Source organism: Paraburkholderia sediminicola, from assembly GCF_902859805.1.
Classification (GTDB): Bacteria; Pseudomonadota; Gammaproteobacteria; order Burkholderiales; family Burkholderiaceae; genus Paraburkholderia; species Paraburkholderia sediminicola.
Window position 1 is genome coordinate 115,107 of record NZ_CADIKC010000012.1, and the last position, 57,115, is coordinate 172,221.

Consider the following 57,115-nt stretch of genomic DNA (forward strand, 5'->3'; position numbering starts at 1 on the left):
GGTCGAGGCGTTCGCCAGGTTGTTGGCAACGATAGCCTGCTGTTCGAGCGCTTGTGTGCTGCCCGACATCGCGGTGTAGATCAGCCGATCCATGATGGGTTAGTCCCGGTCGCTTACAGGTTGATCAGGGTCTGGTCGACGGTCTGCTGGGTCTTGATCGTCTGCGCGTTCGCCTGATAGTTGCGCTGCGCGGTGATCAGGTTCACCAGTTCGCTCGTCAGATCCACGTTCGAGTTTTCCACCGCGCCGCCCTGCAGCACGCCGTGGTTGGTCGAGCCCGGCGTGGAGATCTGCGCGACACCCGATTGCGAGGTCTGCTGGAACTCGTTGTTACCGAGATTCACGAGGCCGTTCTGGTTCGAGAAGTTCGCGAGCACGACCTGGCCGAGCGCCGCGGTCTGCTGGTTCGAGTAATTGCCGGTCAGCGTGCCGTCGGAGCCGATCGTGAAGCTCGTCAGCGTGCCGGCTGCGTAGCCGTCGGGCTGCAGCGAGTTCACGCCGTCCTTGCCGCCGTACTGCGTCGTGCCGGCGATGTTCAGCGTCAGGTTCTGCGGCGTCGACGAACCATCAGTGGTCGGAATGCTGAAGTTGAACACGAACGGCGTGGTGGTAGCGACGCCGGCCGCATTGGTGGTACCGAGCAGCGTGCCCGACGAGTTGAAATTCGCGTGGCCAACCAGGCTCGCGGTGCCGGTCGAGGTGCCCGCGTACACGTTCCACGTACCGGCCGAGGTCTTGGCGAAATACATGTTGACCGTCTGCGAGCCGCCGAGCGAGTCATAGACCGTCGTGCTGGTCGAGTAGTTGTACGTCGACGAACTGTTCTGATTGAAGGCCACCGGGGTCGGCGCGACCGCGTAGCTGTCGCCGGTCGCCGGCGTGCCGGTGAACGTGATGGTCTGGCCGTTGCCGAGCTGGATCGCCGTACCTGCCGTGTACGTTGCGGAGGCGGTCGTGGTGCCGAGCGTGCTGTCAGTCACCGTATAGGTCGTCGGGCTTGTGAAGTTGACGGTGTAGTTGTCGTTGTTCGTGCCAGACGCGGTGTTCGTAATGGTCGCGCCGGTCGTCGTGAGCGTGCCTGCGTTGGTGCCGCCGGGCGTCACCGCCGGCGTACCCAGCATCAGCGGATCCTGCGCATTCAGGTTCAAACCGGCGACGATCTTGGTGGTCGCTTGCGGCGCGATGTTCGCGGTCGGCACGCTGAGCGGCACGGTCTGCGCGGTGTTGATAATGCCCGCGCTGTTCGCGGCGTAGCCCATCAGCTGCAGGCCCTGCGCGTTGGTGATGTTGCCGTTCTTGTCGAGCTGGAACACGCCGTTGCGCGAGTACACCAGCGAGCCGTTGTTCGACAGCTGGAAGAAACCGTTGCCGTTGATCGCGACGTCGAGCGCCTGGTTCGTGCTGGTGATCGTGCCTTGCGAGAACTGCTGCTGCACTTCAGAAAGCTTGGTGCCGATGCCGACCTGGTTGCCCACCGCGGTCGCCACCGAATTGGCGTACATGTCGGCGAATTGCGCCGCGCCGCTCTTGAAGCCAACGGTGTTCGCGTTGGCAATGTTGTTGCCGATCACGTCGAGGTCGCTCGACGACGCGGACAAACCACTCAAACCTTGTTGGTAACCCATAACGGTCTCCGTATCTGGAAAGTCGTAACTGACTGAATCTGAATCAGAGGATGGCGGCGACGCTGGTCAGCCCCACGGTCGTGCCGTTCGACAGCACGAGGCCCGGCGTACCGCTGCTCTGCATGACGACGCTTTGCACCGTTGCGCCCGTGAGCGTCGTGGCCGTTGCCTGCTGACCGTTGATCGTGCCGACCGCGCTGATCGTGTAGCTGCCGTCGGGCAACGTGTTGCCGGCCGAGTCGGTCGGCGTCCAGCCCACCGGAATCGTGCCTGCCGACTGCTTGCCGAGGTCGATCGTGTTGACGATCGTGCCCGCCGAGTTCTTCACGACCACCTGCAGATCGCTCACCGAATTGGCGAGCTGCACGCCGAACGCGCCGGCCTTGCCGCTTGCAACCGACACCGAGCTTCCCGGCGCGAGCACGGTCGAGCCGATCAGCAGCGCGGCTTGCGACTGCTGGCCTGCCGACATCTGCGTGGCGAGCGAGGTGAGCGTGGTGTTCAGTTGGCTGATGCCCGACACCGTGTTGATCTGGGCCAGCTGCGAGGTCATCTGCGAGCTGTCCATCGGATTGGTCGGATCCTGATTCTTCAGCTGCGCGACGAGCAGTTGCAGGAACGTGTTCTGCAGATCGGTCGCCGAGGTGCCGGACGTGCTGCCGGTCGAGCTGGTCGAACTGGTCGCGCTCTTGGTGCTGCTCGTGCCGTTCATCGTATCGAGCAGCGTTTGCGACACGTTCGTGCCGTTGCTGCCGATGGTGGTGTTGGTGGTCAAGGAATTCTCCTCAGGTTCCGATCGTGAGCGTTTTCAACATCAGTGTCTTGGCGGTGTTCAGGGTCTCGACGTTGGCCTGGTACGAGCGCGAGGCCGAGATCATGTTGACCATTTCCTGCACCGGGTCGACGTTGGGCAGCGTGACGTAGCCGTCCGGATTAGCCGCCGGATTGCCGGGGTCGTAGGCGGTCTTCATCGGCGTCGGGTCGTCGACCACGCCGGTGACCTGCACGCCGCCGATCTGCTGACCGGAGCCCGTGCGCTCGCCACCGATCGGGCTGACCGCGAACACAACCTGCTTGGCCTTATACGGCTGGCCGTCCGGGCCGGTGGTGCTGTCAGCGTTGGCGAGATTCGACGCCGTCACGTTGAGCCGCTGCGACTGCGCTGACATCGCGGAGCCTGCAACGCCAAAAATGTTCATCAGGGATGGCATGTTTCCTGACCTCTCCTACCGGTCTTATCCGGCTTCAAGTTAAATCCCGTAGCGATTGTTCCTGCCTGCTGCATATCTGGTACTGCGCCGGTCGTTGTGCCGGCTATTTACGAACCCGACTGGATTGCCGCGAGCATCGTCTTGATCTGGCCTGACAGCACCGTCATGCCCGATTCGAAGTGCAACGTGTTGTCCGCGAACTGCACGCGCTCCGTATCGATGTCGACCGTGTTGCCGTCGAGCGCGGGTTGCGTCGGAATGCGGTACTGCAGATTGCCGTAGTCGTCCGGCGTGCCGCCGGTCGGCGTCAGCGTCGTCTTGCCGGACATGTGACCCGGCGCGGTCGACACCATCGACATGCCGCTCGTCACCCCTGCGGGCTGCGTCATGGCGAGCGTCGAGTTGTTCGAGGCGCCCGTGCCCGCACCGCCGCCGGTCTTCTTCAGCGCGCCGGCCAGCGACGAGGCGAAGTCGACGTCGCGCGCCTTGTACCCGGGGGTATCGGCGTTGGCGATATTCGACGACAGCAGTTCCTGCCGGTAAGCGCGTACATCGAGCGCCTGGCGGCCAAAGGCGAATTCGGCATCGAGTTTGTCCAGCATAGAAATCTCCGGAGAACGTTCCCGAGGCTTCCCGTTTTGTGCGTCGCGTAAGGATTGCGTCCGCCGGGAAGACCTTTTTGCATGAAGTGCATCTTATGGGCCGAACGCAAGTGGCAATCGGACGAATAACCGGGAAAGGGGGCTTCTATTCAACGTTTGCGCAATGGGGCCGCTCACTAGAATGCAAGGCGTACCGATGCATTCGATGGAGAAACACGATGGACCAGCCCACCTTCGATCCGACGCACCGCGCAAGCTGCGTGGCGGCGCATCGCGTGAGTGCGGGCCCGGTGCGGCGTGCTTCGCGCGGTGCATCCCGTCTACTGACTCGTCTTGTTGTGAATCTCGCGGTATGGGTTGCCGGGGGCATCGTGCTGCTGCCGGCTTCGACCCAGGCCCAGCAGGCTCAGGACGCAGGCGGTCCGATCGTGATTCCCGGCCCGGGCGAAAAGAATCCGGCCGCGCTCAACGAGCTGGCCGCGCAGATGCAGGCAACGCCCGCGAAACGCACGGGCTCGGCCGCGACGCTCGCCGCCGCTACCGCGCAGTCGCTGACGCCGGGGCCGGTCGCGCGCGACGCCGATCAATTCACGCGCGCCGCCAACGCGAGCGGCTCGATCGTCATTCCGGGCGCAGGCGAGCCGCCTGCCGCGCCGCAAATGATCCGCACCAATTTCAAACCCGACGCGAACGGGGTCGTGACGATTCCCGCGCCGGGAAGCGCCAATGCGGCCGCGGCTACGGCTACGGCTGCAACCAATCCGCCGGCCGGAATTGCGCGCATCAATGTGACGCCGGGTTCCCGTCAGATCGTGCCGGTTGTGGTGACGCCGGCTCAGTCGATCAATGCCGGGCGGCAAACCGGCGGTGTGCAGTCGGTCGTCGCCAATGCGCCTGCCGGCGTAGCCGCCAATGCACCAGCGTCCGCGTCCGGTGGCTTCGACAGCCTTGCCTCGCGCGGCGAGCCGCCGCAACTGGGCGCAAACGGCAAACCCGTCGTGACCACAGCGGTAGCCGCACCGACACCCGCGCCGATGCCGACACCGCCAGCCACCATCGCCCGCACGCCGTCGATGCGCGAGGTGGCGCCGGCCGTCGCTCAACAGAATCTGCGCCCCGCCGCAGTGGCGCAACCCGTCCCGCTGGCTGGCCAGCAAGACGCCGAGGCGATTCGCAGCGCCGCGCTCGCCTTCCTGCAGCAGCAATCGGCGGGCTTGCCCGGCAAGGTCGAAATCACCGTCGCGCCAGCGTTTCCGCGCGGGCTCGCAGCCTGCATGATGCTCGAGCCCTTCATGCCCAGCGGCGCGCGCCTGTGGGGCCGCATGACCGTCGGGGTGCGCTGCGCCGGCGAACGGCCGTGGACCATCTATCTGCAAGCGCGCGTTTCGCTGCGCGCCACCTACTATCTGGCCGCCCGCACAATGGCGCCAGGCGAAGTGTTCACCTCCGCCGACCTCGTCGCGCGCGACGGCGACCTGACCGGCTTGCCGCAGGCGATCGTCACCGATCCGTCACAGGCGGTCGGCTCGGTGTCGCTCGTGCGCATCGCCGGCGGCATGCCACTGCGCCGCGACATGCTGAAAAGCGCCTCGTCGGTATCGATCGGGCAAACGGTGCGGGTTGTCGCGGCGGGCGACGGTTTCGCGATTTCGGCCGAAGGCAGCGCGATGAACAACGCGTCGCCGGGCCAGCAGGTGCGGGTGAAGACGGCCAACGGCCAGATCATCTCCGGCATTGTCAAGGATGGTTCGACGGTGGAGATTCAGTTGTGAAGCGGGCCGGCGGCAAGCCAGGCAACCCGCCCGCCAGCGTGGAGTCACACGTGACGGACGGTACGGCTGGCGGAGCGATTGTCGAACCCGTCGTGGGGCCGGATCGTCTTGAAGGACGAGGCAAAACCTGGAGCGATTGCGCTAAAGTTTTGATCAGCGCTTGCCGTTATAAAGATCAAATCGTTCAGGAAGCCCATCGTGAAAGTCGATTCCACAACCAATTCGAATCTGCCGACGTTGAAAGACGCCCTGTCGCGCTCGCAGCAAAGCGACGCGACGACCGCGAACAGCAACGCGCAGACTGCAGGCACGAGCTCGCCGACCACCACCACCAGCGGTTCGGGCGACGCCAGCGTCAGCCTGTCGGGTCTGTCGCAGCATCTGCGCAGCCTCGCGGCGTCCGGCTCGGCCGATATCGACACGGCGCATGTCGCGTCGATCAAGGCAGCCATCAAGGACGGCTCGCTGAAGATCGACTCCAGCAAGATCGCCGACGGCGTGCTGAATACCGCGCGCGAACTGTTGCAAAGCAAAACCTCGTCGACCGGCAACTAATCGACGCATCGAAGTACGGTGAATTGCCGGGCGGCATTCGACAAACCCGGCTCGTGAATCAAGCGCGAGCCGTCGTGTTCAGCGAGTTGTTGAGATGAAAGACGCCCTGCTTGCCACCCTCATCGAAGAATATTCGGCCGTCGAGGCGTTCGCCTCGATTCTGACGCTCGAGACCAAGGCGCTAACTGCCTTGTCGCCGCTGGAACTGCTGCCGCCGATCGTCGAGAAGAAAACCGAGTTGATCGGCCTGCTCGCCAGACTCGAGACCACCCGCGACACGCTGCTTGCGGAAATGGGCTTTCCGGCCGGCTGGCCCGGCATGGAGCTCGCGGCCAGCGCGGATGCGCGGCTCGCCGACCAATGGGCGCTGCTGCAAAAGGCCGCCGAGCGGGCGCGGCGCTTCAATACGAGTAATGGCGAACTGATCCGTGTGCGGATGGACTACAACCAGCGCGCACTGACGGCGCTGCAAGTGGCCGTGCCGCAGAAGGTCGGTTTCTACGGACCGGATGGCCGGATTCCCGCGCGCCCCGCGGCCTGAAGATTTCGCCGCGTCGGCGCGTTTCCCGCGCCGACGCAATCGAGTAGATTGCTTTGAACAAAAAAGGGCTCGTCTTTGACGAGCCCTTTTGTTTTCCCCCTCCCGCATGGGCACCCAAGCCCGCCGCCAACGCGCATTAGCCATCCGGCCAGGTCGCGCGAAATTCTCCACCACGTTGAAATCACGGCTTCCCCCATCGGGCTTATCCGCCGTCACGCGCAGCTTTCGAGGCTGCCTTTGACGAACCGGGCGGAGCGCTACCCACTGGCGAAGTTGTGTAATCGTGTGTACGATTCGAGGCGTGCAACATGAACAGTGCCGAGGCCGTCAAAGTAATTCAAGCGGATGGTTGGCGGCTGATCCGCATATCGGGCAGCCATCACCATTTCCGGCACGCGGTAAAAACCGGTCTCGTGACAATCCCGCATCCGAAGAATGATCTTCCGCCCGGCACACTGAACAGCATCTTGAAACAGGCAGGCCTGAAATGAAGAACCTGATTTTCCCAATCGCGATCGAGCCTGGTGACACGCATCAGGCGTTCGGCGTGGTTGTCCCCGATATGCCGGGTTGTCATTCGGCGGGAGATTCGCTGGAAGAAGCCTACGCGAACGCGAAGGAGGCGATCGAGGCGCATCTGGATACGCTGCTCGACGAAGGGTTGCCGATTCCCGAACGGCTGACACTGGACGAGCATCGGCGTAATCCGGACTACGTAGGTTTCACGTGGGGTTTCGTGACAACGCGGAATATTCCGGCGTTGAAGAAGGCGGTGCGCATCAACATCTCACTGCCCGAGGCGCTGGTTCAGGATATTGACACCTACGCCCAGGCGCGTGGCATGTCGCGTTCAGCGTTTCTCGCGCTGGCCGCGGAGCATGAGATGGCGGACGCGTAACAGGAGAGCCGAGAAGACCGGGCGGACGTTTCGCGCACCGCCGGCCAACCATTCATCTCAGTTCAGGTCGCCTCGGCGTTTGCCCAGGCCATTTCGCGCAGACGCGTGCGCAGGCGCGCCACAGCCTGGCTGTGCAACTGACACACCCGCGATTCGCTGACTTCCATCACCGCGCCGATTTCGCGCAGGTTCATGCCGCGTTCGTAGTACAGCGACATCAGCAGCTTCTCGCGCTCCGGCAGGCGGTCGATCGCCTCGACCAGCGCCGAGCGCAGACTGTCGTCCAGCAGCGCCGACAGCGGGTCCGAATGATCGACGCAGTAACGGTCGAGAAACGGTTCGTCGTCCGCGGAACGGTCGAAGTCTTCGTAATAGATCAGCTGGCTGCCGTGCAGATCCTGGAGCATCGACTGATACTCGTCGAGCGGCATTTGCAGATGCTCGGCGATCTCCGTTTCGCTCGCCGAGCGGCCCAGATTCTGTTCGACCTTGTGAACGGCAGATTCGACTTCGCGCGACGTGCGCCGCAAGCTGCGCGGCAACCAGTCGTTGCTGCGCAGCTCGTCGAGCATCGCGCCGCGAATCCGCTGGCTGGCGTAAGTCTCGAACTGCGCGCCCTGGTCTTCCTTGTAGCGGCTCGCGGCGTCCAGCAGGCCGATCATGCCGGCCTGGATCAGGTCGTCGAGATCAACGCTTGCCGGCATCTTGGCAACGAGCTGCAAGCCGAGGCGACGCACGAGAGGCGCGTACTTCGTCAGAACGTCGGCTTGGGAAATCTTTCCCTGAGCGTTATACATCGTGCTCCCCTTGTCCTTGTGCCGCCTCTCAGGCGTGCTGCGCAGACGGTTGGTCGGCGTGTTGCGCCGCTGTAACTGTCGCAGGCGCCATCCACGGCGTTTGCGACGACATCGCTGGCCGCATCGGCCAGTACTGCAATTCGGCGGCAAGGTGCCGGAAGTCGCGCGCGGCCGGTGTCGATGGGAACGCATCGACGACACACCGCGACAACTCCAGGGCTCGCGCCATCCGCACATCGGCGGCAATGCAACCGGCGTCTTCCAGCGCCACCGTCAGGTAGCGTCCAGCCACGCCGGCCAGGTTGACAAAGGCGGTATGCGCGTCTTCCACGCTCTGCACGTGGTTCACCAGCACGCGGAACTGCGCGGTGGCGTGCGCGTAGTGCAGACGCTTCATGCACGCGTACGCCTCGGTGATCGCTTGCGCGGCCACCCTGGTTACGATCATCAGGTCGTGCGCCTGCATCGCGAGGGGCGACAGATGGCCGTGCTCGTCGAGTTGCGCATCGATCAGCACGATGTCGGCGGAACCGCGCAGCAGCACGTCGAATTGCGCGGCCGTGCGGCCTTCGCGGTTGTTGCGCGAGGCGGCCAGCACGGAGAAACCCAGCGCGTGGCGCGCGGCGGCGTCGTCGAGCGTCATCTCGCCGCGCATCACCGCCGCAAAATTGCCTGCGCCGCGCACGCCGCCGAGCATCGCGCTCACCGATTTCTCGCCGAGGCACTCGTCGATCACCAGCACGTCCTTGCCTTGCTGCGCGAGCGCCGCGGCGAGGTTCACTACCGTCGTCGTACAGCCGACGCTAGCCGAGCCGCCCGTCACCGCGATCACGCGCGAGCCGGTACGGGCCAGCAGCCGCCGCAGTCCTTCTGCCTGATCCGACATGAACTTATCCAAAGCGAACCTCGTGCAGTTCGGCCGTCGAACGCGCCGACAGCGCGGACAGCAACGCCGGAATGTCGTCGTCGTGAGGCACGAATGGAGAGTTGTCGCGCGGGATGCAGAACGTACTCTTGATCAGGAATTTCTTCGTTGCGACGTACAGGTTTTCCGGCACCTTCTGACCGGTCGACACGTAGTGCACCGGCAGCTTGTAGCGGATTACGGTATCGAGCACGCCGCCCAGATTGGTGGCTTCGTCGAGCTTGGTCAGAATGCAGCCGGCGAGCGGCTGTTGATCCGGTGCGCGCTGATAGGCCTGCACGACTTCGTTCAGCGTATCGCCGTGGCTCGTCGCATTCAGCAGCAGGAGACGCTGCACCGGCTGACCGGCGCGGCACAGCATCGCGATCTGATCGGAGACCAGACGGTCGCGCTGGCTCATGCCGATCGTGTCGATCAGCACGATGTGCTTGTTGCGCAGTTCGGAGAGGGCGAGTTGCAGATCGCCGCCGTCTTTCACCGCGTGAACCGACACGCCGAGAATCTTGCCGAAGATGCGCAGTTGTTCGTGGCCGCCGATCCGGTAGCTGTCGGTGGTGAGGAGCGCCACCTTGCTGGCGCCGAAGCGCATCACGCAGCGCGCGGCGAGCTTGGCGGTGGTAGTGGTTTTGCCGACGCCCGTCGGGCCCATCAGCGCGAACACGCCGCCGCGCTCCATCAGCGCGTCTTCGTCTTCCATCACCGGCAGGTTCGATTCGAGCACCGAACGCACCCACTCCATGCCGCCTTCCATGTTGTCGACGTCGTCAGGCAGGTTGTCGACCATCATCTGCACGAGCTGCGCGGAGAAGCCGGCGGCGAACAGGTGCTTGGTGAGCGCGGCGCGCGCCGGGCTGCGGCGCTGGCGATCGCCCCACAGGAGGCCGGCGAAGTGTTCTTCCATCATGCCGCGCATCGACGACAGTTCGCTCATCACGGTGTCGTTGACGACCTGCTCCATACGCGCCTTGATCGCTTCGGCGACCGAAGCGGGCGAGCGGGAGTCGTCCGTGGCAGGCAGCGATGCGGCCACTTTCTGCGCGGCGCGGCGCGCGGCGAGTTGCGCGCCTTCACGGGCCCACTCGGGTGTGTCGGTGACTTGCTGCGCGGCCGGTTGCGAGTCCTGTTGGCCGGCTTCCACTGCGGCGCCGAGGCCCTTGGCCATGGCGGCAGCGGGTGTCATTGCTGCGGGGCGCGCGCTGTACGCGCCTTGTTGCTGCTGTTCGGCGGCGATGCGGCGCGCGTGATCGATCAGCCAGGGGTTCGATTCGGCCATCGTGCGCGGCGCTTGCGCTTCGGCGGCTTTGAGTAGATCGGCGCGGATGTCTTCGCTCAGACGCGCCGCAGCGGCGCGGGCGCTCGGTTGTTCAGTGTTGCCCGCGTGCGGCAGCGACGCGGCAGCAGGTGCGGCCAGCGCAGCCTTGGGCGCGGTCGGCAGCGTGGCTTTCGGCGCGGCCGGGACAGCGGCGGACTTCGCAGCTGATGAAACAGCGCTGACGGTGCCAACGACGTTCGGCGTCATGTTCTCGGCGCCCGCTTCCGGGCTTGCGCCGAACACCGACGAGAACACATCGGGCATGCCGCTCGCATACGGATTCGCTTGCATCATCGGATTGGCGCGCGGTGCGGCGAGCGCGGGCTGTTGTCCGGCCATGGCATTCATCGGCGTGGCCAGCGGTGCGCCTGCGCTACCGCGCGGCGCTTTCGGCGTAATGGCGGCGAGGTCGCTATCGGCCAGGGCGACGATCTCGACGCTGCCGTCTTCCATCGTGCGGTTGGACAAAACGACGGCATCCGGGCCCAAGGCTTCGCGCACAAGACGCAGAGCATCGCGACTGGTAGCACCGACAAATTTACGAATGTTCAAGCTGGACCCCCGATGAGGTATTCGGACTTACTGACTAACGGATCGGCAACATACCGCTTCCCATTGAGATCATTATTGCGAAACCCGTCGAGTGACGATCGATGGATAAAGACCGTTAAAGGCGGGCAATTCGGGCGATGGAAACGCACCTCAATTCACACGCGCGACGGTTTGAAACAGGCTTTCCGGCGGCGTCCGGCGGCGCTTTCCCGGACGCAGCATGACCTCCGCCGGCCGCTTGCAGGGCGAAAAGTTAGGCGCGGAAATGAAAACCGGCGCTCGAGGAGCGCCGGCGGAAACCATCGGTCTGGAATGGCTGCGGCTGCCTGGCAGGCTTAGCCGCACGGGGTTTAGCCATGCGCCCCGATCAGATTCACCACCTTGATATTGCGCGTATCCGGCACCTCGGCATAAGACAGCACCTTCAACTGCGGCAGGCTGCGGCGCAGGAAACGCGCGAGCATCGGCCGCAGCGCATGCTGCACCAGCAGCACCGGCGAGAGTCCAAGGTTCTGCTGACGCGTCATCGCCTTCTGCGTTTCGTTCAGCAGCGTATGCGCGAGGCCCGGTTCGAGGCCCGGATTGGCGCCCGTGGAAAGCGCCTGCGACAGCACCCGCTCCAGATTCGAATCGAGGCCCATCACCTGCATGTCGCCCACGCCCGGGAACCACTGCTGTGTAATCGCGCGACCCAGCGCGAGGCGCACGGCGGCGGTGAGATCGTGCGCGTCGGTAACCTTCGGCGCGTGTTCGGACAGGGCTTCGAGAATCGTGCGCAGGTCGCGGATCGGCACGCCTTCTTCCAGCAGGTTTTGCAGCACCTTTTGCAACGTGGTGAGCGGCAGCGACTTCGGCACCAGATCGTCCACCAGCGACGGCGTGTCCTTCTGCATCCGCTCCAGCAGCGCCTGCACTTCGCGGCGGCCGAGCAGTTCGGACGCGTGCGTGACCACCAGGTGATTCAGGTGCGTGGCCACCACCGTGCTCGAATCGACCACCGTGTAGCCGTACACCTGCGCCTGTTCGCGCAGATTCGTATCGATCCAGATGGCCGGCAGGCCGAACGCCGGGTCCTGCGTCGGCGTGCCCGGCAGCGCAGCGGACACCTGCCCCGGGTTGATCGCCAGCCATTGCCCCGGATACGCTTCGCCGACGCCCACCTCGACGCCCTTGAGCGCAATCCGATAGCCGTTCGGCCGCAATTCGAGGTTGTCGCGGATATGGATCACCGGCGGCAGGAAGCCGATTTCCTGCGCGAACTTCTTGCGGATGCTCTTGATCCGTTTGAGCAGTTCGCCGTCCGAGTTCTTGTCGACGAGCGGAATCAGGCGATAGCCGACTTCAAGACCGAGCGTGTCGATCATCGTCACGTCGTCCCAGCTGGCTTCGGCATTCTCGACCGGGGCGAGCGTAGCCGGTGCGACGTCGACCAGCGTTGCGGTGTTCTTGCGCGCTTCGCTGCGCTTTTTCATCGTGCGGCCGAGCTGGATCAGGCCGCCGCCGAGAACCAGAAACGCGAAATGCGGCATGCCCGGAATCAGGCCCATCAAGACCAGAATGCAGCCCGTGATCACCAGCACGCGCGGGTTTGTGAAGAGCTGGCCGGTCAGTTGCGTACCGATGTCTTCGTTGGTCGCGACGCGCGAGACGATCACACCGGCCGCCGTCGAAATCACGAGCGACGGGATCTGTGCAACGAGGCCGTCACCGATCGTCAGCAGCGTGTAGGTCTTGCCCGCGGACGCGAAGTCCATGCCGTGCTGCACCATCCCGACGATCAGCCCGCCGACGATGTTGATCACCATGATCAGCAAACCGGCGATCGCATCGCCGCGCACGAACTTGCTGGCACCGTCCATCGAACCGTAGAACTCGGCTTCCTGGGAGACTTCCAGACGGCGCTTGCGGGCCTGATCTTCGTTGATGAGGCCGGCGTTCAGGTCGGCGTCGATCGCCATCTGCTTGCCGGGCATCGCGTCGAGCGTGAAGCGCGCGGACACTTCCGCGATCCGCCCCGCGCCCTTGGTGATCACCATGAAGTTGATGACCATCAAAATGACGAAAACGACGATACCGACCGCGAAGTTGCCGCCCACGAGGAAGTGGCCGAACGACTCGATCACCTGGCCCGCTGCGTCCGGCCCGGTATGGCCTTCGAGCAGCACGACGCGGGTGGAGGCCACGTTCAGCGACAGCCGCAGCAAGGTCGAGAACAGCAGCACGCTTGGGAAAGCGGCGAAGTCGAGCGGCTTCATCGTGTACATGCTGACGAGCAGCACCATCACGGAAAGCGCGATATTGAAGGTGAACAGCAGATCCAGCAGAAACGGCGGCAACGGCAGAATCATCATGCCGAGGATCATGCAGATCAGCACCGGCCCGGCGAGGGCGCGCAAATTGGTGCCGCTCAAGGCATCCGGCCGTCGGGACAGGAATCCGGCGCGAGCGTTCATGCGGAGGCTCCTGAAACGTCGTCGTTATCTGGGTTAACAGCGGGGTTAAGCACGTCGGCGGCTTCCTGCTCGGCTTCATCGTCCGGCACGCCGCCCTTGTCGAGGTCCGCCGGCACGTCGAACTCGGTCGGTGCGACCGGCGCGACGCCGCCTTCGGTGTTGAAGCGCCGCAACTGATACACCCACGCAAGCACCTCGGCGACCGCGCCATAGAGCGGGCCGGGAATCTCACGGTTCAGATCGACGTTGTGATACAGCGCACGCGCGAGCGGCGGTGCTTCGAGCAGCGGCACGTTGTTTTCGGCGGCGATTTCGCGAATCCGCGCGGCCACCAGGTTCACGCCCTTGGCAACCACCTTCGGCGCGCGCATCTCGCCATCGGTGTACTGCAGCGCGACCGCGAAGTGCGTCGGGTTGGTCACCACCACGTCGGCCTTGGGCACCTGGGTCATCATGCGGCGACGGGCGATAGCGCGCTGTTGCTGGCGAATCCGGCCTTTCACATGCGGATCGCCTTCGCTTTCGCGGTGCTCGCGCTTCACTTCTTCCTTCGTCATGCGCAGTTTCTTGTGGAACTGCCAGAGTTGATACGGCACATCCAACGCAGCCACGACGAACATGCCGGCGACCGTCATGCCGCAGCACACCGCGATCAGATGCACGGTGTTGGCGAGCGCCAGTTGCAACGGCTGGGTGGCTAGCGCGAGAACTTCCTCGCGGCGATTCCAGAGCGCCGAGCCGCCGATGCACCCCACCACCAGCGTCTTCGCGAGCGACAGGCCGAGCTGCACCGGTCCGTTGATCGAGAATATTTTGCCGAGCCCTTCGATCGGGTTGAGCCGGTTGAATTTGGGCTCGAGGCCTTTCGACGACAACTGCCAGCCGCCCAGCGCCATCGGCGCGAGCAAGGCGGCAGCGCCGGTGAAGGCCAGAACCGGCAGCAACGCATACAGGCCCTCACGGCCTGCCGCGCCCGCGCCGATCAGCATGCGGCGGGTTTCGAACACGGTGGCGTGATCGAACGTGAAGGATGCCCGCAGCATGCCCTGCAAATGCTCGCCGATGCTGTCGGACATGCCCCATACGCCGAAGAATCCTGCTGCCAGCAACGCAAACGTCGACAGCTCCCGCGAACGCACGATCTGCCCTTCCTCGCGCGCCTTCTGCAGGCGCCGGGGAGTGGCTGATTCGGTTTTTTCGAGGTCGCTATCCTCTGCCACAAATGCTCTCCAGTCGGCTGAGGCACGGCGCCTCTTTCCAGTGAGAGCGATTATTCCCGCTCGACGCAAGCGACGATCGGCGGATAAGGGCGGAGAAAGGGGGGTATTTCGAGGGATGGAACAGCCGGCTGGCAACGCCGGCTGCGGGTGCAGTTGGAACTGCGGCTAGCGGACACCCGCGCCGTTTGGCGAGGGTGTCCAGCCGGTCCTTATGCGTAAGACATGCGCCTCAGAAGCCGACGTAAGGGGCTTGAGTGCTGGTCGCGAACCCGTAGTAAACGTAGCGGCCATAAAAGAACGGCAAACCGAGATCGAAGCTGCTGTTGCCGCCGATCTGCCCGGCCAGATCGTTGAACGCATAGTTGCTGCTGTTGCTGAACAGCGTCGACGCGCTCAGGATGCCGATGCTGACGCTCGCTCTCGTGCTGCTCGCGCCGCCCAGCGTAATCGACCGGGTTTGCGCGGACGACGGGCAATAGAACCCGGCGAAATTACTGCCGCACAGCGCGAGCGAGCTGTCACCGAAGAAGTACGCGTTCGAACCCGAATCGAAGAACGCCTGCACGGTCGTGCCGTTAAAGACGCTGTTGTTCATGTTGCCGAAGGCATCGGTGGTGAAGGTCTGCGTAGCCGCCAGCGCATTGTTCGACTGCGTGCCGATCCCGAACACCAGCGTGCCGGTGGCCGACGATGCACCGGTGTTCGACACCGGCGGCATCTGCACGATCACGCCGTTATTGTCGGCCGTGAACTTGGCGACCGGATTGGCGACCTGCTGGGTGAGCGGCACCGTGGCACGGGTGCAGGAGGTGCCACACGTGAAATAATTGCTGTAGGTGCCGGCGGTCCCCGCATTCGCGCAAGTTGCGCCGCAATCGGTAGGCGCCGTGCCGATCCCGAGAATGCCGTTGGCGCCGAGATCGCTGGCCGTGTTTTCCGCCGAGCCGCTGCCGCAGCCGCTGGGCGCTGAGCCGGCCGCCGAATCGCCAATGATCTGTATCGGGATGCCCGTGGACGTCGTCTCACCCCCGATCTGCACGGTCGCGGTGCGCACCGTACCCCACGTGTAGCCGTCGGCGAAGGTCGCGCACTCGGCGAGTTGCGTACCGTTCAGGGTATTGATCGGCAACCCGCCGTTGAGCAACGAACTATTCAGCACCGAGCTGACCAGGCGCAGCCCGAACGAACCCGTATCGACCTGGATATTGTTGATGGTCTGACAGCCAGATGTCGTACCCGGCGGGCATACCGTCACGCTAACCGTCGGAATATTGATGACGCCGTTCACACCGCGCGCGACCGTGATCGGCACGGTGTTCGCCGCCGTCGCGGCGATCGGTTGCTGGGTCGGGCTGGCCGGCAGCGAGCCGCCGTTCAGCGTGGTCGACGAGTTGTTGCCGGAACTGGAACTGTCGCCGCCGCCACCACCGCCGCAGGCGGCAATCACCGACACCAACGCCACGGCCACGACGGCCTGCACCCAGCCCCTGAGCTTCACAGCACTTTGCATGGTTCGCATCGTTCGTCCTCGCCCTTACTGGATGTCGGAACCGCTGACGCCGGCCGGCAACGCCGGCGGCAACCAGGCCTGACCGCTGAACGCGCCCATGTGACCGCCGGAGCGGACCACTAGGGTGCTCTGGTCGACCGCAACGGGGCCACGACCGCCTCCGCGCGCCTCTCGCGCGGCTTTCACGCCGGCGACGTACTGCGGGAAATAGCTGCCGAGCAGATCGTTCAGATCCGGCATTTGCGGACCGCGCCACGCGATGCCGAAGACCGAACCGTCCGCGGCGAGGTATTCGCGCACCACCGTGCCGTTGCCGAGCGTCGTTTCACGCACGGTGTAGGACGATGAAGCCGAGGTGGAAGAAGCAGCGTTCGATGCAGAACGCATCACGCTTTGAGCCGCCGTTGCCGAACTGGTGCCAGGCTGGACGGTGCGGGAAGAAACCGATGCATCCGTAGGGGGTGTCATCGGGGAGCCGCCCAATCCCGCATACGCGGACTGCACGGCTGACAACGAACAAGGTAATGCAAGCGCCATAACGAACCCGGCGCGGCGTACGCGACTCCACATGACAAGGCTCCTCCCGAGCTGCTGCTGCTCGGCTCGCACCTCGTGCGAACCGGCCGCATCTATGCAGATCATACGGCACCGCTGCGGTCGCACTCCGGAGGGATGCCTCACGGTGCCACCGACCGGTGACTGTCTCTCACCGGAATGCCATGCCGCTGCTTGAGTCCGTAGTATGCCTGTGGTTTGTGTCGGTAGACAGCAAGCGCACGCCGGAGCGTGACTCGCTACCTATACCGATCCGGCGATCCGGCGATCCGGCGGTCCGGCGATCCTGCCGTGCGCCTTTGCGGGCGCACTGACAGGTCAGAAGCCGAGGCTCGCCAGCAGATCGTCGACCTGCGACTGATCCTGCACCACGTCGGTCTTGCCTTCCGGATTGATCTGCGGACCGTTCAGCAGATGTTCGGGGCTGCCGGTGGACGACGGCTCGGCCGCCAGCGCCGCCGCATTCGCCGCGAACTGCTCGCGCCGCTCGAGCGCGATGTTCTCGACCAGCACGCCGAGCAACTGCTGCTCGATCAGGTACACGACATCCGTGATCTTCTTGATGACCTGTCCGGTCAGATCCTGGAAGTCCTGCGCCAGCATGATCTCCATCAACTGCGAATTGGTCGCGGTGGTCGCCTCGGGCACGCCGCGCAGAAAGGTACGCGTGTCGTTCATCAGCGCGCGCACTTCCTCGCGCTCGATCGGCGCCGCGTACCACTGCTCCCAGCGCGCGTCGAGCTCGCCGGCGTCTTTCTGCAGTTGTTCCTGGATCGGCTTGGCGACGTCGATCGATGACAGCACGCGCTCGGCGGCCTGCTCGGTCATGTTCGCGATGTACTTGAGACGGTCGCGAGCATCGGGCACGGCTTCCGCCGCACGCTCGACATGCTTGTCGATCCCGAGCTCACGCATCGAGTCACGCAGCGTGCGCGTCAGTTGTCCGATACGGGCGAGGATGCGGTCAGACGCGAGGTCGCCGCTCTCGGCCGCCGCTTCGGCACCTTGCGCGTTGGTCGGCAGAGTCACATCAGCTCCCGGCTTTCGCCATCTTCTCGAGAATCTTGTTGAGCTTCTCGTCGAGCGTCGCGGCCGTGAACGGCTTGACGACATAACCGCTCGCGCCGGCCTGAGCCGCCGCGATGATGTTTTCCTTCTTCGATTCGGCCGTGACCATCAGCACCGGCAGATGCGTCAGGTGGGCGTCGGCGCGGATTTCCTTGAGCATGGCCAGACCGTCGAGGTTCGGCATGTTCCAGTCGGAGATCACGAAGTCATACGTACCGCTGCGCAAACGCGCGAGGCCGGCCTGACCGTCTTCCGCTTCGTCGACGTTCGAGTAGCCGAGCTCCTTGAGCAGGTTGCGGACAATCCGGCGCATCGTCGGAAAGTCGTCAACCACCAGAATCTTCATTCCCTTATCCATTTCATTCCCTTTGCTTGATCCATGATGCGGCGCATGACCGCCAGTTCATTCCGATGCGTATTTGACCGGAGTTACTTACTCCGGTCCCATGCCTGGCGCTCGCTGTCAGGCCCGCGCATCATACCCGCTGTACGCGGTCGCCCATTGACGACAGACGCGCCATCACGCGTCGGCTCATTTCCGGCAGCGAAGCAATTTCGTCCGCGGCGCCGAGCGCAATCGCTTCGCGCGGCATGCCGAATACGATACAGCTCGCTTCGTCCTGTGCAAGGGTATACGCCCCCGCTTTTTTCATGTCCAGTAGTCCGGCGGCGCCATCGCGCCCCATTCCGGTCAGGATCACGCCTACCGCATTCTTGCCCGCATGCTGCGCAGCCGAACGGAACAGCACGTCGACCGACGGACGGTGCCGGTTCACCGGCGGTTCGTCCGACAGATGCGCAATATAGTTCGCCCCGCTGCGAGCCAGCAACAGGTGAGCGTGGCCGGGCGCGATATACGCATGTCCCGGCAGCACGCGTTCGCCGTGCTCTGCCTCTTTAACGGTAATCCGGCACAAACCATTAAGGCGTTGCGCAAAAGATTTTGTGAAACCCGGCGGCATATGCTGCGCGATCAGCACGGCAGGCGCATCCGGCGGCAGCGGAACCAGCACTTCGCGGATCGCTTCGGTGCCGCCCGTCGACGCGCCGACAATAATCAGCTTCTCGGTACTGAGCAGCGGATTGTTGAAAAGCGGCGCGGCGGCGGCGGGCGCATGCGCCGCATGCGTGGCCGCGTGCTGCACCGGCGCGGCCTGGCGCACCCGTGCGCGGGCCGCGGCGCGAATCTTGTCGGCGAGCTTTTCCGAATAGTCGAGCATGCCGTCGCGAATACCGACTTTCGGCTTGGTGACGAAGTCGACCGCGCCCAGTTCCAGCGCGCGCAGTGTGATTTCATTGCCGCGTTCGGTCAGCGACGACACCATCACGACCGGCATCGGCCGCAGACGCATCAGCTTCTCAAGGAAGTCGAGGCCGTCCATGCGCGGCATTTCGACGTCGAGCGTCAGCACGTCCGGATTGTGCTGCTTGATGAGGTCGCGCGCGACCAGCGGGTCGGGCGCAGTCGCCACGACGGTCATGTCCGGCTGGCCGTTGATGATTTCCGTCATCAGGCTGCGGATCAGCGCCGAATCGTCGACGCACAGTACTTTGATCTTTTGCACAGCGCTCACGCCTCCTCTGTAGTTCTGGCGTTGTTAGAGTTAATCGGGCGCGGGCTTGCGCCGAACAGTTCGATGCGAGGCTTCGCTGCGCCTGCGCCCGTACTGCCGCCTGCCGCGCCGAACAGTTCGATCTTCGGTCGCGTGGCGGCCGGCGTCGAGAACAGCTCGACCCGTTTGCGAGCCGCCGCAAGCCGCTCGGCACGCGCTTCGGTACTTTGCCGCACGAGCGCCTGTTCGCGCTCGGCCACGCCCGCTTCCTGCTGCAGGCGCAACTTCTTCACCATCACCTGGCCGGTGCGCGGCATGAAGGCGACCTTGCGCGGATGATTGCCCTGCAAATCTTCAGCGACGATGCGGATTTTTTCGAGCGCCAGATAGCGGCGTACGAATTCCGAATTGCGATCGCCGATGTTCATCGTCGTCATGCCGGCGAGCACCGCGCCGCCGCCGAACACCTTGGCTTCGAAACGCTCGCGCCGGCCACCGGCCTTGATCAGTTCGTTGATCAGCACTTCCATGGCGTACGCGCCATAACGCATCGAATCCGAGGCAGGCTGGCCGGCGTCCGCGCCGTCGTCGGGCAGCATGAAGTGATTCATGCCGCCAATGCCGGCCGTGCGGTCCTGAATGCAGGCCGCGACACACGAACCGAGCACGGTGACGAGCACCATGTCTTCGCTCGTGGTGTAAAACTCGTTCGGCAACAGCTTCACGCCCGGGCGCTGGAAGTGATTGTCGAAGTACAGATTGGAGGCGATCGGCAGGCTGCTGCTCATACGGTCACCCCGCTCGTCGTTGCGCTGGCGGCATGGCTCGTGGCGCGTGCCGGCGTGCGAGCGGCGCCTGCGTCGCGCGTCAGTTCATAAACGGTCTGACCGCGCAGCTTGAACGCCTGCGTCACATAGGTGAAGTTTTCCGAGTGGCCGGCGAACAGCAAACCTCCCGATTTCATCAGCGGCTCGAAGCGCCCGAGCACCTGCCCCTGCGTCGGCTTGTCGAAATAGATCATCACATTGCGGCAGAAGATCGCGTCGAACTGCGAGCGCAACTGGTAATCGCGGTCGGTCAGATTCAGTTGCTCGAAGCGCACCATCGCACGTACTTCCGGGCGTACCTTGACCATGCCCGCGTGCGCGCCGGTGCCTTTCAGGAAGAAGCGCTTGAGCCGCTCGGGCGACAGGTGCTTCACCTGATCGAACTGGTACATGCCGGCTTCGGCTTTCGCCAGCACTTGCGTGTCGATGTCGGTGGCGAGCACGGTGGCCTGACGCGCGCCGCTGTCGCCGAGCGCTTCGATCAGCGTCATCGCGATCGAATACGGTTCCTCACCGGTCGACGCTGCCGAGCACCACACGGAAACCGGCTGCGCGCGGCGCGGCACGAACTCGGCCAGGATCGGAAAGTGATGGGCTTCGCGGAAGAACGCGGTCAGGTTGGTGGTCAGCGCATTGGTGAACGCTTCCCACTCGGCCGGATCGTTTTCCGCTTCGAGCAGATCGAGGTACTGTTTGAAGGTCTCGAGGCCACGGGCGCGCAACCGGCGCGCCAGACGGCTGTACGCCATATCGCGCTTGTGATCCGACAGCGAAATACCCGCGCTGCGATGAATCAGATCGCGAATGCGAGCGAAATCCGCCGACGTGAATTCGAAATCCCGTCCTTGCTCGCCGGCTCTAGCCGGTTCCGCCCGGGCGGGGCGTGCCGGCTGCGGACGCGCCGGTTGCGGAGGTTGCTGTTCGCGCGTTGCCATTATGAGAGTTCCTGCCTGCAATACGAGCCATCCCGCTTTTCGCCAGCAACGCTGTTTCTGGCGAAAGGGGTTGTGTTCGCGGGGTCGCGCCCGCCCGCGAGTTCTGCCAACACGCGATCGGCCCGCGACACGCCTCTTAAGCGTGCTTCGATGATTCGCCCGTCATGGAGCGAGATGCCGAATGACCGCATGTCTCTGTGCCACTTCCTAGAACGTTTCCCAGTCCGCGTCCGATCCTGCCGACGCGGCGCCTGCTGTGGCAGGACGTGCTGCGGAGTCGGATGCGGCGCGAGCCGTCTTCGGTTTGAGCGCCGGCTCGACACGTGCAGTGTCGGCACCGTGAGTGGAGGAAGCCGGCGTTGCCGCCTTTGCTGCACTTGCCGTACTTGCAGCCTTGCCTGCTGCCGGATGCGCCGCGGCGTGTGCGCTCGCTTGCGGCGCGGCCTTGGCGGACGACACGTGCTGGCTGCCGCTCTTGCTGCCGTTCGAACGTGCAGCCGCTTGCGGACGCGCTGCGGTCGCAGTTGCGACGCTGCGGGTCTGGCCGCCGGCTACTTTCCAGCCGTTCACTACCGCTTGCAACTGACGCGTCTGATCTTCGAGCGACGCCGCCGCAGCCGCAGCCTGCTCGACCAGCGCGGCGTTCTGCTGCGTGACTTCGTCCATCTGCACGACCGCGCGATTCACCTGTTCGATGCCGCCCGACTGCTCTTCGGAAGCCGCGCTGATTTCACCCATGATGTCGGTCACGCGGCGCACTGCCTGCACGATCTCGTCCATCGTAGTGCCCGCGCGGCCCACCAGCGCCGAGCCGCTTTGCACCTTGTCGACCGAGTCGCCGATCAGTTCCTTGATTTCCTTCGCGGCACTGGCGCTGCGCTGCGCGAGGCTGCGCACTTCGCCTGCCACCACCGCGAAACCGCGGCCCTGTTCGCCTGCCCGCGCGGCTTCGACCGCCGCGTTCAGCGCGAGAATGTTGGTCTGGAAGGCAATCCCTTCGATCACGCCGATGATGTCGACGACCTTGTTCGAACTGGTCGCGATGTCCTGCATCGTCGTGACGACCTGGCTCACCACATCGCCGCCGCGCGTCGCGATATCCGACGCGTTGACAGCCAGTTGGCTCGCCTGACGCGCGTTCTCGGCGTTCTGACGCACCGTGCCGGTCAGCTGCTCCATGCTCGAGGCGGTTTCCTGAAGCGACGCCGCTTGCTGTTCAGTGCGTTGCGAGAGATCGGTGTTGCCCATCGCGATTTCGCGCGCGCCGGTGTCGATCGACTCGGTGCTGCTGTGAACCGCCGTCACCATCGTCGCCATGCTTTCCTGCATGCGCTTGATGGCGCCGAACAGGCGGCCGATTTCGTTACGGCTGAACACGTTGATCTGCTCGGACAGATCGCCCGAGGCGATTCGTTCGAAGCATGCCGTCGCGTCGTTCAGCGGCTGCACGATCAGGCCGCGCAGTGCGAAGCGGATGCCCACCACCAGCAGCAGCGCGATCACGGTGACGCCGATGATCAGCGTGGTCATCAGCGAGATGTTCGATTGCGCGCTCGTCTGCTGATCCACCGCATGCTGCTGCATCGCCTTGATCACGCTGGACGCAACGTTGTCGTACGCAAGGAACATCGGGGGAATCTTGGTATCGGCGATCGCGTGATAGGCCGCCGGATCGTTCGCGCGCAGCGCGGTGAACTCCGGATCGACACCGTCTCGCGTCAGCGTCGTGCGGCGCGCCGTCAGATCGTCGAGCAGCGCCTGGTCAACGCCGTTCTTCGGTGCGTTGAGAAACGCCTGCCAGTTTTCGCTTGACTTGGCGAGCAGCACTTGCGCGCGATCGAGCGCGGTCTTTGCCTGCTCGGTGTCGCCGGCGGTGCTCAACGCGGTCACGCGGTCCAGCGTCACGCGCGAACGCAACAGATACGCCGAAGCATCGTCGAGCGCGTGAATGGCGACCAGATCGCCGCGCGCGATACGGTCGAGCGACTGGCTCGCGCTGTTCAGCGCGGTCAGACCAAGCGCGCCGACCACGACGGTCAGCGCAACCAGAATGACCCCCACCATCGTCAGCGATGTGCGAATCGACCACCTGCTCAGCATCTTGATGCTCCCTCTTCGATCTGTCTTTCTTACTGGCGCGTAGTCGTACTCAAGCGCTCAGCGTTTCGATCAGCGCCATTTCGCGGCTGGTCATCAGCTTCTCAATGTCCATCAGGATCAGCATGCGGCCGTCGACAGTGCCCAGACCCGTGAGGTACTCGGTCGTCAGCGTCGCACCGAATTCCGGCGCAGGCATGATCTGGTCGGTGGCGAGCGTCAGCACGTCCGACACGCCGTCCACCACCATCCCGACCACGCGATGCGCGACGTTCAGAATGATCACGACGGTCTGGTGGTCGTACTCGACGCGGCCCAGATGAAACTTGATGCGCATGTCCACGATCGGCACGATGATGCCGCGCAGATTGATCACGCCTTTGATGAACTCCGGCGCATTGGCGATTCGCGTCACGTTGTCGTAGCCGCGGATTTCCTGCACCTTGAGAATGTCGATGCCGTACTCTTCGGCGCCGAGCGTGAAGACGAGGAATTCCTGACCGCCGGCGTCAGCCTGCTGCGAGTCGCGGCGGCCATTCGTACCGCTCGCGTTTGCGACGCTCGAATTGATGGATTGGACTTCTGCCACGTTAGCCCCCAAACGGTTGGGATGAAATAAGTTGAGTGAGTGTTGCGGATGTCATGCGAGGCTCATCGCGCCGTGCGCATGGCGCGTTTCGCGATTCAGCGCCGCCACGTCCACGATCAGCGCGACACTGCCGTCGCCGAGAATGGTTGCGGCGGAAATGCCGTGCACCTTGCGGTAATTCGTTTCCAGATTCTTCACGACCACCTGCTGCTGCCCCACCAGCTCGTCGATCAGCATCGCAAAGCGGCGCCCTTCGGTTTGCATGATGGTGACGATGCCTTGCGTCGGCTCCTGCTTGGCGTCGTCGACGTTGAACACTTCGTGCAGCGCGACGAGCGGCAGATATTCGCCGCGCACGCGCACCACGCGTTCGCCGTTAGCCACCGTGTAGATGTCCTCGGCACGCGGTTGCAGCGACTCCATCACGAAGTTCAGCGGCAGAATGAAGATCTCGTTGCCGACCTTGACCGACATGCCGTCGAGAATCGCCAGCGTGAGCGGCAAGACGATGCGCGTGGTGCTGCCCTTGCCGGCATGCGAAGTGATTTCCACGTGACCACCCATCGACTGGATGTTCCGCTTCACCACGTCCATGCCGACGCCACGGCCCGAGACGTCCGTGACCTGCTCCGCCGTCGAGAAGCCCGGCAGGAAAATCAGGTTCCAGACTTCTTCGTCGGACATCGATTCGCTAACCTGCATGCCCTGCTTGGCGGCCTTCGCGAGAATCTTGTCGCGGCGCAAACCCGCGCCGTCGTCGCTCACTTCGATGACGATGTTGCCGCCATGGTGAGCCGCCGACAGCACCAGCTGACCGGTCGCATCCTTACCCGCCGCGCGCCGCGCTTCCACGGTTTCGATACCGTGGTCGAGACTGTTGCGCACGAGGTGGGTCAACGGATCGATGATCCGTTCGATGAGGCTCTTGTCGAGTTCGGTCGCCTGACCGAAGGTGACGAGCTCCACTTCCTTGCCGAGTTTCGCCGCCAGATCGCGCACGAGACGCGGGAAGCGGCTGAACACGTAATCCATCGGCATCATGCGGATCGACATCACCGCTTCCTGCAGATCGCGAGCGTTGCGCTCGAGCTGCGCCATGCCGTTGAAGAGCCGATCGTGCAGCGCCGGATCGAACGTGCTGGTGGTCTCGGCCAACATCGCCTGCGTGATCACCAGTTCGCCGACCAGGTTGATCAGCTGATCGACCTTTTCGACGCCGACGCGAATCGAGCTGCCTTCCGCGCCGCCTGCTGCCGCGGCCGGCCGTGCTGCCTTGCGATCCTGTTCGGCGCTTGCGGCCGTCGTTGTTGCCACACCTGTTGCCACACTTGCCGCCGGTGCGCTGCTCGCTGCTGCGGGTGCAGCCGCGGCGGGCGCCGGCGTAGTCGCTGTCGACGCCGGGGCGTTGAACAGCCCGTGCGTGGCGGCCTGAGCGGGCGCAGCGGTGTGGGCCGCCGGTGCCGACGATGCTGCCTGCTCCGCCTGGCCGGCGTGTGTCGTTTGTGCTGCTTGCGCCGAGGCCGAATCGGCAGCGTCGGGCGTTCCAGGTTCGCCTTGCTGCGTCTCGTCCGCCGGTGCGGTGCCGCGGCCGATCGAGATCTGACTTTCGTCGATCACGAAACAGCACACAGCGATGATGTCGTCGGAGGTCACATCGGTCTGGAGCCACAGCGTCAAATCGCCGCCGCTCTTGACCTGCCCGACGATGTTACCCAGGTTGCCGAGCTCTTCGGACAGCAGTTCCTGGTCCTTCTCACCTACGCCCCGTAGCGTAATTTTCAGATGGGGGCCGGCTGCATCGCCGGCGCCCGCGGCTTGTCCGGTCTGTGCCGGTTCGCCGTCAGTCCATTCACCCGCCGCCTGCACCGCCTGTTCGACGACGTGCTCGGGCGGGGTACCGCCTTGTCCTGCTGTCCCTGCTGTTCCTGCTGTTTGTGCTTCTACTGGTGCAACGGCTGCCACCGGTGCGGCGGCTGCCGGCGCCGCTTCGGCGCCCAGGCGGCTTTCCGCGTGCAACTGTTCGAGCTTCGCGCAGATCGCCTTGGCCACTGCCGTATCCGGCTCGGCGCTCGCACGGTAGTCGGTGAGCTGGCCCGACAACACGTCCTTGGTTTCGAGGAACGTGTCGATCATGTCCTTGCGCAGCACGAGTTCGTTATTGCGCGCGCGGTCGAGCAGCGATTCGAGAATGTGGGTCGTTTCCGTCAGCGCGGTAAAACCGAACGTCGCCGCGCCGCCCTTGATCGAATGCGCCGCGCGGAAAATCGCCGCGAGGTCTTCGGGGTCCGGATGCGCGATGTCCAGATTGAGCAGCAACTGCTCCATCTGCGCGAGCAGTTCGTCCGCTTCGTCGAAGAAGGTCTGATAGAACTGAGTGATGTCGAGTGTCATGCCTGGGTCACCGCGAGAGTTCCTGTCTACGCTTGGGCTGTCGTGCCGCCGCGTCGAGAGCTTCTATAACTTGTGTAAGGGTGGCGCTTATGAGGCGCTCATGCGTTGTCCGATTCGGCTAATGCCGCGACCAGTTCGGTCAACATGTCGGGGTCGAGCGGCTTTTCGATCCAGCCGGTCGCCCCCGCGGCCCGCGCCGCAGCCTTGAACGGCTCGCCCGATTCCGTCGTGAGGACGAGGATGGGCGTCGCCTGGTAAGCCGGATTGCCGCGCAGTTCCGTGATCAGATCGAGGCCGGTTTTGCCCGGCATGTGCTGGTCGGTCAGCACGAGGTCGAACGACATGGCGAGCGCGTTTTCGAGCCCTTCAATGCCGTCCGCCGCGAGCGTCACTTCATAGCCTGCCGTCGTCAGCGTTGCGGCGAGAATTTGCCGCATCGATGCCGAATCGTCGACTGCCAGGATGTGCCTGATCATGAAAACCTCACTGCACTTACGCTATGGACCGGCTGACCGTCCGCGCCACCTGAGCGCATGGGCCGGCCTGCCGGTCGCTGTCTGTTACTGGGCTGCCGGCGCTGCCGCCGGCACCTTCGGTGCAACCGTCACCGGTTGCGCAAGTCTTTGCAGCAGCGGCTTGGAGCCGGCCGCGTCGTCCGACAAGGTGGTCGTGGTGGAGTCGTCATGGTCAAGCGCCTCCTCCGACTTCTTGTTCAGCACGATGATGCTGATGCGGCGGTTTTCCGGATCCATCGGGTCCGCCTTGTTCAGGTTCTGCGTCGACGCGAGGCCGAGTACGCGCATCACCTTCGCTTCGTCCATGCCGCCGGCGATCAGCTCACGTCGCGACGCATTGGCGCGATCCGCAGACAGTTCCCAGTTGCTATAGCCCTTCTCACCGCCCGCGTATTGCACGGCATCGGTGTGCCCTTGCACGATGATCCGGTTCGGCACGTCGTTCAGCGTGTGTCCGATTTCGCGCAGGATGTCGCGCATGTACGGCTCAACCACGTCTTTCGCGGTCGCGAACATCGGCCGCTTCTGCGAGTCGACAATTTCGATGCGCAGGCCGGTCAGCGTCGAGTCGATGCGGATCTGCTGCTTGAACTGGCGCAGCACCGGGTTCGCTTCGATCGCCGCCATCAGCTTGACCTGCAGATCGTGCAGACGGACCTGCTCACGGCGTTCCAGCTCGCCCTGCGACTGCTTGATCGAGTCGTCGTTGCTATGCGAGACCGTGCGCTCGGCGCGATTGCTGCTGCCGTCGGTCGAGCGCGTCACGCCCTGTGCGTCGGTCGAAATATCGCGGCCGCCGCCCTTCAGAATGCTTGAGTCTTCGGCACTGCGATCGCCGCCCCACAGCGTGATCTTCAACGGCTGGTTGAAGTAATCGGCGATGCCCTTCAACTGCACGGTGGAGGCCGAGCTCAGCAGCCACATCAGCAGGAAGAACGCCATCATCGCGGTCATGAAGTCCGCATAGGCGAGCTTCCATGCGCCGCCGTGGTGGCCTTTCTTGGCCGGCGCGGAGCGCTTGACGACAATGGCGCGGTCTTTATCCTTGCTCATCGAATCAGTTCCCGGCGCCCATTACTTGGCTTTGACGCGGCGCACGTGCTCTTCCAGCTCGGCGAACGACGGGCGTTCAGTCGAGAAGAGCACCTTGCGGCCGAATTCGACGGCAATCGCCGGCGCATAGCCATTCAGACTGGCGAGAATCGTGACCTTGATGCACTGGAACATCTTGGTCGACTCGGTCACGCGCTGTTCGGCGACGCTCGCGAGCGGTCCGATCAGCCCGTACGAGAGCAGAATCCCGAGGAAGGTGCCGACCAGCGCCTGGGCGATCATCTCGCCGAGCACTGCGGGCGGCTTGTCGGCGGAGGCCATGGTGTGCACCACGCCCATCACCGCGGCCACGATCCCGAACGCCGGCATCGCGTCGCCGACCTTGTTCAGGGCGTGCGCGGGCGCCTCGCCTTCCTGGTGATGCGTCTCGATCTCCTCGTCCATCAGGCTTTCGATCTCGAACGCGTTCATGTTGCCGCCGACCATCAGACGCAGATAGTCGGTCAGGAATTCGATGATGTGATGGTCGGCGAGGATCTTCGGGTACTGGGTGAAGATCGGGCTCTTCGACGGATCGTCGATATCGGCTTCCAGCGTCAGCGTGCCTTCCTTGCGCGCCTTGGCCAGCAGGACGTAGAGGAGCGCCATCAGCTCCATGTAGACATCCTTGTTGTACTTCGCGCCCTTGAACAGGGTCGGAATGACGCGCAGTGTCGCCTTGATCGTCTTCATCCCGTTGCCGAGAATGAACGCGCCGACGCCGGCGCCGACGATCATCAGCACTTCGACAGGCTGCAACAGCGCGCCGAGATGGCCGCCTTCCAGCGCGTAACCGCCGAAAACGGACAATAGCGTCACGAGTGTTCCCACGAAAATCAGCACTGCCGAGCCCTCACAAAGAAGCGACGGTGACCGTCGTTAATCTGGTTTACGGCAACGAAGCAGAAAACTTTGGCGGAAAAGGGGCTCGTCGCTCCGGTGTAAACCAGAGGCGGGTTAAACCGGCCTGGCCGGGTCGCGCGTTGGCGGATCGGGCTGAAAAGCCCGCCGAATGGGGATGTAGGCGTGTGCAACGACCCGCTCGCCAGGGTGCGAGCCGTGTGCCGGCACCGCCTGCGGCTCAAATTTCGAGCGCGGCGAGGCTTTCGCGGGCCCGGGCGTCGGCAAATTTCTTTGTCTTACCCGCGCGCGACGGCGGCTGGCACAGCCCGCAGACGAAGGAGTGCTGCGGATCGTGGGCATGCGCGACAAAATGTCCCCCGCACCGGCAACAAGCGGTCATTTGCAGCATTCCGGAGTCGAAGAAGCGCACGAGCGTCCACGCGCGCGTGAGACTGAGCACGGGCTCATCGTCGTGCAGCTGGACATGTTCCAGATAGAGCCGGTAGCTCTTCACAATCGACTGGATCGTCAGACAGCCGCCGTGGCCGGCCATGAAACGGTAGATGTTGTAGAACAGCGATGAGTGAAAGTTCGGCTGCCAGGTCATGAACCAGTCGGTCGAAAACGGCAGCATGCCCTTGGGCGGCGACACCCCTTTCAGCTCCTTGTAGAGCTTGATCAGCCGGTCGCGTGACAGGCTGGTTTCCGCTTCCAGCAATTGCAGACGCGCACCGAGTTCGATCAGCTCGATGGCGAGGGTAATTTCCCTGACTTCCTGCACAACACTTTTATATGCCATCCGCTTGCATTTCCCCCATCCTGATCGCTTTACTTGAACTAAAAGCTGCCATCAGCTGAGTTGCTCGACTGGCTGGCTTGCCATCAGGATCGCGGAATGCGCCTGGGCCACGGCGCTCGATTTGCCTTTGTCCGCAAGGGCGGACAGCACGGCATGGTCATCGAAACGGAAACGGCACAACACCTGATTGGACGCCGCCAGTTTCACGGTCTGCGCCAAAGACAGATTGGCGAGCACGTCGGCCAGCTGGTCCGAAATCCCCATGCGAAACATGCCCATAGGCTTGTCCTCGCGCAGCAGACGCTGGGCGAGCAGGAGATAAGAAAGATTGACTTCTCTGATCTCATTGAGCATTTCGCTTGTCGCGCTCATGATTCCCCCGGGTGTATCTGGCTGGTCAGGCCGTTACGGAAACGTTTGCTCGAACGCGCGCACTTAAACCGCACGAATCGGCTCGTTTCTGGTCTTGGGAGCATTGTGTCGAAAGGGGGAGCGGACGAAAATCGGACAGACACCCTGCCTGTTTGACGGATTAATCCGTCATTCGTGTAGGAATTGTTCCTACACGGAGGGGTCGGAAAGCAGGTTGAAGCGGCCGAAGTGGCGCTCAGCTTGAGGCCGGCGATGCGTTTTGGCTATTTCCTCAGCAGAAATGTGAACCAAACGGTGAGTCCTGAGTGACTCACGATCCGCACCTTGTAGTGGTGAGAAAGAATTATAAGACGTTTTCACTTCTGCGCAACGCGCATGGTGTAGAGCGCGTTTTAGTCCCCGGGACCGTCCCTTGCTGATGCTCACTCAGCGTTCGGATGTCCACCCAGTCGTGCTTGCCGGCTATCGGGACACCCTCCTGCCGACCTGTAACGCATCATGTTTCGCGCTGTAACAACATTAAGCGTTTGAAAAATAACTCGAATTAGCGCGGCCGATCCCGATAATGAAGCTAAGGGATTACCCGATGCAGGTTCGGAATACCCCCGGGCGGCGGCTTACCGCGCCCAACCGTCCGTCAGGCATTCGCTCCTCGCTCGACCCGAGCGCCGTTGTGCGAAGCCGTTTTGAACAGGAGAAACGCATGCGAATCGCACAAATTGCGCCGCTGTATGAAGCTGTGCCGCCGAAACTCTACGGCGGCACCGAACGTGTCGTCTCGTACCTGACCGAAGCGCTGGTCGATCTCGGCCACGACGTCACGCTGTTTGCAAGCGGCGACTCGGTCACCTCGGCGAACCTCGATGCGTGCTGGCCGCGTGCGCTGCGCCTCGACCCGACGATTCGCGATGCGCTGGCTCCGCACGTCCTGATGATGGAAAAGGTGCGCAAGGTCGCGCATGAGTTCGACGTGCTGCACTTTCACCTCGACTACATGCCGTTCCCGCTCTTCACCACCATGGACACGCCGTTCGTGACGACGCTTCACGGTCGCCTGGACTTGCCGGAACTGCAACCGGTGTTCGACGCGTTCTCGAATGTGCCGGTGGTGTCGATCTCGGATTCGCAGCGCGCGCCGCTGCCCCAGGCCAACTGGCTGAACACGATTTACCACGGTCTGCCGGAGCAGCTGCTCACTCCGCAAGCGCACAAGAAGCCGGAATACCTGGCGTTCCTCGGCCGAATCTGTCCGGAGAAGCGCGTCGATACAGCTATCAAGATCGCTGCACAAAGCGGTTTGCCGCTGAAGATCGCCGCCAAAGTGGACAAGGTCGACCAGGAATACTTCAAGAAGGAAATCGAACCGTTGCTCTCCATGGCGCACGTGGAGTTCGTCGGCGAAATCAACGAGGCGCAGAAACCCGAGTTCCTGTCGGGCGCCAAGGCGCTGCTGTTCCCGATCGACTGGTCGGAGCCGTTCGGTCTCGTGATGATCGAATCGATGGCGTGCGGCACCCCGGTGATCGCGTTCAACCGCGGTTCGGTGCCGGAAGTGATCGACCACGGCGTGACCGGCTACATTGTTGAAGACGTTCAGGGCGCGGTAGCCGCGTTGCAGCGTCTGGACGAGCTGTCGCGCACCGAGATTCGCGCGCAGTTCGAGCGCCGCTTCAGCTCGAAAACGATGGCCCAGAATTACGTTGACGGCTATTCGGCATTGATCGAAGCGACGCGCCGCCCGATGTTGCGCCGGGTCGCGGTGGGTTGAGCAACGGGCTTAAGTGGCTGAGGTTTTTATCCGCTCAGTCGCTTAAGTCGTGCTTCTGCCGCTTACGCTGTTTTCCCGCCGCTTTCCGATTTGCACGCCAATCACGAGTAAATTTGCCTGGTGAATCGTTTGCGCGAGCGCTTAGCTAGAGTTAACCCGCTTCTACTACGGAAAAGCCGCCTCTCAAGGGCGGCTTTTTTAATTCAGCCATGGATGCGCTTCCATGCCGGATTAGCACGACGCGAATAAACCACCCTGCGCCGTTCAACCTTCAGTTGGCTTTCGCCCGGACTACAGGGCATTCAGGCCGCGCCAATCAGAAAGCGTTCGCGATTCTTGCCGACAATCCACTTTGGCGGTTTGCCGCGCCCGCTCCAGGTATTGCCCGATTTTGGATCCTGGTACTTGGCCGGCAACGGCGCCTTCTTCGGCGGGCGTCCACGCTTGGCGGCCACCGCAAAGCCCAGGTCTTGCGCGGTCAGACCGTATTCAGCGATCTTTTGGCGGATGTCGGCGACAACATTGTCGACTTCAGTACGACGGGCTTCGTCTGCCTGTGCCTGCAATTTGGCAATCTGTGCCTTGAGGTCTGCATATTGAGACATATCGGTTCTCCCCTTTTTAGAACTCATTCGCTCGCAGACTAGCTGCAATTATAAAAATTCGCAATGGACAATAATACCGATTTAGGAAGAAATCATCTGATAATTATTAAGCGTCGATGAATTGTAAAACGAGATCTTTATCGGGTAATAATAGGTAAAGGCGACTCCACTTTGACAATTCTTGACACCTAATCCGGCTGTCTTTCCCTAGAATTGCGCGCTCAATGGCATGCACTAGCGCTTAGCATTCATGCCACTCCAAGCGTCAAACATTTTAGGATTACCAATCATGCAGTTGTCAAAGCGCCTTGCTGCCGAGCTCTTCGGCACCTTCTGGCTCGTGCTCGGGGGCTGCGGCAGCGCCGTCCTCGCCGCCAACTTCGCCGGCCCGGTTCACGGTCTGGGCATCGGTTTCGTAGGCGTCTCGCTCGCCTTCGGCCTTACTGTCCTGACAATGGCGTATGCGATCGGTCACATCTCCGGCTGCCACCTGAATCCGGCGGTGAGCGTCGGCCTGACCGTCGCCGGCCGCTTCCCGGCCCGCGACCTGGTGCCGTACATCGTCGCGCAAGTGATCGGTGCGGTGCTGGGCGCGCTGGTGCTGTCGCTGATCGCCTCGGGCAAGCCAGGCTTTGATCTCGTTGCAAGCGGTTTCGCCAGCAACGGCTACGGTGAGCGCTCGCCGGGTCACTACTCGCTTGCAGCCGCCTTCATTTGTGAAGTGGTGATGACCGGCTTCTTCCTGTTCGTCATCCTCGGCGCGACGGACAAACGCGCGCCGGCCGGTTTCGCGCCGATCGCCATTGGCCTGTGCCTGACGCTGATTCACCTGATCTCGATTCCGGTCACCAACACGTCGGTCAACCCGGCGCGCTCCACCGGTCCGGCGCTGTTCGTCGGCGGCGCAGCGGTGGATCAGCTGTGGATGTTCTGGGTTGCACCGATTATCGGCGCGGTGATCGCAGGTGTGCTGTACCCGCTCGTCGCCGAAAGCCGCCGCGGCAGTTCGCAGGAACTGGCGCTCGACTGATCGGTTAATGCGCGGGGATTGCCCAGGTGTGCATACCCCGTGCAGTCAAAGCGGGCGCCACGGCGCCCGTTTCGTTTTGCGCACAATGCAGGCAGGCCCATGGCCTGCCGATAACCCGCTGCTAGAATCGTGCGACTTCCCAAGCTCGCACAGGTGCTACCGATGACCCGTTTCCGCGGATTCCTGCATGGCGTCGCACTCTCCATCGGCGGTTTGTGTGCAGGCGTACTGGCGTTACCCGCGGTCCATGCGGCAGAAAGCAATACCGAAACGCTGGTATTCGTGCGGCACGGCGAGAAACCCGCCAAGGGCTACGGTCAGCTCAATTGTCAGGGGCTCAACCGCGCGCTGGCGCTGCCTGCCGTGATCGCCGCCAAGTTCGGCAAACCGGATGCGATCTACGCGCCCGATCCAGGCCAGCAAAAGGACGACAGCGGGCATCCCTATTACTATGTCCGGCCACTTGCGACCATCGAGCCAACCGCCATCCAGTTCCAGATGCCGGTTCAAACTCCGTATGGCTTCGCCCAGATCGATCAACTCGGCGCAGCGCTCGTCAATCCCGCTAATCGCAACAAGCTGATTGTCGTGGCGTGGGAGCACAAGTTGATCGTGAAGCTGCTGCGCCAGATGATGAGCACGCATGGTGGCAATGCCGCCGATGTCCCCAACTGGCAAAGCGACGACTTCGACAGTATTTATGTCGTTCGCCTCAACTGGCAAAACGGCACGGCCCACGCCACGTTCAAGCTTGACCGGCAAGGACTGAACGGTCGCGCTGCGGATTGCCCATGCGCGGCACTGCCGGGAGCACCTTCCGCGGCTGCGGCGGGTGCTTCCGCTGGCTCAGCTGATTAATTGGGTAATACAGATGTAAGCCGTGATTACGGGGGCGGCCATCCGAATGCTGCAATAGGCGATGGGAACTGGATGCCGGCTCGTTCCAGGAAGCCGAGAGGCCTTATTTGGCGGGGTTTCGAGCGGAAAACGCGTACGTCGTGTTGCGCTCGAATGTTCCCTCTATTGCCTTTCAAACCCTGCGACGATGCTTGCAGTCCGTAACATCTCGTCTCACTAATCAGAGACCGGAATGCGTAGATTGGTCCTGTGCGACAAACATACGTCGCCTCACAGGAGAACAACATGAAACGCATCGTCACTCACTTGCTGGTTGCTGCTGGACTTGCTGCGGGCGCATGCGGTGTCGCGCAAGCGCATACGGATCTGAATATCGGCCTGTCGCTCGGCGCACCGGTTTATGCCCAACCTGCACCCGTCTACGCAGCGCCACAGCCGGTGTACTACGGCAACGGTGGTTGGGACCATCGCTATGAGCGCGGCGGCTACGGCGGCTACTATCGCGACGACCACCGGGATAACCGCGGCTGGGATCACAACGACCGCCGCTGGGGTCACGACGACCACGGCGATCGCCGTGGCGGATGGCACGGCTGATCGTAGCGTTGGCACGTAGGGTCGCCCAGGGAGGCGAACAACCGGCCCGCATCCGCGAAAGAGGATGCGGGCCGGTCCGTTTCAGGACATCAGTTCGTCGTCGAGCGAGAACAGTTTGCGCAGATGGTGCGCGACGCCCGCTTCGGAGTTGTTGCCGATGCGCGGCACGTTCGGCAGACGCGTGATGAGATCAGGATTGGCGTTGTTCATCATGAACGGATGGCCGGCTGTCTCCAGCAGGTCGATATCGTTCATGTTGTCGCCGAACGCCACGCATTGCGACGCATCGACGCCGAGGCGCTCGAGCACGATCTGCAAAGCACGCCCCTTCGATACGTTCGACGTCATCACCTCCAGGCAATCCGGCAGCGAATAGGTGACGTACAGCGCGTCGCCAAATTCGCGCGCCAGGTTGGCGGAGATTTGCGCGAGATCGGCAGGGTCCCCGATGTAAAGGACCTTGGCAATGTCGACGCCGTCGTGCTTCGGCAGATCGGTGACTTCGTAGGTGAAGCCGGAATCCTGGTGGAATTTCAGCAGGTCCGGCGCATCGCGGTCGATCAACCACGCCTGATCGGCGAACAGGTTGACGATCACACGTCCGTGTTCGCCGACAATTTCCGGCAGCACCAGCCGCTGCACAATGGCCGGCGGCAGGTCGTCGGCGTGGATCACCGTGTTGTCCGGCGCGTGAATGCGCGCGCCGTTCGACGTGATCAGGTACGGCTTGATGCCCAGCAGGTCGCGAATGCCCGCAACGTCGCTGAAGTGGCGCCCCGTGGCGATCACGAAATGCAGCCCATCGCTTTCCAGCTTGCGCACGGTGGCGATCGTGAACGGGTCCACCTGGTGATCGGCGTTGAGCAGCGTGCCGTCGAGATCCGTGGCAATGACTTTATACATAGTGTGAGCAGCCGGGCAGCGTCAAAGATCGCATTTTACCGTTGCGCGCGCATATGTGAGATCGCACCCGGCGCGCCCGACGGTTCTCAACCGTCGATGCGAGCCGCTTCGCGCTGCGCCAATTGCAAACCGCCGTGTGCCGAATCCGCCAACGGTTCGCGCAGACGGGCTTGATAGATCTGCGGCACATACTCGCGCAAGGGTGCCCCGAGACCGCCGCACAGCGCGACCGGCAGGCTCGCCGAAGGGTCGAGCGCGGCGATCATCTTGCCCACTTCAAGGCCGGCCTCACCGAGCAAACGCGCCGCGAACGGATGCGTGCGATGCGCAATGACGATCGGCGCGAGCCTTGCATAAGCAGTCTGATTGGCTTCGCACAGCCAGACCACGAGGCTGTCGCTGTCATGTGCGCCGGTGTGGGCGAGCAGTGCCTGCGCCAGATCGTCGTTGGGTACACGGCCGTCGAGCGCCTGCTGGGCGTACACGATGGCTCGTAGCCCAAGCCACGCGCCGCTCGCTTCGTCACCCGACGGATAACCGAAGCCGCCGGCAGTTCGGCAGTCGCCATTGCCGTCAAGCACGGCCGCCTGACTGCCGGTGCCAAGCGCGACGACCACGCCCTGCGCGCCGCCGTGCGCGCCAAGCAAGGTGGTGTACACATCGCTTTCCACCGCGAGCCCGGCTACCGCCGGCGCCTGCGCGCGAAACGCGGCCAGCCAGTCGCGATTATTGACCCCTGCCAACCCGCAACCGAGTACGCAGCGCGCCCAGTCCAGCGACTCACCGGCACGCGTGAATGCCTCGACGCAGCCGGCCCCAATGGCCTGCCACGCACGGTCCACGCCGAGGCCAAGCCCCGAGGGGCCGCTCGCCGCCTGCGCCAGTTCACGGCCCTGCGCATCGCCGAGTACGACTCGCGTACCCGTGCCGCCGCCGTCAATGCCGATCAGAAAGAGGTCTTTATTCATCGAATCGAGTGAGTTCAGGTGGTGAATAACGCATAGCGTGGCAGGTCAGTTTCAATCCCGCAATCGACCGAATGGCCAGCTTGCGGCGCGCACCGCTTCCGCTATGCTGACGGACGACATGACAACGCGGGAGCGCAAAAGTGACACAGCGATGCAACTGGGTATCGAGCGAAGCGCTCGCACACTACCACGACACCGAGTGGGGGGTGCCCTCGCGCGACGATCAGCATCTGTTCGAACTGCTTGTACTGGAAGGCGCCCAGGCAGGCTTGTCGTGGTCGACGATTCTTAACAAACGAACCGGCTATCGCCGCGCCTTCGCCGACTTCGACATCGATAAGGTCGCGCGCTTTACGCCCAAACAGGTCGATGCGCTGGTGCTGGACGAAAGTATCGTCCGCCATCGCGGCAAGATCGAGTCGGCCATCACCAATGCACGCGCCGTGCAGCAGATTCAGGCCGAGCATGGCTCGCTCGCCAACTTCGTTTGGTCGTTCGTCGACCAGACGCCGATCCAGAACGATTGGGCATCGTATAAACAGGCGCCTGCGTCGACCGAAATTTCGGACGCGCTCAGCAAGGGCCTGAAGCGCTACGGCTGCAAATTCGTCGGATCGACGATCTGCTATGCCTTCATGCAGGCCGTCGGCATGGTGAATGACCACGAGGCGAGCTGTATGTGCCGCGCGCGATGCGCAGCGCTTGGCAAGAAGGGACGCAATCGCAAGGCCGGTTGCGGCAGCGGTTGGCAGCGCCTGGCGCAAAGCGTCTGAGGCGCCGCTCGCGTTCCAGGCAAACGCCCGCCATCCGGTAAAGCCCTGTCTACGCTTTTCACGCGAGCAGTCGTTATAGAGATGGTGAGCGCTGGCCGCCGCGGTGGCGGGCGATGTTGCCAGACCGGCATAAGCGATAGAAAGAGCAAACGAGCCAAACCCGGGAATTGAAGGCTTTTCGCCGTGCTAGTCCGGGTTTCGTTAATTGGCGCGTATCCGATACTGCCGTTCATGCGCTCGAACAACGAATAACCGCTGCGTAACGCATGGGAGACCAACCATGAAAACCCTTAATTTCCTGACCCATCAGGAGATTTTCGACCAGGCCGTGGACCATCTGCTCGGCCAGAAACGCGCCGCCTTATTACCGCGTGGCGGCGGCGCATACCGCGGCTACTGCGGCGGTTGCCCGGTCGGCAGCTTCATCAAGCCGCGCGACTACATGACCGCGATGGAAGGCGTTCCGGTGCGCTACATCGGCCGGGCGGCCACCGAGGTGCCTGCTTACATGGACGCCGGCATCTCCGCGCTCAGAAAGGCGCTCCTGCGCGCCCGCCTCAATGTCTACGACCCGGCCACGATCACGCTGCTTAGTTGCCTGCAAAACGTGCACGACGTGTTCGGCACGTGGGAATGGCACGAGCGTCTGAGCTCGATTGCGCGGCAATTCGGCCTGTCCGCCGAGCGCCTGAAGAGCGCCGCGTAACGGGCCTCGGTACGGCGGCAAAAGCCCAACGTAATTCGACTCCCCAAAAGCAAAGCGGCGATGTGGCTTCTTTCGAAGCTCACACCGCCGTTCGGCGTACAGTGCGCGAAATGCAGCGCGAAAAAGCGTGCTTAGTGCAGCTTTTTCGGCAGCATCTGGCTGCGCAGGCGCTTGTGCAGGCGCTTCACAGCAGCAGCCTTCTTGCGCTTACGTGCCGTAGTCGGCTTTTCGTACGATTGGCGCTCACGCAGTTCAGCGATCAGGCCATTCTTTTCGATTGCGCGACGAAAGCGGCGAATCGCCACTTCGAACGGCTCGTTTTCTTTCAGAAGAATCGTCGTCATTTAATTCCTAACTCAATCACTTGATAGGGGTAAATTGCGTGGCGGATACCGCTCACGCGCCGGCCCTCCGGTCGTTCCGATTCATGGCCAGTAACAGGCAAACGCGGGAAGAATCCCGGCCAAACCACGAATGAAACGAGAGGCATAACGGCCACGGAGGCCGGAAAAGAGAGGTGGGGAGTTCACCGCGGAACGCGGACAGACGTAACGCATATGCCGCGTCTGCTGCCGTTTCGCCAACCTTTCATCAATGAAAAACATTGACGAAACAGGCAAAGATCTCAATTCACTCCCGATGATATCAGGAAACTCTCCATCCTACCAGGGGTTTAGCGATCGCGCCAGGTCCCCTGCGCGGGTCAGGCGCTCGCCTCGTCCAGCTCGCGGATATCGGCGCCAGTCAGCATCAGATGGACGGCGGCGGCCAGGCTTTTGAGCTGGTCGACCGAGGTCGCGCTGGCAATTGGGGCCGTGACACTCGGGCGGGCAATCAGCCATGCCAGAGCGACCGTGGCCGGCGTGCTGCCGTGTCGCCCGGCGACCCGGTCGAGCGCGTCCAGAATCCGCAAACCGCGCTCGTTCAGATACTTCTCGACCCGGCTGCCACGCGCCTTGTTGGCCAGATCCGCCTGCGAACGGTACTTGCCGGACAGAAAGCCGCTGGCAAGGCTCCAGTAAACCACCACGCTGAGCTGATTGGCGAGCGCCACCGGCTCGATGTCGCGCTCATATTCCGCGCGGTCGTACAGGTTGTATTCCGGCTGCAACAACTGGTACTCGGGCAGCCCGTGCTGACGGGACACGGCGAGCGCTTCCTCGACGCGCGCGCCGCTGTAGTTCGACGCACCGATCACCCGCACCTTGCCCGCTTCGATCAGCTTCTGATACGCGCCGAGGGTTTCGGCCAAAGGCGTTTCGGTGTCGTCGTCGTGAGAAAAATAGACATCGATGTAATCCGTCTGCAGGCGCCGCAGCGAATCCTCCACGGCGGCCTGAATATTCGCCGCCGACAAACCCTTGCGCTGCGGGTGCTTCGAAACCTTGGTGGCGAGCACGATCCTGTCGCGCTTGCCGCTCTGCCTGAACCACTTGCCAATGATGGCCTCCGATTCGCCACCCTGGTTTCCCGGCGCCCACGCGGAATAGACGTCGGCCGTATCGATAAAGTTGAGCCCCGCATCGACAAATGCATCCAGGATCGAAAAGGAGGTCGCTTCATCGGCCGTCCAGCCAAATACATTGCCACCGAACATAAGCGGCGCGACCTCTAATTCGGAACGTCCAATCCGGCGCTTTTGCATGATTTCTCCAGGGTTTGTCACAAGAGAAAAGGAGAATACGCCGTCTTTTCAATACCTGCAGTGGATCTCCCGAACCAGGCTGCAAGCGGCTTACAGACGGGTAGCAGCCCAACCGGCACGAAAAACAATTGGGTTGCTATTGCACAAAGTTCCTCAAGTTTTTTTTAGACGCGCCGTCAACCTTCACTGAGGCGGCCAGCAATGAACGAGTGCTTCCGCCGATGCCAACGTGGCGTATTGGGCTCAAGGCTTATTTAGGAGATTTTCATGCTCGGAATCAATAGCAACATCAACTCGCTGGTTGCACAGCAAAACCTCAATGGCTCGCAAAGCGCCCTTTCGCAAGCCATCACCCGTCTGTCGTCGGGCAAGCGCATCAACAGCGCGGCTGACGATGCAGCAGGTCTGGCGATCTCGACGCGTATGCAAACGCAGATCAACGGCCTGAACCAGGGCGTGTCGAATGCGAATGACGGCGTGTCGATGGTTCAAACCGCATCGAGCGCACTGTCCTCGCTGACGTCCAGCCTGCAACGTATCCGCCAACTGGCCGTGCAAGCATCGACCGGTTCGCTGTCGTCGAGCGACCAGGCAGCTCTGCAGAAGGAAGTGGCAGCACAGATCTCGGAAGTGAACCGTATCGCGTCGCAAACGACGTACAACGGCACGAACATTCTGGACGGCTCGGCAGGCAGCCTGACGTTCCAGGTCGGCGCGAACGTTGGCCAGACCATCAGCCTGAACCTGAGCCAATCGATGTCGGCAGCGAAGATCGGTGGCGGCCTGGTGCAAACGGGTCAAACGGTCGGCACGGTCTCGCTCAGCGTGGACTCGGCTGGTGTCTACACGACGGCTGCGTCGCCGGCAATCACGGCAATCAACGTGCTGTCGGACGGCAAGGGCGGTTACACCTTCACCGATCAAAACAACCAGGGTATTGCAGCAACGGTCGCAGCCGCAGTGTTCGGCGCAGGCGCAACGGCAGGTACGGGTACCCAGGGCACGGCTCTGGCACTCCAGGCTGCTGCAACGACGACGGCAGGTGCAGGTTCCGCTGCTCAGGCATCGGCAGTCGCTCAGATCAACGCGATCAACAGCCCGCCGACGGTTTCGAACCTCGACATCAGCACGGTCACCGGCGCAAACGAAGCGATGGTCTCCATCGACAACGCACTGCAGACCGTCAACAACCTGCAAGCTTCGCTGGGTGCTGCACAAAACCGCTTCACCGCAATCTCGACGTCGCAGCAAGCTGAATCGACCGACCTGTCGTCGGCACAATCGCAAATCACGGACGCCAACTTCGCACAAGAAACGGCTAACCTGAGCAAGGCGCAAGTGCTGCAACAAGCTGGTATCTCGGTGTTGGCGCAAGCTAACTCGAACCCGCAGCAAGTTCTGAAGCTCCTGCAGTAAGAGCTGACGCAGTAAGGTGATGCGCCGCGCGCAAGTGCGGCGCATCACCAGTCTCAAGCAACGGGAGGCATGCCTCCCGCTGTGCATTCCGATTACGAAGTGATGTAGCATCGCGCACCACCCAATACAGATTTCCAGACGCCCGGAGCCTCTGCATGTCCTCGATCTCTACCACGTCTTCTGCTGCGTCAACCGCCGCTGCCAACTCGGCGCTGCAGTCGGCCGCTCAATCGATCATCAGCGGCTCGACCGGCAACTCGTCGATGGACGTGTCGACGCTCGTTACGGCACTCGTGAACGCGAAGACCGCAGGACAAACCGCGGCTCTGTCGGCACAACAAACCTCGGATAACACCACGTTGTCCGCATACGGCGCCCTGAGCTCCGCGCTGAGCGCGTTGCAGTCGGGCATCACGAACCTCGCCAACGGCACCACGCTGTCGACTTTCTCGGCAACCGCCAGCGGCACCGGTCTGACGGCGACAGCCGGTGCGGGCGCCGTGGCCGGCAGCTACTCGGTCGGCGTGACACAGATCGCCAGTTCCCAGGCGTTGTCTTCGGCGGCCTTCGGCGCCACGACCCAACTGGGCGCCGGCACGCTGACGGTGTCGCTCGGCGGCAAGTCGATGGACATCAACGTCGACAGCACCAACAACACGCTCTCCGGCATCGCCGCCGCAATCAACTCCAGCAGCAGCAACCCCGGCGTCACGGCGACCATCGTGACCGGTACGGACGGCGCCCACCTCGTGCTGCGCGCGGCGAACACGGGTGCATCCAACGTCATCAACGTCTCGACCAGCAACATCACGTCCGACACCGGCCTGTCGAGCCTCGGCGTGACTTCGACCGCCAGCACCACGGGCGGCCAGTCGTCGATCACGTCGGCGAATTCGAGCAGTGCCTGGACGCAAAGCGGGTTTGCCCAGGACGCGGAATTCACGGTAGGCGGAATCGCGGCCAGCAGCTCAACGAACTCCGTGACGAGCGCCATTTCCGGCGTCACGATGAACCTGACGGCGGCGTCCGCGGGCACCACGCAGACGCTGACCATTGCGACGGACACCACGTCGCAGAGCACCGCGATCAACAACTTCGTCAGCCTCTACAACACCGTCGTCACTACGATGTCCACGCTCACGTCGTTCAGCTCCGGATCGTCGTCGCAAGGCCCGCTGCTGGGCGACTCGACGCTGCAGACGATCAAGAACACGCTGGCGTCGATCGTGGGCAGCTCGGTGGGCTCGGGCAGCACCGGCACCACGCTGGCGTCGATCGGCATCACGTTGAAAGACGATCCGGCGGACGGCACGATGGTGGTCGACAACACCGCGCTGAGCACCGCACTGACGGCGAACCCGGCGACGGTCGCCTCGCTCTTCAACTCGACCAACGGCATCGCCGAGCAGTTGAACAGCAGCATCACCACCTTCACGCAGACCGGCGGCATCATCGATACGCGCAATACCGCGCTGAACGCCGACCTGAAGAGCATCACCACGCAGCAAACGGCGCTCGCCGACTACACGGCGCAACTGACGAGCCAGTATCAGGCGCAATTCACCGCGCTGAACACGCTGATGGCGACGATGAACAATAATTCGCAGTACCTGACCGCCCTGTTCGGCGGCACCAACAGCGCCGGCGCACTGGCGACCAACAAGAGCTAAGCCATGGACCCGATCGAAATGAACCAGTCGGAGTTGGTCGAGCGTCTGCTGTCGATCACACGGGAAATCGAACAGGCGGCCTCGCTCGCCGACTGGCCGGAAGCGGCCCGCCTGACCGAACTGCGCTCGCCGCTGCTGATGTCGGTGTCCGCGGATCAGGAACCGGCGGCGCTGGACATGATCCGCCGGATCCAGGCCATCGACGCAACTCTGCTCGCCGATGCGGAAACCACCCAGAACGAGCTGCATATCGAATTCGAAGCGGCGATCGGGCGCACCAAAGCCGCGGGCGAATATCAGCGGATGGCCCGGCTGCAAGCGGGCTGAAGGGCCGGCTGCCGCTCCCGGCCGAACCGAACAGGCCGAACCGCGGGATCGACCCGCTGAAAAGGCGCAGCAGCACTGAATTGCAGTACCAGACAACCAGACAATAAGAACTACGCGCTGAAGCAAGGGCGCGCTCGTTCCCTCAGCCCGCCTCGTGCGGGCTTTTTTCTGGCTTTCGTCCTCACACTCCCCTCTCCATGCGCTAAACAGGCGGCTTTTTTACCGTCATCTCCGCGCATCGGAAACACCCTCCCCGTCGCACAATTTCCGTCATAGACCATTCTGCGCTGACACCATGACTCTCCTGCACGAGCAGCCGACCGCTGAACCCTTGACGCCCGAACAGCAGTTCGAGCATGACATCGCTCTGGTTTTGCAGACCGCGCTGGCGCATCACCACAAGGAAGAGTTCGACGACGCCGAAGCGCTGTACAAGGCGATCCTCGACGCCATGCCCAGCCACACCGACGTGCAGTACAACCTCGGCGTGCTGTACGTGCAGCGCAGTCGTCCTGTCGACGCGCTGCCACACCTGGAAGCCGCGCTCGGCGGCGCGCCGAACAACGGGCAATTCTGGGTTGCTTACATCAACGCATTGATCGACGCGGACCAGACCCAGACGGCGTGGCTGGCACTGGAAATGGGGCAGCAAAGGGGATTGAAGGGACCGGCAGTCGACGGACTGATCACGCGGATGGCACGCGGCGGCGCCGGGTTCGCCACGGCCGCCGTCGCACCTGTCGTTGCATCGCCGGAGGCCACTGCGACGGTGGTCATCTCGACAGACCGGAATGCCACGGAACCCACAACGGCTACACTCGATGCGCGCCGCCCCTCCCCACAAGAAATAAGCCGCTTCAACACGCTCTACGCCAGAGGCCACGTTCCGGATTCCATCAAGCTCGCACAAAGCCTGACGGAACGATTTCCGTCGAGCGGCCTCGCATGGCGTTGCCTTGGTATTGCTCTGCATAAGGCTGGCCAATACAGCGATTCCGCCGAGCCCCTGAGAAACGCCATCAAGTTTGGTAGCGACGATTCCGACGTTCGCAAGGCGCTGGCCGACTTGCTGCGCCTGCTCGGTCACTATGCCGATGCAGAAGCCGAGTGTAGAAAACTGCTCGAACTGCATCCAGACCATTCAGAAGGCCATCGCATCCTTGGCATGGTGCTCGCCGGCCTCGGCCGCACCCGCGAAGGGATCGCCGAGTGCCGCCGCGCAGCCGAACTCACGCCCGACTACGCGGAGTCACATAGCACGCTGGGCGTCGTACTGCTTAACGCCGGCGCGACGGACGAGGCCGAGCTATGCTTTCGCCGCGCGCTCGAGCTCGATCCCAAGAATGCACCGACGCGCAGCAATTTGCTCTTCACCATCGCGCACAACCCGCACATCGCCGCGGAGCAAATCTACGCCGAACATCGCGAATTTGCCCGGATTCATGAAGCATCGCTGCGCTTGCCGAAGCCGCGTCACACGAATAGCCGCGCACGCGATCGTCAGCTGAAAATCGGCATCGTCTCCGGCGACTTGTTCCGGCACGCGGTCGCCTCCTACCTGATGCCGATCATGGAGCCCCTCGCGAAAGACGAGAGCCTGCAGCTCCATGTCTACTACAACCATGTCCAGGAAGATGACTACACGCACTGGTTGCGCAGCCAGTCCAACCAATGGACTACCGTCTCGGGCATGTCGGACGAGCAGTTCATCGCCAAGGTTCGCGCCGACAAGATCGATATCCTGATCGACCTGAGCGGACATACCGGCCGTAACCGGCTGCAGGCGTTCGCGCGCAAGCCCGCGCCGATTCAGGTCAGCTGGATCGGATACCCGGCGACGACCGGTCTCGACGCGATGGACTACTACCTCAGCGACCGCTTCTTTACGCCGTTCGGCGACATGGAGCAGCAGTTCTCCGAGAAACTCGTGCACCTGGCAGCCATCGGGCCGTTCCAGCCGGACAGGAATGCCCCGCCGGTCAACATCCTGCCGGCCATGCATAACGGCTACATCACGTTCGGCAGTTTCAACCGGTTGAACAAGTTGCGCCCCGACGTGATCGCCGTGTGGGCGAGGTTGCTTCGCGAGTTGCCCACTGCCCGGATGGTGCTCGGTTCGATGAACGGCGACGAAGGCGACGAAAACCTCATCAACTGGTTCGTCAACGAAGGCATTTCACGAGACCGCCTGACTTTCCGTCCGCGTTCCCGCGTAGAGGTCTACCTGCAACAGCACTTTCAGGTCGACATCTGCCTCGACACCTTCCCCTATACCGGTTCGACGACCGTTCTGAACTCGTTGTGGATGGGTGCGCCTACGCTGACGATCGCAGGCAAGACCATGGCAAGTCGGGCAGCGACGGCATGGCTCGCCCATTCGGGTCTCGACGCGTTCGCGGCCGAAGATGCGGATGACTTCGTGGCAAAGGGCATCAAGCTGGCCTCCGACATCCCCGCACTCGCGAGCATTCGCACGGCGTTGCGGGAGCGCTGCGTACAGTCGCCCCCGTTCCAGCCGGAAGTTGTCGCAGAAAGCCTATCTCGCGCATTCCGCACGATGTGGCATCGCTGGTGCAACGATCTCGCACCGGCCGCCTTCAGCGCGCACGATCCGCAAGCAGCAAGCGGCCACCCGGTTCACACCGCATAACGGCCGCCATCCGTGACCCGGACTAAAAAACAGTAGCGAGGAAACCATGGGCTCAAGCGCTCCTCTTCGTGCGATCGCGTCACTGGACGACGAACGCATCTATGTGACCCAGCCGCATCTGCCGCCGCTGGCCGAGTTCCTGCCGTACCTCGAGAAGATCTGGAACAGCAAGATCCTCACGAACGGGGGGCCGTTCCACCAGCAACTCGAAAAGGCGCTCTGCGAGTATCTGGGCGTGGAGCACCTCGCACTGTTCGCGAACGGCACGCTGGCCCTCGTTACTGCACTGCAGGCGTTGCGCATCAATGGCGAAGTGATTACGACGCCCTACTCGTTCGCAGCGACCGCGCATTCACTCCTCTGGAACGGCATCAAGCCGGTTTTCGTGGACGTCGACCCGGACACGCTCAATCTCGATCCGGAGAAGATCGAAGCGGCCATCACGCCGCAAACCACCGCGATCATGCCGGTGCATTGCTACGGCCATCCCTGCGACGTGAAAGCCATCCAGAAGATCGCCGATAACTACAACCTCAAGGTCATCTACGACGCCGCGCACGCGTTCGGCGTGCAGACCGAAGAGGGCAGCGTGCTCAAGCACGGCGATCTGTCGATCGTCAGTTTCCACGCCACCAAGGTCTTCAATACGTTCGAAGGCGGCGCGATCATCTGCCCGGATGCGAAGACGAAGCAGCGTATCGACCATCTGAAGAACTTCGGTTTCGTGGATGAGGTGACCGTTGTGGCCGCCGGCATCAACGGCAAGATGAGCGAAATCAACGCCGCCTTTGGGCTTCTGCAACTGCAGCACGTCGACAATGCACTGGCGAAACGCAAGTCAATCGACGCGCAGTATCGAAAGCTGCTGGCTAACGTGCCCGGTATCCGCTGCCTGTCGGACGCAGGCGAAAAAGTCGCGAACTACGCGTACTTTCCCGTTCAGGTCGAAGACAATTTTCCGATCAGCCGCGATGCGCTGTATGACCACCTGAAGCAACACGATATCTATGCGCGTCGCTACTTCTACCCGCTGATTTCTGAATTCCCGATGTATCGTGGCCTGCCGTCGTCGCACAAGGACAATCTGAGCGCCGCCAGCGCGGCGTCGAAACGGATCTTGTGCCTGCCGATCTATCCCGATCTGAATCCGGTACAGGTTGAACGCATTGTCAGCATCGTCGCCGGCATTCAGTGAATTGAGCCGGCCTTAAAAGCGGGACGCATGCAATGCAAAACATCGTGCTGGTTGGGTCTTCCGGCCACGCCAAAGTCGTTATCGACGTCGTCGAAAAGCAGGGGTGCTACCGGATCGCCGGCCTCATCGACGCTTTTCGCACGCCTGGTGAAGAGACTCTTGGTTACCGGGTTCTCGGCGGCGAAGCTGACCTGCCAGGCTTGGCGGCAGAGCACGATCTCAAGGGTCTCATCGTAGCAATCGGAGATAACTACGTTCGCGCCAAAGTGGCCGCCAAAGTGGCCGACGTCTGCCCGCAATTGCCGTTCGTCAGTGCTTTGCACCCTGCAGCCAGCGTCGGCAAGGGGACACGCATCGGCGCCGGCACGGTCGTCATGGCGGGCGCCGTTATCAATGCCGACTGCCGCGTGGGTCAGTTCTGCATTGTGAACACGAAGGCATCGCTCGATCACGATTGCGTCATGGACGATTTTTCGAGCCTGGCGCCTGGCGTCACCACCGGCGGCAATTGCCGCGTCGGCAGCCACGCCGCCGTGAGCATCGGCGCCGTGCTGCGCCATGGAATCACGATTGGCGAGCACAGCGTGGTGGGCGCCGGGTCCATCGTTCTGAAAGCGGTCGATGCTTTTTCGGTGACGTACGGAAACCCCGCGAAAAGGATCCGAGATCGCCAGAAGGGCGACAAGTATCTTTAATCAGAATCGGCCGCCACCGCCTCACCGCCTGAATCGTCCACCTCCGCCGCCGAAGTGCCGCTGCGGCTGAAACTGCCCACTCGCTCGCGCATTGCCAAGATCGTGTCCCTGCCTGAGCGAGTCGAGCCGCTGGGTCTGGCTGGCGTTCGGCTGAACCGGCTGCCAGCCGTCAGCGCTGTGCTGCTCCCAGCCGCCGCCCTGATCATGGCGGTAGACGTTGCCGTCGCTGCCCGCATAGACATTACCGTTATTCCACGCGACCGCGTTACCGGTGTTCTTGTTGCCCACCACGCCGCGCGAACCCGCCTGATGATCGCCTGAATTCGTGTTGCCGGTTACGCCCGCTTCGGCCACGCCGTAGCGGCCGGTCTGTGCGTTGTAGCCGGCGCGTTGCCCGCCCGCCGCGTAATCGCCGGTGCCCTGGTTACCCACTACGCCGCCACGTCCCGCACCGCTGCGTCCCGTCGACGGATCGCTGAACGAGCCTTGCCGTCCCGCCTCGTAGTTGCCGTTGTACGCGTTCTCGACGGCGCCACGACTGCCCTGGTAGTGAGCGCCAGTGTACGGATTGAAACCGGATACGGACGACCCCGCCCAGCTATTGCCGGTCCAGCCGTTCCAGCCGCTCGCGTGGGTCACGGTGGCCTGCCCTCCCCAGCGGCCATAAATATTGGCCTGGTTGACGTTCGCATATTGCCAGCTGCCGCCCCAATACGGACCCCAGTACGGCGACGGCGCGCCCCACGTGGCGCCGATCGCGAAACCGAAAGCGAAGCCCACCGTGGTCCCGAGCGCGAAGCCGGCGCCGTAGCCATAAGTGGCCGGATAGCCGTAGTAGACGTCGCCGACATACGGCGCGTACACATAGCCGGTGCCGTACACGACGGTTCCGTCCGCATTGACGACTACACCCATGTAGCCCGGCGTATAGCCGACCACGACCGTCTCCGGCGTCGACGAATAGACGTGAACGTAGGTCACATAATGCACGGGCGAAGCCGCCGGAATCGTATAGATCGCGGCCGGCACGGTATCGGCAACCTGCCACGGACCGCTCGCTGCGCTTGCCGTGAACCAGATGCCGTTGGCAACCGCAAAGAATTGCGAAGGCCCGGTCTCGATCACCGGCGTCGCGGTGTTCACCGCATACGCGAGCGATGTCCCCACGATCCCGACGAACTTCGGCGCGCCGTCATAGACCACCTTCAGCGTGGTGGTCTTGCGCGATACGGTTGCCGTCTGCGGGATGGTTGCGGCAATCGCCGCCTCCTTCGCCTGCGACGTGCCAGGCACGGAGACGAGCGCATTGGCGCGCGGGTCGTCGGCGGCGATCTTCGCGAAATCGCCCGGCAGACTCTTGCCGTCGACGAAGGTCCATGGTCCATTCAGACTCGCCGCAGTGAACCAGCGGCCCGACAGCAGCAAGTAGTAATGGTTGTCGCGCGGCTCGACGAAGAGCGCATGGTCGGCGTTGGCGACGGAGAGCAGATTCACGCCCTTCACCGGTTGCAGCGAAGGCTTGCCGGTCGTCACCACCAGTTCGGCCGGCTGCGCGGCGACCACCACGTCCGGTGCCTGCGCCGGTTTCTTGCCATCGGTGGGGAGCATCGGATCGGACTTCAGATTGGTCTGCGCGTTTTTCGCTGCAACAACCAGTTCGTGCGGCGGCGTCGCGTTCAAATGCCACGGACCGTCGAGCGAATTCGCCTCGTACCAGTAACCCGCGGCATCCAGATGTAGCGTACCGCTCGCGTCTTTGAGCAGCATCGCCCGCGTGTTGATCAGGCGTTGATAGTGCGTGCCGCCGAGCGCACGCCAGTTCGCGTCGCCATCGACTAGCACGAGCAGCGTGGGGCGTTCGGCAAAGATGATGTTCGGCACGTTGTTCTGTACCGCGACGCCGGGTTCGCTGCCTTCGTGAGTGCTGGCATAACTGGCCTGCAGTTGTTCGAGCGAGGTGGTCAGTCCGTCTTTGGGTATGCGTGCCTGCAAGGCTTCTTTGACGCCGGCGGCAGCGGACGGCGTGGCCGGCATATCGACCTGGTCGATGACGATATCGAGCAGCTGAACAGTCGAGCTGGTCTTGTCGACTTCAGCCCGCGCGGTGAAATGCGCGACGCCGTAGTTGGGCGTGGCGCTCTTCGCACCGACCGCAAAAGCCGCGCGGCCTTCGATCCGGTTGCCCTGCCACACTTCCACCTGCGGCTGATACAGCTCGATGCGCTGCTGTGCGCTATCGAAGTCGCGCGGCCAGACGGTCGGCAGCGGCTGGACGGCAATGGCGGCGAGCGCCTGCCCGGGTGTGGCGAGTGTCACCGCCAGCGACGTGCAGACGCCCGCGAGCAACAGCAAGGACTGCTTCATCGTAGTTTTCATTGTGCATCGCTCCATGAGCATCGACGGCGGGATAAACCGGTCAACGGACGCGGCGGGCTCGGCCGGCAAGTCAACCGAGCCCGCTGACCGGCAAGGATTCGAATCGCTCCTGCCGAGCCGTCAGCGTGACCTTCATATCAAGCAATGCCATCCTGCTCAGTGCTGATGCATCAGGTATTCGTCGCGGCCATCGCCTTCAAGGACTCGCTTTTTGCGCGCAGCAACTCGGTCAGGATTTCCAGTGACCGTCCCTCGTCTGCCGTCAGGTCAACGAGGAAACGGTCGTTATTTTTTTGCAGCCAGGACATCGACATGTCCCACCATTGAAGTTCAAGAAGTTTCTCGCGGATGCGTTCGGAGAAACGGAATCGAACCAGGCGTGCAGGACTACCCACGTAGATGCCATAGGGTTCACTTTTGAAATTGGGCGGCACCAGGGTTCTTGCACCGATAACGCAGCCATTTTCAATCGTGGAACCGCCAAGAAACATCGCTTCGTCGCCGATCCATACGTCGTTACGGATTACCGTGTCACCGTATTGAGGCGGTGGGACGTTGTTTAACCCACTACCGAACGCACTAAGCATCGACGTTGAAATCGTCCGCATGTCGTGCTGCCCATTGAGCAGGAACTTCAGTCTCAAGCCACCCGCGACGAATTTTCCGACTACAAGCTTCTGCAACCCGGCATCGTATTTGGCGATCGAGCCGACACCGATTCCCGAACACTTGCCAATCGAGAAAGTCCCAACCTTCGCTTCTTCATCCAGCCAGTCGCGAAAGAAGTTATTCGGGATTATCGAGATCGATCCATCCTGATACCCGAGGACGATAAACGCCTTCGAAAAGGGGTGTTGGGGTTGAACTCCAATACAGTCGTCTGATGTGGTTACGTTCATGATGGTCCGCAAAAGGTGATTCGCATCGCGTCGCCGGCCATGCCTCAACATTGAGGTCGCGAATGGCGACGATGGTCATGAACAGCATATCGGCGAGCACTGCAGCGCACTTCGCCGATTAGGGCCTCATTTCACGACCAGTTCGATGCGTAACCACGTTTCACAGATCAGCGCCAAGTGCGCGCTCGGTTACTGGAAGGTCGCGCTGACCGACAGTTCGACCGCATTTCCCTTTGGCCGGTTGCTGACGTTGAATTCATTGACCCAACGCAGCGACGCCGACACCGGCGTTTTCTGGACCTTGCCCGACCAGGTGACCATCGGCCCGATACCCACCGAATGTCCCTGATTTCCGCCGGTGGCATCAGCTATTCCACCGCTGTCATGACCGAGTTGCTGGATATAGCCACCCACCACACCCACGCCCCAGCCGCTGCCGAAGCGCTTGAGCGCGAGCAGGTCGAGCACGCTGACCGGTGCGTTGTGATAGTGCGTGTCGCTATTCGGCGTGTAAAAACCGACGCCGTAGTTCAGCGAAAGCTCGATCTCTTCCTTCGGGAACAGCTTCGTGTAGGAGACCGTCGGCGTGAAGGTCCACGTGTTCTGTCCGGCGTTGGCAAGCCGACTCGTGCTGTAAGCGCCAGTCGGCGCGTAAATCTGCACGCTGAACGCAATGTGATCGGTTTTGGTCAGGTGATAGCCCGCCACCACCGGCGTGAAGAAGAGATCGGCGAACTGTATGCCGTGATCATTCGGCAAGCGGCCGTGAAACGACGAGATATCGGTGTACTGGATCGGCACCCCGAACGAGGACGCGAAGTTCCAGCCGCCCAGTGTAATGCCCCACGTTTTGACCGCGTTGAGCATGGTGTACACAGCCGTGACGTCGATGCCCGCCGTGATCTGGCCGGCAATCGGAATCGTCCTGCTTGCGCCGAGCGAGCCTTCGTAATAGATCGTGGTGGCAGAGACAATCCAGTCGTCCGTGGGCGGCACGATACCAGCGTACGGCGTGATCTGCTGGCCGGTGATCGGCCTGCCGATGCCACCTTCAGTCGCCCACGCCTGCAGCGAAAGACCCATGCCGGTAGTGGTGAGAAGCGCGCCCGTGCACAACCTGGCGAGTGACCGGCCAACGGACAAACTGTTTGTGCGACTCATAATCATCCTCACGAAATTAACTTTCCGCACTTCCACCTTGCGGAACAAGGTTTTGACACACTGCGGCGACAAGCCGCACGCGTGTCCACCGGCGTGCTTTCTTACGGTTCCCGTTTGACCGGCGGCGGCGTCCAGCTGCCGTCGAGCGCCGGCTGCTGTGGCCAATAGGCGCGTACGTACAACGAGAACGCTTCATTGGCCGGCGCCGGCAGCCAGTTGGAGGCCTTGTCGTCGGCGGGACTTGTGTTCTGTACGTAGAGCGTCAACGAGCCGTCTGCATTGAACTTCAGGTCCTTGTTCTTGGTGCCGAGCGAGTAGCGGTTCTGAGCGTTCGGCGAGAAGAAGTGATGCGCGTTGTACAACGTCAGCGACCAGAACCCCTTGACCGGCGGCAACTGATCTTTGGCAAACGTCACGGTGTAGCGCGCGTTGCCATCGAGACGCTGACCGGATGCGTCAGCATCGGCGTAGAAATACTTGGTCTCGTTAGGCTTGTTGACGAAGATGTTCGACTTCGCCACCGCCGTGCGCGTGAAGTAGTCCGTGCCGAACGCGGCGCCGTTGCTGATGGTGTTCCAGTTCGCCGGCAGCCGCTTGCCAAAGGTGTTGAAGTTGAACAACGGCGTGACCAGATCCGCTTCAGCCTTGGTCCCTTCGTCGACGATAGCGGCCTTGATCGCTGGATCTCTCTGCGCCGCCGCGATCAACCCGCGTGCCTGCGCATAGAGCGCCTCTTCGCCGCGTTGCGGCGGCGTCTCGTCGAGCACGGTGGACAGCATGTCCCAGAAACGGTTTGGGTCGACCCATTTGATCTCTTCGGCGTTGCCGCCCGCAGCACCACCGGTCTCACCGAAGCTCGGCAACTTCGACCAGTCGGTCTCCTTGACCTTGCCGTCGTATTCGGCGAGCGGATAGAGACCCACCTTCGCAATCACCGACTGTACGGCCACGCGATCTTCAGGCGTGTCGTCCATGAAAACACGCGGAATGAAACTGCCGACTCCGGTCGACGAACGGAACACCTGGCGGATGCCCTTCGGCACCTGGCCGTGCCAGTCTGGCCCCGCCAACAGATAGAAGCCCGGACGAGTGCCGTACATCTTGCCGAGACTCGCGAAACCATCGGTACGCAGATCGACGGCCTGATAGACCCAGAAGCGTTTGCCGAAATCGGGCACCTGCACGACCACCGGCGTCTTGTTCAGATCGAGGATCGAGGAGCCATAGACCACGTCCTGATTCGGACAAGCGACAAATCGCTCCTGCGGCTGAATGTAGTCGCGCAGCATCGACAGATGATTGGGTGGCGCAACCGGCACGATGCCGCCGTTCAGACCCGGCTGCGGGACCTGCTTCATCACCAGTAGTCGGCCGTAGACGTTCACCATGGGCCACGCCCAGAAGTAAGTCTGGCGCGCCACCAGTCGTGCATATTCTTCAGAGATCGCGTAGCCGGCCACCGGGCCCGGCACGGACGCCATCGTAGCGGTGGCATGGGTCGATTGGTCTTGCTGCGTCTTCGCCAGAATGGGCGCGGCGACAGACGCCAATACGGCGGCCGTGACCCATGTCGCGGTTTTCCTGTTCATATTGTCCTCAGGTTCGTCCATGTGCGGATTAGCGCTTTTGGGGCTCGGGGAATTTCCAGTCGCCGTCGAGCACCTTCTCGTCCGGGCCGTAGATGCGCATGACGAGGGTGTACGCACCGGTGGGCGCCGGCAGCCAGTTCGACGTCTTGTCCGCGCCGGGCGACGTGTTCTGCACGTAGATATCCAGCGAGCCGTCGGCGCCGTACTTCAGCCCCTTGGTGCGATCGCCAATCGAGTAGCGGTTGATCGGATTCGCGACCAGATGGCGCGCAGGCAGGTCGTACAGCGTCATCGACCAGAAGAATTTCGCGGGCGGCAGGTCCTTCTTGTCGAAGTGCAACACGTACGGCTGCGAGCCGAGCAGTTGTGCGTGTTCGCCGTTCACACGCGTGCCGACGTAGACCGCTTCTTCCTTCGTGTTGCCGTAAATCCCCATCGCCGCCGCGACGGCGCGGGTGGTGTAGTCGTCCTTCAGATCCGCACGGCTGCCGAACAGGCTGAACGAACCGGTGGTGTGTTTTTCAGCGTCCGCCAATGCGGCTTTGCCGTCCGCAACGCCTGCCTCAAGCGCGGCGCGCGTTTCCGGCGGCAAGGCGGCCGGATCAAACGGCGCGCCAGGCGCAATGCCGATCTTCGCGAAGCGCGCCATCAATTCCTGCTCGGACGGCGCCGGCGGCTGCGTGAACTGCAGCATGAAGTTCAGATACGCGATGAAGTCCACCGAAGTCGCCTTCGCTTCATCCCACTTCGGAAAATCAAGCTTCGCGACGGGCGGCGGTGCAGCCGCGTGTTCAAACGCGGACAGCGGCGTGAGCTTGTATTGCTTCTGGATCGCCTCGACGTTTTTGACGTCGCTCGCGCCGTTGAGCGCCGTGCGGCCGAGCGTCAGAATCAGGTCTGTTTCGGAGCGGAACACCTTGTCGATGCCCTTGGGCGTATCACCGTGCCAGTTCGGGCCGGCGAACAGATAGTGGCCCGCGCCATTGCCCGTGGCCCGCGAACCGACATAGGCGAAGTTGTAGGTGTACAGGTCGATCCACTGGAAGACGTAGTAGCGCTCTTTCGGCACCGCGGGCACCGTCAGCACCCACGGCTCGCGACGCAGATCGAGCCACGCCCACGAGTACGGCGTGTCATTGTTCGGCGTGACGATGTCCTTGTTCTCCGGACCGTACGGATGCGAGTAGTTGCGGAACTTGCCGAAGCCGCCTACATAAGCCTTCGAACTGGAATCGATCGCCTGCTCATAAAGCGTCTTGTAGTTGAACAGCATCGGATACGCATAGAGGAACGCGTCTTTGGCGATCGCTCTCGCTTCTTCAGGCGAGGCGGTGACCGCCGCTGCCGCCGCCGTGGGGGCGCTCGCTTGAGCGACGGCTCGCGTATGCGGCAACATTGCCAATGACAAAGCCGCGATGACTGCGCAGATAGGCAGACGTTTGAATAAGGTCATGAGTTAGGCCCTCTGTTTCTATGCCTGGTTTTTGTGCTTACTTGCCGAACGTCATGTTCAGCCCCGCGAAGATGGTGAACTTCGGCACGGTGGGGCGCAAAAGCAGATCGTTGGTATGCGCGCTCGCGCCGAACACGCTCGACGTGTAGTAATTCTGGATGTTGAGCGAAGCGGCCAGATTAAGTGGGTTATTACTTTTATTGGCTTCGTCGGCCGAGGCCTGAGCGAACGCCGGCGACAACATCACCGAGGCGGCGTATAACGCAGCCGATCTAACCACGCCTTTGCAACCCATTCCTGCACCTCGTATATGGGCATTTCTTATAGGCGAACGCTTTCTTTTGCCTAATGCATATAAAGCAAAAGCAATGGCATTCGTATTTCAAATTGCGTCGAACTAATTGCGAGCGTAAGTTCGCCGCGCCCGGCGGCCACGCGCAGCCGGGAAAATATGCAAAACGGATGAGATACGCGATTAATTCGCGCTAAGTCTCTCGAGCAAGCTGGAAAAAACTGTACAGCCGGATACAGGCTTGCATGGACGCTCCTTTAAGACTCAAGAGACGCGGCACCAAACAACGCATGCGGAGGTAAAAAATTCACAGTACGAGCGTGTTGTGGCGGAATGGTAGCAAAGGTTTCCAGAGATTACAGAAATAAATTTGTAACACGAGCGAAAGCCACTCAATTCCGGAAGAAACTAGATTTTTACCGCCACTCTTATTCCACACATATGCCATAGTTTTGGGCATTTGTTTGCTTTTTGTATAAAAGCCCGCATAGCGAGATACGCCATTTGCAAATTACCGGCATTGACGCCGTCGCTAAAAAAAGCAACAAAATGCGCTGCAACATTCGCCGTGTCCCATTAGACTTGCGCTCGCTCAAAGTTCGATCCACCGCTTTTGATGAGGCTTTCATGATTCGCACGATGCACCGGTACTGCATTGCCTTGACCGTCGTGGTTCTTTCCGCTTGCACCGTTACGCCGCACCATGACGCGAGCGAGTCGCCAGCCGGCGCGTCGAGCGCCGCAACCCTCGCCTCGTGGAACGACTCCGCGACCAAACGCTCGATTGTCGATTTCGTCACGTTGGTTACCACGCCGGAGTCGAAGGATTTCATCCCGCGCGCGGACCGGATCGCCGTGTTCGACAACGACGGCACGTTATGGCCGGAACAACCCGCCTCCGTGCAACTGGTGTTCGCGCTGCAACGGGTGAAAACGGTAGCCGGCCGGCATCCGGAATGGAAACGGCAGGAACCGTTCCGCTCGATTCTGAAAGGCAATCTGAAGAGCATCGCGGCGAGCGGCGACGCCGGTTCGATGAAACTGCTGGCGTCGGCGCATGCCGGCATGACTAGCGACCAGTTCGCCGGGCTCGTGCACGAATGGTTCGATTCCGCGAGCGACCCGCGCTTCAATCGCCCGTACGCGGACCTCGCTTATCAGCCGATGCTCGAGTTGCTCGCCTATTTGCGCGCCAACGGTTTCAGGACCTATCTGGTGACGGGCAGCGATGTCGAGTTCGTCCGTGATATCGCGCAGCGCGTGTACGGCATTCCGCCCGAGCAGGTGATCGGCAGCACCGTCAAATACAAGTACAGCCAGACGAACGGCGCTATAGCGCTGACCCGGCTTGCGCAGGTTGACACGCTCGTCGACGGCGCGGCCAAACCGCTTGCTATCGACCGCGTGATCGGTCGGCGTCCTGTGATCGCATTCGGCAATGCGGACGGCGATGTGCCGATGCTCGAGTGGACGTCGGCAGGCGACGGCCCGCGCCTCGCGGGCCTGCTGCATCACACCGACGGTGAACGAGAGTATGCGTACGACCGCGCGGCGAAAAGCGGCAAGCTCGACAAGGGGCTGGACGAAGCCGGCGCGAAAGGCTGGCTCGTCGTCGATATGAAAGACGACTGGACGACGGTGTTCAAGCCGGATAGCGCGGCAACGACTGCGGCGGCGCCGTCCAATTAAGGGGGCTCGTCGGGAAGGCCGCGCTTCGGCGGCCTTCCCGCTCTTTCATCACTCGCCTAGCGGGTGAGCGTGATGACCAGATAGCCGGCGTACAACACGCCGCACACCAGCAGCGCCCAAACCGGCACGCCGCGCGCGCGCACGTTGATCCGCAGCCATGCGGCGGCGGCGAGCGTGATCACGATGCCGGTCACGACTTCGATACGCGGCGTCCACGGCGTCAGCAGAATCCCGATCGCGG

General features: G+C 62.5%; 55 protein-coding genes (2 of these 55 only partly in view). 18 read left to right on the plus strand and 37 right to left on the minus strand.

The genetic code is table 11. The features are described from left to right. The 5 genes from flgF to flgB all read right to left on the minus strand — a co-directional run. Positions 1–93 carry the 5' end (the start) of a flagellar basal-body rod protein FlgF gene (flgF, locus tag R8871_RS31770; protein WP_175054001.1) on the minus strand. The gene continues 666 nt to the left of window position 1, outside the view, so only the first 93 of its 759 coding nucleotides appear in the window; its start codon is at positions 91–93; the stop codon falls past the left edge of the window. Between the two features lie 20 nt (positions 94–113). Further along, positions 114–1,625 (minus strand): flagellar hook protein FlgE, encoded by a 1,512-nt coding sequence (locus R8871_RS31775; RefSeq protein ID WP_175054002.1) that lies wholly within the window; start codon positions 1,623–1,625, stop codon positions 114–116. Between the two features lie 43 nt (positions 1,626–1,668). Further along, complete coding sequence (flgD, locus tag R8871_RS31780) at positions 1,669–2,400, minus strand: flagellar hook assembly protein FlgD (RefSeq protein ID WP_175054003.1); 732 nt, start codon at positions 2,398–2,400, stop codon at positions 1,669–1,671. A gap of 10 nt (positions 2,401–2,410) precedes the next feature. After that, the gene (gene flgC, locus R8871_RS31785; protein ID WP_175054004.1) at positions 2,411–2,836 is read right to left on the minus strand and encodes a flagellar basal body rod protein FlgC; all 426 of its coding nucleotides are present in this window, start codon (positions 2,834–2,836) and stop codon (positions 2,411–2,413) included. A gap of 107 nt (positions 2,837–2,943) precedes the next feature. Then, on the minus strand, positions 2,944–3,438 hold the full coding sequence (gene flgB / locus R8871_RS31790) for a flagellar basal body rod protein FlgB (RefSeq protein ID WP_054038465.1): 495 nt from the start codon (positions 3,436–3,438) through the stop codon (positions 2,944–2,946). Between the two features lie 218 nt (positions 3,439–3,656). Here flgB and flgA point away from each other — a divergent pair, with 218 nt between their 5' ends. The 5 genes from flgA to R8871_RS31815 all read left to right on the plus strand — a co-directional run bounded on the left by flgA (position 3,657) and on the right by R8871_RS31815 (position 7,204). Continuing rightward, a complete protein-coding gene (gene flgA, locus R8871_RS31795; protein ID WP_175054005.1) occupies positions 3,657–5,210 on the plus strand; it encodes a flagellar basal body P-ring formation chaperone FlgA in 1,554 nt (517 codons plus the stop codon). A 198-nt stretch (positions 5,211–5,408) separates the two neighbouring features. After that, positions 5,409–5,765 carry a flagellar biosynthesis anti-sigma factor FlgM gene (flgM, locus tag R8871_RS31800; RefSeq protein ID WP_175054006.1) on the plus strand — a complete coding sequence of 119 codons (357 nt, stop codon included), beginning with the start codon at positions 5,409–5,411 and terminating at the stop codon, positions 5,763–5,765. Between the two features lie 94 nt (positions 5,766–5,859). Further along, on the plus strand, positions 5,860–6,306 hold the full coding sequence (locus tag R8871_RS31805; RefSeq protein WP_175054007.1) for a flagella synthesis protein FlgN: 447 nt from the start codon (positions 5,860–5,862) through the stop codon (positions 6,304–6,306). A 308-nt stretch (positions 6,307–6,614) separates the two neighbouring features. Next, a complete protein-coding gene (locus tag R8871_RS31810) occupies positions 6,615–6,797 on the plus strand; it encodes a type II toxin-antitoxin system HicA family toxin (protein ID WP_175054008.1) in 183 nt (60 codons plus the stop codon). Then, on the plus strand, positions 6,794–7,204 hold the full coding sequence (locus R8871_RS31815; RefSeq protein ID WP_175054009.1) for a type II toxin-antitoxin system HicB family antitoxin: 411 nt from the start codon (positions 6,794–6,796) through the stop codon (positions 7,202–7,204). The genes R8871_RS31810 and R8871_RS31815 overlap by 4 nt, the downstream gene beginning before the upstream one ends. Before the next feature lie 62 nt (positions 7,205–7,266). Here the strand turns inward: R8871_RS31815 and R8871_RS31820 are convergent, their stop codons facing one another. The 20 genes from R8871_RS31820 to flhD form a co-directional block, all read right to left on the minus strand. After that, positions 7,267–8,001 (minus strand): RNA polymerase sigma factor FliA, encoded by a 735-nt coding sequence (locus R8871_RS31820; RefSeq protein ID WP_115781329.1) that lies wholly within the window; start codon positions 7,999–8,001, stop codon positions 7,267–7,269. A gap of 28 nt (positions 8,002–8,029) precedes the next feature. Then, positions 8,030–8,899, minus strand: coding sequence for a MinD/ParA family ATP-binding protein (locus R8871_RS31825; protein WP_175054010.1), 870 nt, complete (start codon positions 8,897–8,899; stop codon positions 8,030–8,032). Then, a complete protein-coding gene (gene flhF, locus R8871_RS31830) occupies positions 8,892–10,790 on the minus strand; it encodes a flagellar biosynthesis protein FlhF (RefSeq protein WP_175054011.1) in 1,899 nt (632 codons plus the stop codon). Before flhF ends, R8871_RS31825 begins: the two co-directional genes overlap by 8 nt. A gap of 350 nt (positions 10,791–11,140) precedes the next feature. Further along, positions 11,141–13,243 carry a flagellar biosynthesis protein FlhA gene (flhA, locus tag R8871_RS31835; RefSeq protein WP_175054012.1) on the minus strand — a complete coding sequence of 701 codons (2,103 nt, stop codon included), beginning with the start codon at positions 13,241–13,243 and terminating at the stop codon, positions 11,141–11,143. Beyond that, positions 13,240–14,463, minus strand: a complete 1,224-nt coding sequence (flhB, locus tag R8871_RS31840; RefSeq protein ID WP_175054013.1) for a flagellar biosynthesis protein FlhB — start codon at positions 14,461–14,463, stop codon at positions 13,240–13,242. Before flhB ends, flhA begins: the two co-directional genes overlap by 4 nt. 229 nt (positions 14,464–14,692) lie before the next feature. Further along, entirely contained in the window at positions 14,693–15,982 is a 1,290-nt protein-coding gene (locus tag R8871_RS31845; RefSeq protein ID WP_175054014.1) for a DUF3443 domain-containing protein, read from the minus strand. A 15-nt stretch (positions 15,983–15,997) separates the two neighbouring features. Then, entirely contained in the window at positions 15,998–16,543 is a 546-nt protein-coding gene (locus tag R8871_RS31850) for a DUF2844 domain-containing protein (RefSeq protein WP_175054015.1), read from the minus strand. A gap of 303 nt (positions 16,544–16,846) precedes the next feature. Continuing rightward, entirely contained in the window at positions 16,847–17,557 is a 711-nt protein-coding gene (gene cheZ, locus R8871_RS31855) for a protein phosphatase CheZ (protein WP_054038491.1), read from the minus strand. Between the two features lies 1 nt (position 17,558). Next, complete coding sequence (cheY, locus tag R8871_RS31860) at positions 17,559–17,954, minus strand: chemotaxis response regulator CheY (RefSeq protein WP_054038493.1); 396 nt, start codon at positions 17,952–17,954, stop codon at positions 17,559–17,561. A 118-nt stretch (positions 17,955–18,072) separates the two neighbouring features. Continuing rightward, positions 18,073–19,161 carry a protein-glutamate methylesterase/protein-glutamine glutaminase gene (locus R8871_RS31865; protein ID WP_167378470.1) on the minus strand — a complete coding sequence of 363 codons (1,089 nt, stop codon included), beginning with the start codon at positions 19,159–19,161 and terminating at the stop codon, positions 18,073–18,075. 5 nt (positions 19,162–19,166) lie between these two features. After that, on the minus strand, positions 19,167–19,937 hold the full coding sequence (cheD, locus tag R8871_RS31870; protein ID WP_175054016.1) for a chemoreceptor glutamine deamidase CheD: 771 nt from the start codon (positions 19,935–19,937) through the stop codon (positions 19,167–19,169). Then, complete coding sequence (locus tag R8871_RS31875) at positions 19,934–20,914, minus strand: CheR family methyltransferase (protein ID WP_407673240.1); 981 nt, start codon at positions 20,912–20,914, stop codon at positions 19,934–19,936. Before R8871_RS31875 ends, cheD begins: the two co-directional genes overlap by 4 nt. 204 nt (positions 20,915–21,118) lie before the next feature. After that, on the minus strand, positions 21,119–23,011 hold the full coding sequence (locus R8871_RS31880; RefSeq protein ID WP_175054018.1) for a methyl-accepting chemotaxis protein: 1,893 nt from the start codon (positions 23,009–23,011) through the stop codon (positions 21,119–21,121). A 49-nt stretch (positions 23,012–23,060) separates the two neighbouring features. Then, positions 23,061–23,597, minus strand: coding sequence for a chemotaxis protein CheW (cheW, locus tag R8871_RS31885; RefSeq protein ID WP_097390704.1), 537 nt, complete (start codon positions 23,595–23,597; stop codon positions 23,061–23,063). Between the two features lie 51 nt (positions 23,598–23,648). Next, entirely contained in the window at positions 23,649–25,988 is a 2,340-nt protein-coding gene (gene cheA / locus R8871_RS31890) for a chemotaxis protein CheA (protein ID WP_175054019.1), read from the minus strand. Between the two features lie 98 nt (positions 25,989–26,086). After that, entirely contained in the window at positions 26,087–26,464 is a 378-nt protein-coding gene (locus R8871_RS31895; RefSeq protein ID WP_175054020.1) for a response regulator, read from the minus strand. 84 nt (positions 26,465–26,548) lie between these two features. Then, the gene (gene motB, locus R8871_RS31900) at positions 26,549–27,556 is read right to left on the minus strand and encodes a flagellar motor protein MotB (RefSeq protein ID WP_175054021.1); all 1,008 of its coding nucleotides are present in this window, start codon (positions 27,554–27,556) and stop codon (positions 26,549–26,551) included. A 21-nt stretch (positions 27,557–27,577) separates the two neighbouring features. Further along, on the minus strand, positions 27,578–28,438 hold the full coding sequence (motA, locus tag R8871_RS31905) for a flagellar motor stator protein MotA (protein ID WP_006050895.1): 861 nt from the start codon (positions 28,436–28,438) through the stop codon (positions 27,578–27,580). A 238-nt stretch (positions 28,439–28,676) separates the two neighbouring features. Next, a complete protein-coding gene (gene flhC / locus R8871_RS31910) occupies positions 28,677–29,237 on the minus strand; it encodes a flagellar transcriptional regulator FlhC (RefSeq protein WP_175054022.1) in 561 nt (186 codons plus the stop codon). Between the two features lie 51 nt (positions 29,238–29,288). After that, a complete protein-coding gene (gene flhD, locus R8871_RS31915) occupies positions 29,289–29,609 on the minus strand; it encodes a flagellar transcriptional regulator FlhD (protein WP_093640793.1) in 321 nt (106 codons plus the stop codon). Between the two features lie 703 nt (positions 29,610–30,312). Here flhD and R8871_RS31920 point away from each other — a divergent pair. Further along, positions 30,313–31,377, plus strand: coding sequence for a glycosyltransferase family 4 protein (locus R8871_RS31920; protein ID WP_175054023.1), 1,065 nt, complete (start codon positions 30,313–30,315; stop codon positions 31,375–31,377). Positions 31,378–31,679: 302 nt separating this feature from the next. Here R8871_RS31920 and R8871_RS31925 read toward each other — a convergent pair whose 3' ends face one another. Beyond that, on the minus strand, positions 31,680–31,982 hold the full coding sequence (locus R8871_RS31925) for an H-NS histone family protein (protein WP_093640787.1): 303 nt from the start codon (positions 31,980–31,982) through the stop codon (positions 31,680–31,682). 289 nt (positions 31,983–32,271) lie between these two features. On the opposite strand from R8871_RS31925, the gene aqpZ reads away from it, so the two are divergent. The 3 genes from aqpZ to R8871_RS31940 all read left to right on the plus strand — a co-directional run bounded on the left by aqpZ (position 32,272) and on the right by R8871_RS31940 (position 34,467). Further along, the gene (aqpZ, locus tag R8871_RS31930; protein ID WP_175054024.1) at positions 32,272–33,012 is read left to right on the plus strand and encodes an aquaporin Z; all 741 of its coding nucleotides are present in this window, start codon (positions 32,272–32,274) and stop codon (positions 33,010–33,012) included. Positions 33,013–33,174: 162 nt separating this feature from the next. Continuing rightward, entirely contained in the window at positions 33,175–33,870 is a 696-nt protein-coding gene (locus tag R8871_RS31935) for a histidine phosphatase family protein (protein ID WP_175054025.1), read from the plus strand. Positions 33,871–34,155: 285 nt separating this feature from the next. After that, positions 34,156–34,467: a PXPV repeat protein gene (locus tag R8871_RS31940; RefSeq protein ID WP_175054026.1), complete on the plus strand. Its 312-nt coding sequence runs from the start codon at positions 34,156–34,158 to the stop codon at positions 34,465–34,467. Between the two features lie 81 nt (positions 34,468–34,548). Here the strand turns inward: R8871_RS31940 and R8871_RS31945 are convergent, their stop codons facing one another. Together R8871_RS31945 and R8871_RS31950 are read right to left on the minus strand one after the other, a co-directional pair. Next, complete coding sequence (locus R8871_RS31945) at positions 34,549–35,370, minus strand: Cof-type HAD-IIB family hydrolase (RefSeq protein ID WP_175054027.1); 822 nt, start codon at positions 35,368–35,370, stop codon at positions 34,549–34,551. Between the two features lie 86 nt (positions 35,371–35,456). Then, positions 35,457–36,338: a BadF/BadG/BcrA/BcrD ATPase family protein gene (locus R8871_RS31950; protein WP_175054028.1), complete on the minus strand. Its 882-nt coding sequence runs from the start codon at positions 36,336–36,338 to the stop codon at positions 35,457–35,459. Positions 36,339–36,478: 140 nt separating this feature from the next. Here R8871_RS31950 and R8871_RS31955 point away from each other — a divergent pair, with 140 nt between their 5' ends. Both R8871_RS31955 and R8871_RS31960 read left to right on the plus strand, forming a co-directional pair. After that, entirely contained in the window at positions 36,479–37,111 is a 633-nt protein-coding gene (locus tag R8871_RS31955) for a DNA-3-methyladenine glycosylase I (RefSeq protein WP_175054029.1), read from the plus strand. A gap of 280 nt (positions 37,112–37,391) precedes the next feature. Further along, positions 37,392–37,817 (plus strand): hypothetical protein, encoded by a 426-nt coding sequence (locus R8871_RS31960; protein ID WP_175054030.1) that lies wholly within the window; start codon positions 37,392–37,394, stop codon positions 37,815–37,817. Positions 37,818–37,948: 131 nt separating this feature from the next. Here R8871_RS31960 and rpsU read toward each other — a convergent pair whose 3' ends face one another. After that, on the minus strand, positions 37,949–38,161 hold the full coding sequence (gene rpsU, locus R8871_RS31965) for a 30S ribosomal protein S21 (protein WP_006050883.1): 213 nt from the start codon (positions 38,159–38,161) through the stop codon (positions 37,949–37,951). Between the two features lie 359 nt (positions 38,162–38,520). Next, positions 38,521–39,462, minus strand: coding sequence for an aldo/keto reductase (locus R8871_RS31970; RefSeq protein WP_175054031.1), 942 nt, complete (start codon positions 39,460–39,462; stop codon positions 38,521–38,523). 267 nt (positions 39,463–39,729) lie between these two features. Between R8871_RS31970 and R8871_RS31975 the strand changes: the two genes are divergently transcribed. The 6 genes from R8871_RS31975 (at position 39,730) to R8871_RS32000 (ending at position 47,415) form a co-directional block, all read left to right on the plus strand. After that, entirely contained in the window at positions 39,730–40,878 is a 1,149-nt protein-coding gene (locus R8871_RS31975) for a flagellin (RefSeq protein ID WP_175054032.1), read from the plus strand. 155 nt (positions 40,879–41,033) lie between these two features. Then, positions 41,034–42,548 carry a flagellar filament capping protein FliD gene (gene fliD / locus R8871_RS31980; RefSeq protein WP_175054033.1) on the plus strand — a complete coding sequence of 505 codons (1,515 nt, stop codon included), beginning with the start codon at positions 41,034–41,036 and terminating at the stop codon, positions 42,546–42,548. A 3-nt stretch (positions 42,549–42,551) separates the two neighbouring features. Continuing rightward, a complete protein-coding gene (locus R8871_RS31985; RefSeq protein WP_175054034.1) occupies positions 42,552–42,875 on the plus strand; it encodes a flagellar protein FliT in 324 nt (107 codons plus the stop codon). Between the two features lie 304 nt (positions 42,876–43,179). Next, positions 43,180–45,525 (plus strand): O-linked N-acetylglucosamine transferase family protein, encoded by a 2,346-nt coding sequence (locus tag R8871_RS31990; protein WP_175054078.1) that lies wholly within the window; start codon positions 43,180–43,182, stop codon positions 45,523–45,525. A 46-nt stretch (positions 45,526–45,571) separates the two neighbouring features. Further along, a complete protein-coding gene (vioA, locus tag R8871_RS31995; protein ID WP_175054035.1) occupies positions 45,572–46,720 on the plus strand; it encodes a dTDP-4-amino-4,6-dideoxy-D-glucose aminotransferase VioA in 1,149 nt (382 codons plus the stop codon). Positions 46,721–46,752: 32 nt separating this feature from the next. Next, complete coding sequence (locus tag R8871_RS32000; RefSeq protein ID WP_175054036.1) at positions 46,753–47,415, plus strand: acetyltransferase; 663 nt, start codon at positions 46,753–46,755, stop codon at positions 47,413–47,415. Between the two features lie 21 nt (positions 47,416–47,436). Here R8871_RS32000 and R8871_RS32005 read toward each other — a convergent pair whose 3' ends face one another. The 6 genes from R8871_RS32005 to R8871_RS32030 all read right to left on the minus strand — a co-directional run bounded on the left by R8871_RS32005 (position 47,437) and on the right by R8871_RS32030 (position 55,188). Then, positions 47,437–49,791: a carbohydrate-binding family V/XII gene (locus R8871_RS32005; protein ID WP_175054037.1), complete on the minus strand. Its 2,355-nt coding sequence runs from the start codon at positions 49,789–49,791 to the stop codon at positions 47,437–47,439. Between the two features lie 170 nt (positions 49,792–49,961). Continuing rightward, positions 49,962–50,690, minus strand: coding sequence for a CatB-related O-acetyltransferase (locus tag R8871_RS32010; RefSeq protein ID WP_175054038.1), 729 nt, complete (start codon positions 50,688–50,690; stop codon positions 49,962–49,964). Positions 50,691–50,879: 189 nt separating this feature from the next. Continuing rightward, positions 50,880–51,851 (minus strand): SphA family protein, encoded by a 972-nt coding sequence (locus tag R8871_RS32015; protein WP_175054039.1) that lies wholly within the window; start codon positions 51,849–51,851, stop codon positions 50,880–50,882. Between the two features lie 101 nt (positions 51,852–51,952). After that, positions 51,953–53,440 carry a DUF1254 domain-containing protein gene (locus R8871_RS32020; protein WP_175054040.1) on the minus strand — a complete coding sequence of 496 codons (1,488 nt, stop codon included), beginning with the start codon at positions 53,438–53,440 and terminating at the stop codon, positions 51,953–51,955. 28 nt (positions 53,441–53,468) lie between these two features. Continuing rightward, positions 53,469–54,893: a DUF1254 domain-containing protein gene (locus R8871_RS32025; protein WP_246287905.1), complete on the minus strand. Its 1,425-nt coding sequence runs from the start codon at positions 54,891–54,893 to the stop codon at positions 53,469–53,471. Positions 54,894–54,930: 37 nt separating this feature from the next. Next, positions 54,931–55,188: a hypothetical protein gene (locus R8871_RS32030; protein ID WP_175053918.1), complete on the minus strand. Its 258-nt coding sequence runs from the start codon at positions 55,186–55,188 to the stop codon at positions 54,931–54,933. Positions 55,189–55,812: 624 nt separating this feature from the next. On the opposite strand from R8871_RS32030, the gene R8871_RS32035 reads away from it, so the two are divergent. Continuing rightward, positions 55,813–56,874, plus strand: coding sequence for an HAD family hydrolase (locus R8871_RS32035; RefSeq protein ID WP_175054041.1), 1,062 nt, complete (start codon positions 55,813–55,815; stop codon positions 56,872–56,874). A 56-nt stretch (positions 56,875–56,930) separates the two neighbouring features. Here R8871_RS32035 and R8871_RS32040 read toward each other — a convergent pair whose 3' ends face one another. Further along, positions 56,931–57,115 carry the final stretch of a sodium:calcium antiporter gene (locus tag R8871_RS32040; RefSeq protein WP_175054042.1) on the minus strand. It continues 826 nt past the right edge of the window, so 185 of the gene's 1,011 nt are visible here — the last part of the coding sequence; its start codon lies off the right edge, out of view — the gene reads right to left on this strand; its stop codon occupies positions 56,931–56,933.

Coding starts and splice junctions, on each gene's coding strand:
- R8871_RS31950 (WP_175054028.1), bottom strand. CDS start 36,338: ATGAATAAAGACCTCTTTCTGATCGGCATTGACGGCGGCGGCACGGGT.
- R8871_RS31935 (WP_175054025.1), top strand. CDS start 33,175: ATGACCCGTTTCCGCGGATTCCTGCATGGCGTCGCACTCTCCATCGGC.
- flhD (WP_093640793.1), bottom strand. CDS start 29,609: ATGAGCGCGACAAGCGAAATGCTCAATGAGATCAGAGAAGTCAATCTT.
- R8871_RS32025 (WP_246287905.1), bottom strand. CDS start 54,893: ATGACCTTATTCAAACGTCTGCCTATCTGCGCAGTCATCGCGGCTTTG.
- rpsU (WP_006050883.1), bottom strand. CDS start 38,161: ATGACGACGATTCTTCTGAAAGAAAACGAGCCGTTCGAAGTGGCGATT.
- aqpZ (WP_175054024.1), top strand. CDS start 32,272: ATGCAGTTGTCAAAGCGCCTTGCTGCCGAGCTCTTCGGCACCTTCTGG.
- R8871_RS31960 (WP_175054030.1), top strand. CDS start 37,392: ATGAAAACCCTTAATTTCCTGACCCATCAGGAGATTTTCGACCAGGCC.
- R8871_RS31940 (WP_175054026.1), top strand. CDS start 34,156: ATGAAACGCATCGTCACTCACTTGCTGGTTGCTGCTGGACTTGCTGCG.
- R8871_RS31820 (WP_115781329.1), bottom strand. CDS start 8,001: ATGTATAACGCTCAGGGAAAGATTTCCCAAGCCGACGTTCTGACGAAG.
- motB (WP_175054021.1), bottom strand. CDS start 27,556: ATGAGCAAGGATAAAGACCGCGCCATTGTCGTCAAGCGCTCCGCGCCG.
- R8871_RS31880 (WP_175054018.1), bottom strand. CDS start 23,011: ATGCTGAGCAGGTGGTCGATTCGCACATCGCTGACGATGGTGGGGGTC.
- R8871_RS31805 (WP_175054007.1), top strand. CDS start 5,860: ATGAAAGACGCCCTGCTTGCCACCCTCATCGAAGAATATTCGGCCGTC.
- R8871_RS31815 (WP_175054009.1), top strand. CDS start 6,794: ATGAAGAACCTGATTTTCCCAATCGCGATCGAGCCTGGTGACACGCAT.
- R8871_RS31920 (WP_175054023.1), top strand. CDS start 30,313: ATGCGAATCGCACAAATTGCGCCGCTGTATGAAGCTGTGCCGCCGAAA.
- R8871_RS32005 (WP_175054037.1), bottom strand. CDS start 49,791: ATGAAAACTACGATGAAGCAGTCCTTGCTGTTGCTCGCGGGCGTCTGC.
- R8871_RS31850 (WP_175054015.1), bottom strand. CDS start 16,543: ATGTGGAGTCGCGTACGCCGCGCCGGGTTCGTTATGGCGCTTGCATTA.
- R8871_RS31975 (WP_175054032.1), top strand. CDS start 39,730: ATGCTCGGAATCAATAGCAACATCAACTCGCTGGTTGCACAGCAAAAC.
- R8871_RS31810 (WP_175054008.1), top strand. CDS start 6,615: ATGAACAGTGCCGAGGCCGTCAAAGTAATTCAAGCGGATGGTTGGCGG.
- cheA (WP_175054019.1), bottom strand. CDS start 25,988: ATGACACTCGACATCACTCAGTTCTATCAGACCTTCTTCGACGAAGCG.
- R8871_RS32030 (WP_175053918.1), bottom strand. CDS start 55,188: ATGGGTTGCAAAGGCGTGGTTAGATCGGCTGCGTTATACGCCGCCTCG.
- flgC (WP_175054004.1), bottom strand. CDS start 2,836: ATGCCATCCCTGATGAACATTTTTGGCGTTGCAGGCTCCGCGATGTCA.
- vioA (WP_175054035.1), top strand. CDS start 45,572: ATGGGCTCAAGCGCTCCTCTTCGTGCGATCGCGTCACTGGACGACGAA.
- R8871_RS31945 (WP_175054027.1), bottom strand. CDS start 35,370: ATGTATAAAGTCATTGCCACGGATCTCGACGGCACGCTGCTCAACGCC.
- R8871_RS31985 (WP_175054034.1), top strand. CDS start 42,552: ATGGACCCGATCGAAATGAACCAGTCGGAGTTGGTCGAGCGTCTGCTG.
- flhA (WP_175054012.1), bottom strand. CDS start 13,243: ATGAACGCTCGCGCCGGATTCCTGTCCCGACGGCCGGATGCCTTGAGC.
- cheD (WP_175054016.1), bottom strand. CDS start 19,937: ATGAGCAGCAGCCTGCCGATCGCCTCCAATCTGTACTTCGACAATCAC.
- R8871_RS32015 (WP_175054039.1), bottom strand. CDS start 51,851: ATGAGTCGCACAAACAGTTTGTCCGTTGGCCGGTCACTCGCCAGGTTG.
- flgB (WP_054038465.1), bottom strand. CDS start 3,438: ATGCTGGACAAACTCGATGCCGAATTCGCCTTTGGCCGCCAGGCGCTC.
- R8871_RS32000 (WP_175054036.1), top strand. CDS start 46,753: ATGCAAAACATCGTGCTGGTTGGGTCTTCCGGCCACGCCAAAGTCGTT.
- flhC (WP_175054022.1), bottom strand. CDS start 29,237: ATGGCATATAAAAGTGTTGTGCAGGAAGTCAGGGAAATTACCCTCGCC.
- R8871_RS31845 (WP_175054014.1), bottom strand. CDS start 15,982: ATGCGAACCATGCAAAGTGCTGTGAAGCTCAGGGGCTGGGTGCAGGCC.
- R8871_RS31775 (WP_175054002.1), bottom strand. CDS start 1,625: ATGGGTTACCAACAAGGTTTGAGTGGTTTGTCCGCGTCGTCGAGCGAC.
- R8871_RS32035 (WP_175054041.1), top strand. CDS start 55,813: ATGATTCGCACGATGCACCGGTACTGCATTGCCTTGACCGTCGTGGTT.
- R8871_RS31925 (WP_093640787.1), bottom strand. CDS start 31,982: ATGTCTCAATATGCAGACCTCAAGGCACAGATTGCCAAATTGCAGGCA.
- flgA (WP_175054005.1), top strand. CDS start 3,657: ATGGACCAGCCCACCTTCGATCCGACGCACCGCGCAAGCTGCGTGGCG.
- R8871_RS31970 (WP_175054031.1), bottom strand. CDS start 39,462: ATGCAAAAGCGCCGGATTGGACGTTCCGAATTAGAGGTCGCGCCGCTT.
- R8871_RS32010 (WP_175054038.1), bottom strand. CDS start 50,690: ATGAACGTAACCACATCAGACGACTGTATTGGAGTTCAACCCCAACAC.
- cheY (WP_054038493.1), bottom strand. CDS start 17,954: ATGGATAAGGGAATGAAGATTCTGGTGGTTGACGACTTTCCGACGATG.
- R8871_RS31895 (WP_175054020.1), bottom strand. CDS start 26,464: ATGATCAGGCACATCCTGGCAGTCGACGATTCGGCATCGATGCGGCAA.
- R8871_RS32020 (WP_175054040.1), bottom strand. CDS start 53,440: ATGAACAGGAAAACCGCGACATGGGTCACGGCCGCCGTATTGGCGTCT.
- fliD (WP_175054033.1), top strand. CDS start 41,034: ATGTCCTCGATCTCTACCACGTCTTCTGCTGCGTCAACCGCCGCTGCC.